Origin of the sequence: Paenibacillus sp. oral taxon 786 str. D14 (assembly GCF_000159955.1) — a bacterium.
Classification (GTDB): domain Bacteria; phylum Bacillota; class Bacilli; order Paenibacillales; family Paenibacillaceae; genus Fontibacillus; species Fontibacillus phoenicis.
Genome location: NZ_GG695982.1, coordinates 66,001 through 106,525, shown reverse-complemented (window position 1 = coordinate 106,525; position 40,525 = coordinate 66,001). Strand labels below are relative to the sequence as shown.

Annotated in this window: 28 protein-coding genes and 1 pseudogene; 3 read left to right on the top strand and 26 right to left on the bottom strand. The window is 47.3% G+C overall.

Translation table 11 applies throughout. From position 1 onward, the window contains the following. The 16 genes and pseudogenes from POTG_RS24435 to POTG_RS15215 form a co-directional block, all read right to left on the bottom strand. Positions 1-1,052 (bottom strand): annotated as a pseudogene (locus POTG_RS24435) (excinuclease ABC subunit UvrA); the annotation flags it as partial. A 546-nt stretch (positions 1,053-1,598) separates the two neighbouring features. After that, a complete protein-coding gene (locus POTG_RS24430; RefSeq protein WP_198136216.1) occupies positions 1,599-1,751 on the bottom strand; it encodes a hypothetical protein in 153 nt (50 codons plus the stop codon). Positions 1,752-1,879: 128 nt separating this feature from the next. Next, a complete protein-coding gene (locus POTG_RS15280) occupies positions 1,880-3,166 on the bottom strand; it encodes a glycoside hydrolase 5 family protein (protein ID WP_009225735.1) in 1,287 nt (428 codons plus the stop codon). A 40-nt stretch (positions 3,167-3,206) separates the two neighbouring features. Continuing rightward, positions 3,207-4,037: a carbohydrate ABC transporter permease gene (locus POTG_RS15275; RefSeq protein WP_085982547.1), complete on the bottom strand. Its 831-nt coding sequence runs from the start codon at positions 4,035-4,037 to the stop codon at positions 3,207-3,209. Between the two features lie 3 nt (positions 4,038-4,040). Beyond that, on the bottom strand, positions 4,041-4,925 hold the full coding sequence (locus tag POTG_RS15270) for a carbohydrate ABC transporter permease (protein WP_009225733.1): 885 nt from the start codon (positions 4,923-4,925) through the stop codon (positions 4,041-4,043). Positions 4,926-5,013: 88 nt separating this feature from the next. After that, the gene (locus tag POTG_RS15265) at positions 5,014-6,330 is read right to left on the bottom strand and encodes an ABC transporter substrate-binding protein (protein WP_036645730.1); all 1,317 of its coding nucleotides are present in this window, start codon (positions 6,328-6,330) and stop codon (positions 5,014-5,016) included. A gap of 174 nt (positions 6,331-6,504) precedes the next feature. Next, the gene (locus tag POTG_RS15260; protein WP_009225731.1) at positions 6,505-7,557 is read right to left on the bottom strand and encodes a LacI family DNA-binding transcriptional regulator; all 1,053 of its coding nucleotides are present in this window, start codon (positions 7,555-7,557) and stop codon (positions 6,505-6,507) included. A 616-nt stretch (positions 7,558-8,173) separates the two neighbouring features. Next, positions 8,174-8,563 (bottom strand): exo-alpha-sialidase, encoded by a 390-nt coding sequence (locus tag POTG_RS15255; RefSeq protein WP_036645727.1) that lies wholly within the window; start codon positions 8,561-8,563, stop codon positions 8,174-8,176. Between the two features lie 142 nt (positions 8,564-8,705). Further along, positions 8,706-10,511 carry a hypothetical protein gene (locus POTG_RS15250; protein ID WP_009225729.1) on the bottom strand — a complete coding sequence of 602 codons (1,806 nt, stop codon included), beginning with the start codon at positions 10,509-10,511 and terminating at the stop codon, positions 8,706-8,708. Positions 10,512-10,547: 36 nt separating this feature from the next. Beyond that, on the bottom strand, positions 10,548-12,293 hold the full coding sequence (locus POTG_RS15245; RefSeq protein ID WP_009225728.1) for a sensor histidine kinase: 1,746 nt from the start codon (positions 12,291-12,293) through the stop codon (positions 10,548-10,550). Beyond that, positions 12,293-13,864 (bottom strand): response regulator, encoded by a 1,572-nt coding sequence (locus POTG_RS15240; protein WP_009225727.1) that lies wholly within the window; start codon positions 13,862-13,864, stop codon positions 12,293-12,295. The genes POTG_RS15245 and POTG_RS15240 overlap by 1 nt, the downstream gene beginning before the upstream one ends. A gap of 118 nt (positions 13,865-13,982) precedes the next feature. Continuing rightward, complete coding sequence (locus tag POTG_RS15235; RefSeq protein WP_157273467.1) at positions 13,983-15,632, bottom strand: extracellular solute-binding protein; 1,650 nt, start codon at positions 15,630-15,632, stop codon at positions 13,983-13,985. A 70-nt stretch (positions 15,633-15,702) separates the two neighbouring features. Continuing rightward, positions 15,703-16,596, bottom strand: a complete 894-nt coding sequence (locus POTG_RS15230; RefSeq protein WP_009225725.1) for a carbohydrate ABC transporter permease — start codon at positions 16,594-16,596, stop codon at positions 15,703-15,705. A 19-nt stretch (positions 16,597-16,615) separates the two neighbouring features. After that, on the bottom strand, positions 16,616-17,578 hold the full coding sequence (locus POTG_RS15225) for an ABC transporter permease (RefSeq protein ID WP_009225724.1): 963 nt from the start codon (positions 17,576-17,578) through the stop codon (positions 16,616-16,618). A 295-nt stretch (positions 17,579-17,873) separates the two neighbouring features. Beyond that, positions 17,874-19,100 (bottom strand): hypothetical protein, encoded by a 1,227-nt coding sequence (locus tag POTG_RS15220; protein ID WP_009225723.1) that lies wholly within the window; start codon positions 19,098-19,100, stop codon positions 17,874-17,876. A gap of 25 nt (positions 19,101-19,125) precedes the next feature. Next, positions 19,126-21,591: a beta-mannosidase gene (locus POTG_RS15215; protein WP_036645724.1), complete on the bottom strand. Its 2,466-nt coding sequence runs from the start codon at positions 21,589-21,591 to the stop codon at positions 19,126-19,128. Between the two features lie 146 nt (positions 21,592-21,737). On the opposite strand from POTG_RS15215, the gene POTG_RS15210 reads away from it, so the two are divergent. After that, on the top strand, positions 21,738-22,574 hold the full coding sequence (locus tag POTG_RS15210) for a helix-turn-helix domain-containing protein (RefSeq protein WP_036645722.1): 837 nt from the start codon (positions 21,738-21,740) through the stop codon (positions 22,572-22,574). Positions 22,575-22,630: 56 nt separating this feature from the next. On the opposite strand, the gene POTG_RS22785 is transcribed toward POTG_RS15210, so the two are convergent. The 3 genes from POTG_RS22785 to POTG_RS15195 form a co-directional block, all read right to left on the bottom strand. Continuing rightward, positions 22,631-28,252 carry an S-layer homology domain-containing protein gene (locus POTG_RS22785; protein ID WP_009225720.1) on the bottom strand — a complete coding sequence of 1,874 codons (5,622 nt, stop codon included), beginning with the start codon at positions 28,250-28,252 and terminating at the stop codon, positions 22,631-22,633. Between the two features lie 388 nt (positions 28,253-28,640). Continuing rightward, complete coding sequence (locus POTG_RS15200) at positions 28,641-29,822, bottom strand: glycoside hydrolase family 130 protein (protein ID WP_009225719.1); 1,182 nt, start codon at positions 29,820-29,822, stop codon at positions 28,641-28,643. A gap of 71 nt (positions 29,823-29,893) precedes the next feature. After that, complete coding sequence (locus POTG_RS15195) at positions 29,894-31,072, bottom strand: AGE family epimerase/isomerase (protein ID WP_009225718.1); 1,179 nt, start codon at positions 31,070-31,072, stop codon at positions 29,894-29,896. Positions 31,073-31,227: 155 nt separating this feature from the next. Between POTG_RS15195 and POTG_RS15190 the strand changes: the two genes are divergently transcribed. After that, positions 31,228-32,295, top strand: coding sequence for a LacI family DNA-binding transcriptional regulator (locus POTG_RS15190; protein WP_036645751.1), 1,068 nt, complete (start codon positions 31,228-31,230; stop codon positions 32,293-32,295). On the opposite strand, the gene POTG_RS15185 is transcribed toward POTG_RS15190, so the two are convergent. After that, positions 32,246-33,112: a carbohydrate-binding protein gene (locus POTG_RS15185; RefSeq protein WP_009225716.1), complete on the bottom strand. Its 867-nt coding sequence runs from the start codon at positions 33,110-33,112 to the stop codon at positions 32,246-32,248. The genes POTG_RS15190 and POTG_RS15185 overlap by 50 nt on opposite strands. A gap of 301 nt (positions 33,113-33,413) precedes the next feature. On the opposite strand from POTG_RS15185, the gene POTG_RS15180 reads away from it, so the two are divergent. Continuing rightward, positions 33,414-33,833: a hypothetical protein gene (locus tag POTG_RS15180; protein WP_009225715.1), complete on the top strand. Its 420-nt coding sequence runs from the start codon at positions 33,414-33,416 to the stop codon at positions 33,831-33,833. 36 nt (positions 33,834-33,869) lie between these two features. On the opposite strand, the gene POTG_RS15175 is transcribed toward POTG_RS15180, so the two are convergent. The 6 genes from POTG_RS15175 to POTG_RS23995 all read right to left on the bottom strand — a co-directional run. Then, the gene (locus POTG_RS15175) at positions 33,870-34,256 is read right to left on the bottom strand and encodes a hypothetical protein (protein ID WP_009225714.1); all 387 of its coding nucleotides are present in this window, start codon (positions 34,254-34,256) and stop codon (positions 33,870-33,872) included. A gap of 118 nt (positions 34,257-34,374) precedes the next feature. Continuing rightward, entirely contained in the window at positions 34,375-35,514 is a 1,140-nt protein-coding gene (locus POTG_RS15170) for a tetratricopeptide repeat protein (RefSeq protein ID WP_009225713.1), read from the bottom strand. After that, positions 35,420-37,363 (bottom strand): GLUG motif-containing protein, encoded by a 1,944-nt coding sequence (locus tag POTG_RS15165; RefSeq protein WP_009225712.1) that lies wholly within the window; start codon positions 37,361-37,363, stop codon positions 35,420-35,422. The genes POTG_RS15170 and POTG_RS15165 overlap by 95 nt, the downstream gene beginning before the upstream one ends. A 451-nt stretch (positions 37,364-37,814) precedes the next feature. After that, positions 37,815-38,114: a hypothetical protein gene (locus POTG_RS15155; RefSeq protein WP_009225711.1), complete on the bottom strand. Its 300-nt coding sequence runs from the start codon at positions 38,112-38,114 to the stop codon at positions 37,815-37,817. Between the two features lie 85 nt (positions 38,115-38,199). Continuing rightward, positions 38,200-39,213 carry a DUF262 domain-containing protein gene (locus POTG_RS15150; RefSeq protein WP_009225710.1) on the bottom strand — a complete coding sequence of 338 codons (1,014 nt, stop codon included), beginning with the start codon at positions 39,211-39,213 and terminating at the stop codon, positions 38,200-38,202. A 58-nt stretch (positions 39,214-39,271) separates the two neighbouring features. After that, a partial coding sequence (locus POTG_RS23995; RefSeq protein WP_036645714.1) for a VWA domain-containing protein occupies positions 39,272-40,525 on the bottom strand: 1,254 nt, incomplete at its 5' end.

Below are 40,525 nucleotides of genomic sequence, written 5' to 3'. Positions count from 1 at the left end.
AGACTGCTGTTCAGATGCCGTATCAGTTTTACGCGTTGCGATTCGCCGCCGGACAAGGTTGATGTTTCCCGGTTGAGCGAAAGATAATAGAGCCCCATATCTACAAGATGATGCAACCGAATGGACAGATTGGAAATGATCGGTTTGGCTATAGGATCATTTATGGCTTCAATGACCTTTAACAACTCGCCTATTTCCATAGCGGCGAACTGGGCGATGTTATAACCATTTATTTTGCAATTTAATACCTCGTGGCTTAACCGGGTTCCATTACATGCCTTGCAATGGGTTATGGTAATAAACTTCTTGACATTGTTTGATAATTGATGGATCTCTTTTTCCAAAAACATGCGTCTAAATCGGTTAATAACCCCTTCGAAATACTTGGCGGGTTCGTTTTTTAAGGGGAGTACGATTTTCTTGTCTTTGCCGTAAAGCAACATTTGCCACTCGGTCTCCGTGTAATCCATCAGCTTTTTATCCGGATCGAATAAGCCCGAGACGAGATGTTTCTGCCAATACCAGGTCCCCGCGGAGAAGGTGGAGAACAAAATCGCGCCTTCATTCAGTGATTTAGTTTTATCAAACAGCTTCTCTATATCGGGCTCCACCCTCCGCCCCATTCCCTGACACTTCGGACACATCCCCTTCGGATTATTGAAGGAAAAAACATCCGATTCGCCTATGAAGGGTTGCCCGATCCGGGAAAATAATAATCGCAGCAAAGCGTAAGTGTCCGTGACCGTACCCAGCGTTGAACGTACGTTTCCGCCTAATCGCTTCTGATCGATCACCACGGCCGGAGACAGATTCTCAATGGACAATGCGTCGGGTTGACTGTAGGTGGGCATTCGATTTTGAATATACGCCGTAAAGGTTTGATTTAATTGACGCTGGGCTTCCTTGCTGATCGTGTCGAACACGATGGATGACTTTCCGGAACCGGAAACGCCCGTGAAAACAGTGATTTTCTTTTTGGGAATAGAGAGGGTTATATTTTTTAAGTTATTTTCCTTTAAGCCTACAAGATTGATATATTGATTCGAATCCATCAGGTTCACCGTTCCTGTATCGTTTTGACTTTTCCTTAAAGCTCATTATATAGAAGTACCCTGACAGCATTATGTCAGGGTCGGTAAATATGAAGGATACACCGGGATGGCCGGAAACCGATGAATTTTCATCTGTCGATTCGTCTATATCTAGGCAGGCTGTCTCATAATATTTCAGGTTAGGAGTTGAACACAGGATGGGGAACGTAATTCTCACCATGCAGTTGTCTGTGGACGGGGTGGTTTCCGATGAAGCGTACTACAATACGGTAGATACAATCCTCATTGGATGAAACACGTACGCTTCCCTTGCCCGGCACTAGCAGCAGGCAGAACATTCGGCGAATTCGCTGGAGCGAGCCATTGCGAAGCGTATAAATGAGATCCCTAAAGCAGTGATTTCCCATTCGGAAGTGGATTTGATTTGGCAAAATTCGCGAGCCATTGAGGTCAAGGACGAAGGGACGCTCACTCGGGAACTGGCTGCTCTAAAAAGCCAAGTTAATCTCATTTCGGTGGAAAGCGGAGTCCGAACCTGACAGTCCTTTATTCATCAAGATCTTTATGACGTGTTGTGGCTTCGGTTAATCCGCTCCCAAACGTATAGAAATGGCGTGGTTCTCTTGCTTCCCCCTTCTCCAAGCGTTCATTCAACTGCTGCGCAGCTACTTCTTCAAACGGCAATCCACCACCGTACATTCCTATCATCTCCTTCTTGAAAATCCCTCTGGTGCATAAGCATAGGAGAAGCGCGACGGCTTGTCAAACCTGCAAGGGCCGCAGCATGCATGAAGCCCGCCGCGGCTCGCCGGGCAGGCTTCTAACTATTATTTAAACGGCTCGGATAGCAGGATTTTGGAATAGGGACCTGCTACTCCCTCTACATTGATTCCTCGGACGCGATAATAAGCGGATACGGATTGTACACGGGTCGGGTCCAGCCACACAACTGCATCATCGGCTGCCCGCTGCTCATAAACGGTTCTCCAAGGGCCCTGCTCACCGCCTACCGATTTCTCCACCGTATAATAGGCCGCTCCGGCCACTCTGCGGAAGGCAAGCCCTCCCCTTTCGGCATGGATCCAATCCGGTGCCGCAGGCGCAGCCTCCGTCGGTACAGCAAGACCACTCATCGCAAACGCATGCCTGCGCAGATTCTGAATCCTTGACTTAACCTCTCCATTGACTCCGGTTCCCGGATAATGCACGGAGAAGCCGTCAAAGTGTTGAACGTATCCGCCACGGTCATGATGGCCAAACAGCGACCAGAACAGAGTTCCGGAAATGATATCGTGCTGCTCGGCACACGCCAGGAAAGCCTCCAAATCACAATCCGGCCAGCCGAATTCTCCATTGATATATACCTTACCCGCCTTCGCGACTTCTTCCGCGTCTGCAAGCATTTCCGCGTCATTAGCAGGATAATAGTGTACATCGAGGATATCCAGGCTCGAAATATGCAGCTTGTCCTGTTCCAATCCGAATTGCTTGCCGTGGGCCACAAGGTGATTAGGATCGACCAGCTTTATAAAATTCGCGATCTCCTCCACCCACTCCAGCGAGGCACCGTTGAGCTCGTTCCCGAGTTCCCAGGCAAGAATCGTCGGGTCATCCTTATAAGCAAGACCAGTATACGTGTTTTTCCGGTTTAGAAGGAAATCGATATAGCTCTTAAAGTCTGCAATCACCTCCCGGTCAGAATAAAACAGCTCGGGATCATCTAATCCTCTCCATGCGGTAAATGTGGATTTGCCGCCATGATAGTAGTTCCAGTTGCAGACAAAGGGAATGATGAGGCGAAGTCCTCGGTCCCCGGCCTCCTTGATCGCAAAATCCACTCTGCGCAAGGCTTCTTCATTATACTCACCCCGCGCTGGAGATATTGCCTTTTCACAGCCCTGCGAAGCACCCAAGGTATGAGAACGCACCACAGTCGCACCCATTCTAACTGCTGTATCCAGCGCATCCCTGACCCGGAAAGGGGTCGGCCAGTCTACGCCATCTACATTTTCATCCAATCCAAGCCAATAAATATTGGGTCCGCCAAACCGGAAAGGCCTTTCCCCAACAATGAGCCTGTGGCCCTGGCGGGTAATAAATTCTGTAGGTCTCATTCTCTACTCATCCTGTTCTCATGTGATGTTTGCTTATGGACTATCCTTTTACCGCACCGCTGGTTACACCGGAGAAAATATACTTCTGCAGGAACAGGTACAGCAAAATCGTAGGAATCATAATGATCAAAATCGCTGCGCATATATAAGTCCACTGGGCCTGGTTATTACCGGCAAAACGCATGATCGAGGTGGACACGACCACCAGCTCCTGCTTAGGCATATACAGAACCGGGATATACAGCTCATTGTAAATATTGATCGTCTTCAGAATCACAAGTGTCGCTGTAGCCGGACCAAGCAGCGGGAAGATGATCGTACGGTAAATACGGAACAGGCTGGCACCGTCCATCATGGCGCTCTCATCCAGCTCATAAGGGATGTTCTTGATAAATTGCAGATAAATATAGATTTGAATGACGTCCGCGCCTATGAACAGCAAGATCGGAGCAGACAGCGAATTATATAGCCCCAAGGCCTTGATGATCGAGAATACTACGACTTGGGTAGTAATCGTAGGGATGATGGTTGCGAACAAAAACGCTCCCAGGATCACCGCCTTCCCTTTAAAATCAATGCGTCCCAGTGCGTAAGCCACCATAGTGCCGAGGATAATATTTCCGATCAGCGTGACGACCACAATGACGAGCGTATTGCCGAAGGCGTGGAAGATATCCGCCCGTTCAATGGCATCTATAAAGTTCGAGAAATTCAAGAAGCTTTCCGGAAGGGCAAACGGATTGGAGCCCTCGGTATCTTTTTTAAATGCATTCACTAACACTACATAGGGGGGAAAGAGCACAACGAATGCGCCGACTATAAGGAAGATGTACTTTAGCAGCTGAATCGGGTCGAATTTTTTCAATGACATCAGTTATTCCCCCTTCCCGTTGATGACTGAATTTTGGAGACCCAAGATGAAGATCGTCATCAACAGTAGAACGACGCTCATGGCTGATGCAAGACCAAAGTTATTGAACTGGAATGCGGTTTCCGTGGTCTTCAGCAGGAAGGTCTGGCTCGCCCCAGCCGGTCCGCCCTTAGTCAGGACATACGGCAGATCGAAGATCGCCAATGCGCCGCTTAAGGTCAGGAACATGTTCAGTTGAATTATTTTGGTGATGTTCGGGATGGTAATATACCACAGCGTTTGAAAGCGTCCGCTTCCGTCAATTTTGGCAGCCTCGTAAATATCTCCCGGAATCGCCTGCAGCGCTCCGATATATATGACCATGTTGTAGCCCATAAATCTCCACATACTGATCGAAGCCAACGAGAAGTTGACCAAGGATTCGTTGCCCAGCCAGCTCTGCTGCCAGGAATCAAGTCCGAGCAAGCCCAGAATGCCGTTCAACGAACCGTTCGTTGTATCGAGTACATACTGGAACATGAAGGCAACGGCAACAGCATTCATGATATAGGGCAGAAACATCAGCACACGGAAGAAGTTTCTCCCTCGTAATTTCGAATTTAGAATCACTGCGAACAGAATCGCAATCACGTTTTGAATAATGCCGATAAGCGCATAAGGAATCTGATGCAGAAATACGCCGAACAGATCCGGATTCAAAAAAACCTCTTTATAGTTTTCGAGCCCGATCCAGCTTATATCGGAACTGATCCCGTCCCAGCTGGTGAAGCTCAAATATACGAGACGTACCGCAGGATAATAGGTGAAAAGTAGAAGCATTGCCAGCGGAATCGTCAAAAAGCAAATCATGATTATTTTTCTTTGTGTTTTATAAGAGAGATTTCCCATTCCGTTCACTCCATTCCGGTTACAGCTTGAAGCAGAAGCGGATTACTCGGGATCCCCCGAATAACCCGCCCAGCCGTATCTTCTACAATTATTTCATTACCGCCTGTTTCGCCTTAGCCCATGCACTATTGTACTTGTCGAGAACTTCCTGCGGGTCCTTGGCCAGCACAAATTCTTGGACGAGCGCTTCCTTGGTGATCTGTGCTTTGTTATTCACTTCCGTCGCTTCATTGGTATCGGAGACGGCTTCAATATAAGTCGGGTTATAGCTGTTGAATTCTGCGAGCTGCGGAACAGCAGGTTCTTTGTCCTTCAGAATCGGAATGAAGCCGGCGAAGTCGTCGAATCCGGATTCTTCGATCATCCATTTTACAAAGGCTTTCGCTGTCTCAAGGTTTTTGCTGTTCTTGTTGACGCCATAAGCCCAGTCCGGTGCAAGCACAACGTTCAAGGTACCGCTGTTGTCGTAAGGAAGCGGGAAGAAGCCTACATTGTCCGAGGCCGTTCCGCTGTCGATAACCTGAGGAATCACCCAGTTTCCTAGCATATACATAGCAAACTTGCCGCTGGCGAGGTCTTTCTTCGACTGCTCCCAGTTCGTGGAGTTCACGTCCGGCTCCAGGTAGCCCTTTTCATACATCGTGCGGATGATGGTTAAGCCCTGTCCGTATGCGTTGTCCATCGTATAAGGCGTGTCGCTCTCCACCCGGTCATTGTTCAGGTTCGCATTGCCTGCAAACGAAATCGGGACCTCGGAAATCCAAGGATACAGCGTCCATTGGTCCTTGAAGTTGGAAGCAAGAGGTACTACTCCGTTAGCCTTCAGCTTCTCGCAAGCGGCATAGAACTCATCCAGCGTTTTTGGAATTTCAGTAATTCCCGCGTCTGCGAACGCCTTTTTGTTGTAGACAATACCCGTGGTGCTGGCACCTACGGAAATTCCGTACAGCTGGCCTTCATAAGATTTGAAATCTTTGAAATAAATCTTATCCGTCAAACCGAGATCATCCAGCGGTGCAAAATATTTCGGCAGATCGGAATTTGGAATGGTTGGAATCAGGACAATGTCAGGAAATTCACCGGAAGAAATGCGAAGCTTCGTCGTCTTATCCAGGTCGGTAACTGCTTCGAATTTGATCTCTGCGTTCGGATATTTTTCTTTGAAGCGTTTGGCATAATCGTCATATTCCTTTCCGATCATGTCCGTGCGGTTCGTCAAGAAGGTGACTGTACCGCTGATCTCCGGCTCGGCCGGCTGCTCCGTCTGTGTTCCCGTGTTACCGTTGTTCAGGTTGGTTTGGTTCCCGTTAGCTTCATTGCTGCTATTGCCGCCGCTGCTACCGCAAGCACTAAGAAGACCTGTAAGCATAACAACTGCCAGCAAAGACATCCACTTTTTCTTCATTCTGCTTCCCCCTAAAATGATATCGCTTACAGCATTGATTTTAACATAATTCAATTATTGTTTCAACACTTTTAATATCTTCTTAAATTTATTTTAATTAATTTATACAAAATATTATGATCCGACATAAAAAAGACGCCTGCAATTGGTGCAGACGCCCTTTCCCTGCTCAGCTTATCTCCATTTTTTCACCGATGCCCGCTCAATCAGTTGGGTGCTCAGCAGCACATGCTCTGCCGTAGCTTCCGGGTTCCGGATGCAGCGGAGCGCCATTTGCGCCGCCCTGCATCCGATATCGGCCTTTGGCACGCGTACCGTAGTCAATCTCGGCTGCATCAGCTCCGTCAAGGTCAGATCATCGAATCCGACCACCGAAACCTGTTCCGGACATGAAATACCCCATTCTCCAAGCAGCTTCAAGGACTCAAACGCCGTCAGGTCGTTGGCGCAAAACAGAGCCGTCAGTGGATTCTCCGACGTGACCTGCCGCTTCAGCACCTCTCCGAACTCTTTGGTAACATACATGCCTTTGCCGCTAACGCCCACCCCTTCAATTACCTCAAAAGAAGCCAGTTCTCCCGACTTGGCTTTCCGGTTAAATGTTCGGACGGCTTCTTCAAATCCCCGGTAACGCTCATGAAAGCTCCAGGAGGTTTCCTGATCGCCTACAAAACCCAGCCGGCTATGACCCGATTGGAGCAAATACATCGTAGCTTGATAAGCTCCAAGAAAGTTATTGGCAAGCACATGGTTAATGGAGGAGTCCAGAATATTCGCGTCAACCATCACGAACGGAAAAGAAATCGATTTCAAATAGTTCATGTAGCTGTCCGGCAAATGGCCCATTACAATAGCGCCGTCCGCCTTCTTGTCCGAAATACTGGACGGCAGCCCTTCACCGGGCTCAAGCGCGATATCTATGCTGGATAAGATCATGCTGAAGTTATGAATTTCTAGCTCTTTTTCAATCCCATGAATGACTTTGCCCCAATACTCCATATCATCGAGATAGGCACGAGGCATCAACACCGCTAAAATACCGGTTTTGTCCGCCGTAATATTACTCTTGCGCTGATGCTTGAAGCGATATCCCATCTCCTCAGCCGTCTTCCAGATCGTCTCCCGGGTTTCATCGTTGACGGCCGGGTCATTGGATAGCGCTTTGGACACGAGCGCTTTAGACACATTCAAGCGATCGGCAATGACTTGCAAGGTAACCTTCTTCATCCCCAAAATCTTCCTTCCTTGTAACTAGTATTACTAGCATACTTGTTCCTTCAACATTTTTCAATGTTTTTGTTAAGGAAGGGTATTTTCTTTGAAAAATCGCTAGGCTTGGCTGAAATTCCTATTTTGAATTACATTCCCAGAAGAAACCCCCTTACTCAAATGCTCGACGATAAGCTCACGTTCTTCAGCCGAAAGCGCGGCTGTTATTCACCCAAAATTTTGTTCGCGTCATACTTCCCCCACTCATATGCAATTTAACCTCATTACGGTCTGCATCCAGCATCATTCCGCCGCCACGCCTTTCTTGGAGTCACAAATTTCCAATTAGGCAGCCACGGTTCGCCGTTCGGAGAGCCTTCGTGCATAAATCGTTTCAAATAAGCACTCTATAACGCAAATGAACCAGCCAGTTGGCTGGTTCATTTCTCTTCTGGCTATTTTTCACCCTTTAACTGCTCCGCCGGTAATCCCTGCGATAATGAATCGTTGCAATAATAAATAGATCACTATCAAAGGAGTGGAAACCAACAGAATACCTGCAACCAGTACAGTCAAATTTACGGATAACTGACCAACAAATAAATATAATCCAGAGGTGAGCGGGCGCATTCCTTCATCGGAGCTCACCTTCCACCTCGAAAATCCTCGGATCTTCGACACATCCATTAGCATAGTTGCGGACTCGGTTGCCATAAATGTCGGTCGTATAAAGCTCGTGTTCCTCATAACCCAGGGCAGGCGCCAATGCGGGCCGGGAAAAATCCGCATCCCAAGTCAAACCCAGATCGTCGCTTGTTGCATAGCCCAGGAAGATCGGATAAGGGTCATGACAACCTTCTCTCCTCTTTTGCGGCCATGGGCCTGTTGCCCGGAATAACATATGAATTTTATCTGATGCCGGATCTTTGACAATTGCCGGGTTGAGGACCATTTTGTCCGCCCAGTCACAGCCTGGAACAGGTGCAAGCGCCGGTTTGTCCAAATAACGGAAGTTCGGTTTCATTTCTATCTCCCTCTCTTTATGCTGTAAATTCAGCTCTCTTTCGATCAATGTAACACATCAAAAATAGACATCATATGCATGAAAGCAAATCAAAGAATATCAATGCAGAAAACAGAATATTGTAGCTTCTGGCCGCAAGCTTCTATTCTTTCTTTCCTGATCCCGTTTCCATGGTAGTCAAGATGACTACCCCTCGTCCTGGAAGATCAACTTCAATCCCCTTGTCCAAGTCCACATTGCTTCGGATACCCGATGGAAGAGGGTACCCGAAGCGATCGGTTCTTTGATCATCCTCAAAATAACGATACTCGCGCAAAAATATTGCCGGTTCCGAGACTCCTTCTGCCCGTAGTTTCACGATACGGGGAGTCACCGAATTATTGACGATCATATAAGTCATATCGAGCTTGCCGCCCGATACCCACTTCATTCCGACGCTTCTTAATCCATCAAGCCCGGAATCGCCGGAAGCGAGAATTTGCGAACCTTTGGGAAATAAATGAGTCATCAAGGACCAGACAAAATAGTGCGGCCGAATATGCTCAGCCTCCGGGACGCCCAGCTTATCGCCCCACGAATTCCAAAATCCCCATTGCTTCATGGATCTTGCATCCATCTTGTCATAACCGTTATCCTGGCCGTGCATGGCGTCATCCAAATCCCAGATCGCGATTCCGTTTAATCCGCTTCGCATGCTCTGAGCGGCAAGATCAGCCATGCTGACCCCATACCAGAATTGCTTCACCTGGGGCTGGGAGTCTCCGTCTGTCTTCCCGGTCAGCATGCCCGCCTCAGTCAGATAGAAATCCTTCTTGTTGCCCGACGGATCATGCAGGACGACATACTCCTTTTTCGCTGCGAAGATGCGCTCCATCTCGCCGCTGACTACCGTATTGTAATCGGCGTAAATATGAATATCGTACGCATCAAGCACGTCATGCATTTGATCTACCGATTCCTTGATCCAATCCGGGTCCCATACGGATCCCGGACCGATCACTTCGATCTGCGAGTCCAGTCCCAGCTCAGCCAGCTTGCTCTTCAATAGCCGAACTCCGGTCTGCCATTTGGCAAAATCGGCTACCAGGGACCAAGGCTGATTCACCTCGTTCACCATGTCGTAATACCGGATCACCGTATATTTTCTGACGACAATCAGATGCTGCAGCAGGCCGCCGATCATCTCCGTCCATCTTGGATCGTCAGCGTCAATCCCGGCCAGCGGGGTGCCGACAAATTTAATAGGAGGCTCCCATTCTCCAAAAACAATGGGAATTTGGTGGTCCTGCGCATAATCCAGAAGCCGATATAACGGCTGCATGTACTCCTGATTTTCAAAATCAAAAATAGGACCTCCGTCGTCATGAAATCCTCTGCAGTAAAAGTTCCCGTAAATCATAGTACGCAAAAAGGCCGGCTTTAGATGGTTCAGACGAGCCGACAATTTGCTCCACTGCTGCTCATCCAGCGGGTAGTCGGTAAACGGATCCCACTGAACGCCCATTCCCTTATAATTCTCAATCACGTGCTTGGAGGCATCCAACTTGATCTCAGCCGTTTCTCTTACCTGTTCGGGAGACGGCATTTCCCGAAGGCTTGCCTGTCCAACCGACAGCCCCCTTTTACCGTCAAGATCATCCTTGCTTTGTTCCAGTGAAAGTACGATTTGGATTTGAATCTCCAGCGGGGATTCCAGATAGAAATCCACCTCAAGCTCGACCTCTCCTGCCGCGAATTTCACCGGCGGTCTGACCGGATAACGAACAGAAGCACGCAAGCTCTCCTCCACTTCAATAGCCAGAGTGCCCGCGCAGCCAGTCTTCAAGCTTAACCTTACACGATAGAACTTGAAGCCCTGCAGCAGAACCTCGTTGCAATATCGCTGCCTTCCATCTTCTCCGGTCTTCCATGTCCAGTCTTCCAATTGAATTTTTGTTGAATCTAACATCGTACATTCCCCTCTCCCCTTATTCTGTTCCCGAATTCAAGATTGTACGGCGGGAATGCGGATCCATACGCAGGTTCCTTTGCCCGGTCGGCACGAAATATGAACACCGTAAGACGCGCCGTATTGTAATCGAATTCGTTCGCTGACATTAATAATTCCGTAGCCGACCTTTTCATTATTCGGGTTAAAAATATCCTCCATTACATGAGGCTCGATTCCTCTTCCGTTATCCCGGATATAGAAGTGAATTTCCTCTTTCACCTGCAGCGCCTCTACTTCCACATACAGATCATGCCCATCCTCCCGCCAGGCATGCTCGATGCAGTTTTCTACAAAAGGCTGAAGGATCAGCTTAATTGTCGTATATTCATTGACTTGCGGATCGATGATCATTTTGTAATTCAACAGATGCTCATGACGGATCTGTTGAATTTGCAGGTACTCCTTCACCTGGGCGAGCTCCTTTTCCACGGAAATCATAAATTTCCCGTCATTGAGCGTCAGCCGATAGAATCGGGCCAGACCCGATACCATTTGCTTGAGCCGGTCCGTCTCATTCATCGAAGCCAAGGTTTGAATGGCGGATAAAGTATTATAAAGAAAGTGCGGATTGATCTGGGCCTGAAGCGTCCGGAGCTCGGCATCCTTCACCTCGAGCTTGCTGATGTACAGGTCCTGAATCAGCTGATCCACATGACTGCCCATACTGTTCAGCGCGGCTGAAATGTCCGAAAATTCGTCTCTGCCCTCCACCGCGATTTTTCGGCTGAAATCCCCGTCCTGGAAGGAGCGGACCAACTTCAGGATGCGATGCACCTTCTTGGACAAGGTAAGCGTGACCAAGTAAGCCAAGAAGAACAATACAATGAAGCTAATCAGGCAGATCCAGATCGTTGCCGCCTTCAAACTGCCGATTTTCTCGGAAAGGACGGCCCTGGGGACATACTCCGCCAGCTTCCACTCCATTCCTTTAATCTCATGGAACAGGGTCACCACATCCTCTTGTGCAAGGGCACTCCAGGTCAGGCCTGCCTTTCCATTGTCCATGGAATTCACAATCTCTCGGTTCTGATTCAGAACGACATAACCGGCAATATTCGAATCATCACGCTCCAGCCGGAATATATCCTCTACATGAGCAACAATTCTCACCATGCCAATAGCGCGCAAATTGACCAAGTCCACAAGAGGAACGACATAGGAAATATTATTGAAAATCTTGTCATTATCAATCTGCTCCCATCGCGTTGATCGGGTAATATCGACCACCATATCCCGGGGATAATACAGCTGCAAATCAGATCCCTCTAGCTTGTCTGTCGAATAAATCTGATAGGTTTTCCCCAGCCGCAACGGATCCAGATCAGGCCCATGCCCATCATAGACCTCAGGCAGCATGCCTTCCCCGACGTACAATTGAATCTGAAGATTCATCTGTTTGTTCAAGGTCGCATTATATAACTTGGGATGCAAATATTTGTTGAGAAACTCGTAGTTCGTATAACCATCCTTCTCCATTTTCATATACGACTGCAGCGTTTCATCATAGACAATGAAATCCGCGATGAACTCTACCTCTTTCATCCTGTAGGCGACTCCCTCGGAGATCAGATCCAGAGAACGCTGCATATCAAGCAGATTGCGGTCATAGACAGCTTGCTGGGAGGTTTTGTACGAATAGGTTCCGAGCGTAATAATAGGCAGCAATACAATCAAAAGAATAAGCGCCAGCAGCTTGTAGTTGGATTTGATTAAGTACTTTTGCAAATTGGGCAGTCTCATCAGGATTTGCTCCGGTATTCGCTGGGAGAGACCCCGAACGATTCTTTGAACAGCTTGGTGAAATAAGGAAGATGATTAAATCCTGTCGCATAGGCTGCCTCATAAATTTTCATGCCCGGATGCTCCCGCAGCAGTTCAGCCGCCTTCTTCAAACGGATGCGCACGACATAATCGCTGAAGTTTTCTCCGGTCTCCTCCTTAAAAATCCGTCCCATATAGTTCGGAGTGAAGGAAAAATGGCTGGCCACCTTTTTCAGGGTAATCTCCCCCCCCAAATTCCGAAGAATATAATCCTCGATGCCTTGAATCAATTTATTCCTCTTTTTGTTCCGATTGAAGTACAGGTACTCCGATATAATAAACAGATTTTTTCGAAGCCATTTTTCAATATCCTCCAGCGTTTCAAAGTGCAGCAGCCGGTCCAGTTGATTCAACCCCAACTCCGGAATATCTTGCAAACTCAGATTCAGTTCATCCAGAAATCCGGCAATTCGGGCAATTAGATGGAGCGCAATATTTCGAGGGAGGACATTCCCCTCCAGGGAAGACGCACAGGAGACAAATTCCTTGATTGAATCATAGACCCCGAGCACGTTATACTGTGAGACTGCTTCAAGCAGCACCGCGATAATCTCATCCAGATCCTTCGTATTGTTGATCATCTCCTGCTGGACCTGGGAGGTGGTTATCAGGCGATTCTTGCCCAGATACATTTTGGCATGGAGACAGTCGGCCGCTTCAATGTAAGAACGGCTCAGGTTGTCCATCGTTTCTACGCCATTCCCCAGCCCGACCGTTATCGTGAAGGACGATTTGCTGCGGACTTGCCTAATCAGGACTTCCAGCTCCTCGACCTGCCGCTTCTTCTCCAGCACCACAGCGATCTGATTCTCGTTCAGTTTCGTATAATAATGCAAATTCTGCTGCTGAAAAAAAACGATGATCTCATTCATCGCGCCCTGCGCAAGCTCAGCCTGTTGATCGACAGCTACCAGGCTTTTCTTCAGGGTCAGATCATCCAATTCGACGATGGCTACCCGAAGCATGCCCTCTTCTTGCGGCATGGTCCGGTCTTGGAACAGGTGCAGCAATTCCGCGGACAGTTCATTGTTCACAATCCAACGGCGGATCATTTCATTTTTGGCAATGGGAAACCATTCGTGATAGCTGTTCTTTATACGCTTCATATTCCGTTCTTCGTCCAGCTGTTCCCTGATTTTTTGCATGGTGTCCAGCAATTCCGCATCGTCAATCGGCTTAAGCAGGTAATCCTTCACATTCATGCTCAGCGCTTGTTTCGCATAAGAAAAATCCTCATAGCCGCTGATCATGACGATCTTCATATGTTCATCCCATTGCCTGCACTGCTTGGCAAGCTCCAACCCCGACATCAGGGGCATGCGGATATCCGTGATCAGAATGTCCGCGTGATAGGATTTAATAAATTCTAGCGCCTGCAGCCCGTTGTTAAAGGCTCCGGCCACATGGATCTGCAGTTGATCCCACACAGGATGTTTATGCAGCCCTCTCAATACGAGGGGTTCGTCGTCTACAAGTACGGCAGTATACATTTTTGTCACCTCAGTCAGCTCTGTTTGCTACGGTTCTTGTCATTATAGCATCCCATTTTTGAGGTCAGGTATGAAAAAGAAAGGCCCCGGCAAGAGCGGGACCTCTCTATTCTTGCAGCTACTTCCCAAGCTTTTTCTTGTTTTCTTCCCAGTTCTTCTGTAAGTAATCCATCAGCTTCTGATGCCCGACCTTCATAGATTGCTCATAACCAGATTCCAGCAGCTTGTCGATCTCTGCCTCACTGGAAGCAAATAGAATCTTGCCGAAGGTTTCATTATAAATATCGCCAACACGTTGTGCGATGATGCCTTCGGTGGAATCAGAAGGAGGTGTAATCCCATTAAGCTCTGTCGTATCTTGTGTTGTCTTCCAGGTCACATTCATCTGGGCAACGGCGGTCTGATTCTGCTTTTCTTTCGGCAGTGTCATTTCAATTTTTGCCTTGGAGCCATCAACATGAGAAGTGTTCCCTACATAGTTCCAATCAAACAGCTTAGCATCGGTCTTTTCCTGATCCGAAGTTGCAGCCCAGTTCTCGTTCGGGATCGGCGAGTTTTCTTCATCCACTTCGTCCCACAGCCATCCCGGAGGCCCGAAGCAAAGTACGTTCTGTCCCTCTTCTCCAGCCATCCAATCATAGAAGGCAAAAATGGCTTCAGGATCTTTGGCATTCCGAGTAATAAGTGAAGCGTTCCAGCCCAGGGTGCTATATGGATTGTTAATAATCTTGGTCTTATCTAACCCTGCCTTATGGATAGGCCAGATCACTTCATAATCCGCCTCGGGGTCAGTTTTTTTCCATTCTAACTCAGCACTGTTCGAAGGCTCTGTAACGTCATATGCGACTAGCACTGCAATTCTTCCCGTATTCAATTTCTCTTTTATCTGGTCTTCCTTTTGGGTAAGCAAGTCTTGGGAGATCAGCTTTTCATTAACCAGTTTATTGATGTACTTCACTGTCTCAATGTATACTGGATCTTTATAAATAGATTTAAAAGTGTTGTCTTCGATATAGGCGCGCTGTTCAACATACGTAGGTAGCCGACCCTCGGCAAAACCAGAGTACATGAAGATGTTTCCCTCTGCCCCCTTGTTCAGGTCTAATGGAGTTACATCCGGATAATTTTCCTTAACTAGCTTCAGATAATTATAAAGATCATCAAAAGTCTCCAGAGTTGGAGAGCCAAGCTCTTTATATATTTTGTTGTTAATCATCCAGCCTGCATTTCCCAACGGCTTATTGGAATACCAGTTCGGAATTTGATATATTTTACCGTCCGGTGCCCGCAGCATATTCAGCGTTTCTTCACCAATTAATCTTTTCAGGTTAGGATACTTGTCCAGATAATCATCCAAAGGAACCAGTTGATCGGCTGCCCGTAAACGTTCGTAATCCGTCCCGAATTTGTCCGTCCAGATCACATCCGGTAAGCTACTCGATGCAATCATCGTATTTAATTTTTGTGCTGCGGCTCCGTCAGATGTCACGACATTCATAGTCACTTTTTTATTGTCTAGAATCCACTTGCTGGTTCTATCTTTCCCCCATTCTCCAGGCGGCGTAAACCAGTCGTAATTCCCGTAAAAGGTATACGTTAGTTCATCCTGCCCCAGAGTAAACGTCTTTGAACCAGTGTTCGTGCTGCCAGATTCATTCGTCTTACTGGCCGACGTATTATTTCCGTTGTTGCTAGCACATGCAGAGCCTATAAGCGCCACTACGATAGATAATGCCAGTACTGAAATCCACTTGCTAGATTTTTTCAAGAGTAACCCTCCCATGGAATGATTATATACTAAAGATGTGCTTTGAAACCGGATTGAGGTTGTGGGGTATTTAGCCTTTAACAGCTCCAATCATGACTCCTTTGACAAAGTATTTCTGCAGGAACGGATAGACACAAACAATTGGCAAGGTGGCTACAATCATCGTAGTCATGGTAATGGACTTATTCGTAACGGATCGAGTACGCTGTAAGAACTCCTGTGCCGAGGCATTTGAATTTACCATGGTCTCCATCATCACCGTCGAGCTTAGGACCTGCTGCAGAATAGTCTGAATCGGCTTTAGGCTCTGTGTATTAATGTAAATAGATGCTGTAAACCAATCATTCCAGTGGTACACTGCCGTGAAAAGACCCAAGGTCGCGAACACCGGCTTGCTTAGCGGCAATATGACTCTGAAGAAAGAACCGAAGTAACCGCAGCCATCCAGTTTTGCCGACTCCTCCATTTCTGGAGGAATTTCTTCAAAGAAGGTGCGAAAGACGATCATATTCCATACGCTGATTATGGACGGAATGACCATAACCCAAAAATTATCCATCAATCCTAGATTACGGTTAATAATAAACGAGGGGATGAGTCCACCGCTGAACACCATAGTAATAATACAGTAAACCATGACCGCCCTACGACCGATCAGGTGTTTCTTTGACATGGCATACGCGAACAATCCGGTGAAGATAAGAGCCAGAATTGTCCCTGCAATCACGCGCAGGACGGAGATCATAAACCCCTGGAGCAGCGCATCGTTCTTCATGACGAAGAGGTAATTTTCAAAGGTGAAATCTCTCGGCCAGAACGTAATTCCGCCTCTAGCCGTGTCCGATCCGCTATTCAGAGATATTACCAGTGCATTCCAGAAAGGATAAAATGTGACGAATAACAGTAGGACAAGAAAAATATAAATGGATCCGACAAACCACTTGTCGCTTCTGGCTAGCTTCAATGTGATACCCTCCTTACGATTACCATAGGCCTCCGCCATATTTTCGCGCCATTTTATTGGCCCCGAACAATAAACCTACACTGATGACTGATTTCAGGAGACCCACGGCCGTCGCGTAGGACAAGCGGGAACTTAAAATCCCGTATTTGTACACGTACGTGTCGAGAACCTGAGCAACATCCTGCACCAGCGGGCTAGAACCGAGGAGCAGAATATCATCAAAGCCTGCGCTGAGTAAATTCCCGATTGCCAGTACGAGAAATACCATAACAATGGGCATGATGCTAGGAATGGTGATGATAATCATCCTCTTGAATCTGGTAGCTCCATCCACTGCAGCAGCTTCGTAGATTTGAGGATCTATAGATGCAATCGCAGCCAGATAGACAATGCTTGAAAATCCGATTTCTTTCCAGACATTCGCGCTGGTCAGAATCACCCAGAAGTATTTTGCACTAGATAGGAAATTGATCGGTTCTTCAATCAGCCCTATTTTCTGTAGCAAAATATTGAGGCTTCCACTGTCCACAGACAGGATGGAAGCTACGAAGCCCGAGATGATAACCCAAGACATAAAGTGCGGCAGATAACTAATCGTCTGGGTCAACCGCTTGAACCACATATTTCCTACTTCATTCAAGAATAAAGCAAGCAGAATTGGTGCTGGAAATCCAATACATAGCTTCATTAAGCTGATGAGAATTGTATTACGAATTACGTTAGTGAACTCAGGGGAATCAAAAAACATTCTAAAATGCTTCAAGCCTGCCCAGGGACTCTCCCATATCCCCACAAAAATGTTGTAATCCTGAAAAGCCATGATAATCCCATACATCGGTAAATAGCTGAAAATGAAAATAAGAATGATTGCCGGAAGCAGCATGACCTGCAGTTCCCATTGCTTGGACAGTTCGTAAAGCTTACCCTTTTTGAGCTTCCTATAAATTCGAGCATCGTGCTCTTGTTTTGTAGCCGCTTGCAATCCTTTTTGCCCCCTTGTTGTAAATTAGTGCACCATTAACTATGTCAACAACTTCATTTTAAGGGCATTCATGACTTCTAAATAGATAACAGAACAACAATAAATGTCATCTTAATTGCTTATATTTATAGTCACATTACAGCTAGTTAGGGATATCAGCACATCCTCATCACTCCGATAGTACACAGAACAATAATCTTTAGCATAAAACAACGATCGTGTTGCATTTTGCAAAAAAGCCCAGGTCCCTGGGAGCTACTCAGCTGTTCCCTGGTACTGGGCGTCATCTCAAACCTTAAATCTGATTACCTTCGGCATCAAATGTACGAATATAGGATACTAGTTCATCGAGGTTAACCCAAGCGACCCCTACCTTTTGGTCCGCCGCGCCATAAGACATGATGAGATCCTCACCCATAACAATGCCGCCCGTCGTGAACAGACAAGGGGTTGGATAGTCCGTGGGCATTTCCCATTCTCTTTCCGCATACATCAGTCTTGTCGGACAGCGATGAATAACGATAGGAAAATCATCTTCTTGTTCCTTCACGATCATGAAGGATTGGGTATATCCAAATTCGGCATCTTTCTTCCCGTGATAGGACACAAGCCATTCGCCATTCACTAATTTTAGCGGAGGCCAGCTCGCTCCAATACGATTCTCCTCCCAATCGAACCGCGGGGAAGCCAGCAGTCTATGGGCTGCACGCTCGCTTGCAAAGTCTTCAATGGAAGACGCCGCAGCCAGGTAGATCGAAGGCTTCTTCACCTTCTCGCCCTCATCAAACGGCAGGACATTCATCGGTCTGTGAAGCATCAGATATTGTTCTTTGCCATCAATCATCATCTTGTTCGGGAACAGAAATACATCCCGATTATCGCTAACATGACCCTCTGTCAAAGGACCGATATATTGAAAAGCCTTTTCATATGCTCCCTGCTTCAGCTCATCCAGGTTCAACTTATACAAGACGGTCACGGTATCATTAGCACGGGCTGTTTGTACGAAGAGATCTTCCTCCCGTCCTTCTTCGAACACCCAGTCCGGAATATATTCATAACGCGTCTCTATCGGCGGGTCCTGGTCGCTAAGCCAATAAGGGCCGGGAGGGAACGGACGGCAGGCTACCGTAACATACAGTTGATTCTCCACCTCAAAGATCCGCGGGTCTTCAATACAGCCGTTAGCATAATTGCGCACTTTACGCCCATGAATATCTGTAATGTACAGTTCATGCTCTTCATATCCCAACTCCGGAGCCAGCGCCGGTCTCGAGAAATCAGCATCCCAGGTTTCCCCCTGATCATCACTTCGAGCATACCCCAGAAAAATAGGATAAGGATCGTGGCAGCCTTCTCTGCGCTTTTGCGGCCAAGGTCCCGTAGCACGAAACAGCATATGAATCGTACTCGATGCCGGATCCTTTACGATAGCAGGGTTCAGCACCATTTTATCTGCCCAATCACATCCTGGAACAGGGGTTAATACGGGGTGGTTCAAATAACGGAATTGTGGTTTCATAGATAGTCCTCCTGAATGATTAAGTTTATATATAACTATCAGACAAGCTTCGCAATACGAGCTGCTCTTTCATCTCCTGAATAGTTAATGACCTGAGCATTCCCTCCTTGCTAACTGTAATCTTTTTCGGTTGATTAGCAGCTAAGTGGAAATAATTATCGCTGAAAACAACATCATCTATTTCCAAATCCAGCTCTACAAACATAGCAAAGGTCGAAGAGCTTATCTGGAATTCAAAGAATTGCTCATGCTCTGTGATGCTAACGGACAATTGTGCTGGATCAAGTTGAACGTGCTTGGGCGGGGCAAATACCGTGATCCCGCATCCAGCCGATTCTCCGTCTACTGTCAAGGAATACTCCAGGTAATGGGATCTCACCTCATCCTCGTTGTCCAGCCATGGGCTCAGATCAATGTTCTCGCATAGTGCTGTAGACAAGCTCGTAACGATAACTTCAGTCTCACCGGAGCATACAACCGCAGAGGTAAGATCACACAGTCTCCAAGTAATCGTCCCTGCGACATCCTTCCTCATTTCATTGGTGATATGCAGGCTTACCTTATTTCCGTCCTCATGGGCCGAGATCAGCAACGGAGCATAAAAGCGTTTTGCCGCATAGTGCAATGCCTTCCATCTGCCAAAATAGTCCAGACTTGACCAGGAAGCTACGGGCCATGCATCGTTCAACTGCCAATAAATGGCCCCCATGCATCTTCCCCGGTTTCGCCTCCAGTGCTCTACACCGTACCGTACACCTTCAGCTTGCATGAGCTGCGATACGTACAGGAAAGACTGGAAGTCCTTGGGCATTTTGAAATACTGAGCTAAATAGTGCAACATAGGAGACAATCCATCCTCATGCTTTTGGTGATTTTCCATCACCGCTGAGAACACATTTCTGTCTTCAGGGAGCGTAAACGTCTTAACCGTTTTATAGGACGGGAAGGCTTGCAAACCGAATTCCGACATGAACCGCGGGAAGCGGCTACGAAAATCCGTGAATGGCTTCCTACCGTGCCAAATGCTCCAATCGTGCATGTCTCCGTAATCCTGGCTATTCGGCTGATCAAAACCCCCGAAGGAAGACGGCGAAGCTAGCCAGTAGAAGGTCTGTGGATCGACTTTTTTAGCAATTTCCGGAAGTACATACTCAAACTGCTTTATATAGTCCGATTTCAACTTCGGAGACTGGCCAATATCCCAATCGACCCAGGCCCATTCTATCTCATTATTTCCGCACCAGAGCCCAAGACTGGCATGGTGACGAATACGCTTCATATTCTGTGTAACTTCCTCAATGACGTTAACTCTGAAGTCCTCTGTAAAATCATAGACAGCACAGGCAAACAGATGGTCCTGCCACACTAATAGCCCATACTCATCACACAAATCGTAAAAATAATCCTCCGGGTAATAACCGCCTCCCCATACCCGGATGCTATTGTAATTGGCTCTGACACAGTCCCTGATTATCCTCTCTGTCTTCTCTCTTGATCCTCTTGAAATGAGATTATCCTCAGGCACATAATTCCCGCCCATTGCAAATATCTCCAATCCGTTCACGCAGAAGGCGAAGGATCTTCCCCATGGGTCCTCTTGTTGATTTACCGTAATCGTGCGCAGCCCGATCCGAAGACTCTTCTTATCAATCGACAGCGAATCCTCGGCTATCCTGACCTCAAGCTGATAGAGCGGCTGATCCCCGTAGCCATTAGGCCACCAGAGCTGTGGCTCGTTGATCGTAATATGGATATTCCCTGAAGCTTCCACCAACTGAAATTGATGAGCGGACAATATCCCTCCGTTGGGATAAAACAGTTCTAGCACAGCTGTGATCGGGCGATCTGGCTTACGCTCCAGCCCAACCCTGATATTCAGGTTGACTCGATCCTCCTCGAGGTGATCCTGTACCACATAAACTTCATCTATCCGGGGATGGGAAAGAGCAATTAGTTGAATCGGCCGCCATATCCCCGCATCAGGAAGAACAGGCCCCCAATCCCAGCCGAACATATAGTGAGCTTTGCGGAGGTAAGCAAAACCCAGGCTGCCATTCACCGACCAAAGCGGGTTGTCATCATGTTTCTCTTGAATGTATTTGAGTGGCGAACGAAAAATAATAACCAGCACATTATCTCCCTCGCTTAGGAGATGCTTCAAATCAAACTCATAAGTACGGTGCATATTGTCTGTTCTGGCGATTTCATGTCCATTAATTCTAATTTCCGCCAGCGTATCGAGACCTTCGCATCGAAGGAGAATTCGATCTTCGTTCAGAAAGTCCTCATCTATACAAAAACGCTTCTCGTATTCGTAGTCATATTGGGATAATAGAAGCGCCTTCCGGTCATTCTCCCGATAGAACGGATCCTCCATTTTTCCAGCGTTTAGCAGATCATTATAGACGGAGCCCGGCACGACCGAAGGTATCCATTCCGCTTCATCCAGCCGCCGCATTCTCCAACTTCCACCTAAATCTAAGGTTTTCACGCTGCGATTCACTCCTTATTCTGATTGTGCAATTCTAACGCGTTATACTAATAAGGTAGCAAATATTATTTTGATTTACTTGTCTTGTAGTCACATAATTAATGTGTTATTTTAACATTACTTATAACAGAAAAGGAATGACCAATATGGAAGTGTATAAATATACCGCTGCATCCCATATCGGAATCGATACAGAGTCTCACTTTTTTACCGTTCCTTCACTCGAGTATGCCTCACCGATTCATTGCCATGATTTTTATGAGCTTTTTCTGGTAACCCAGGGACAGGCTCTGCACATCGTTAATGGCGAAGCGGTTCCTATTACTGAAGGCACGCTGGTCTTCATTCGACCTCAGGATATTCACTGCTATGAAAAGCTCCAAGAGCATGATTGCGAGTTCATTAACCTGTGTTACACCAGGGAAGTCATCCATGAGGTATTTGCCTTCCTTGGCAGTTCCATCACACCTGAAAATTTATTGTCCTCTGTCCTGCCGCCAGTGACGCTGCTTAGTACCGGCGAAAAAGAACGGTTAACCGACCGATTGGAGCGAATCAATCTCGTTCAGGATCAGCTTCAAGTTGCCGGCTTGCTGAGGGCGGTGCTGGTAGAACTGTTGATACAATACTTCTGGAAATATCAACAAACCGATACGAAAGCTTACCCTTTATGGCTAGAGTCTCTGCTGCTACAAATGCAGAGAAAAGAAAACTTCTCAGAAGGTGTCCAGCGAATGTATGAACTGTCGGAACGCAGCCCTGGACACATCAACCGGGTATTCCGCTCCTTGCTTCATACTACGCCAGTCGAATATATTAACCGTCTCCGACTGGATTACGCCAAGCATATGTTAGTGACAACCCGTCTCAATATTACCGACATTGCACTCTCGGCGGGCTTCAATAACTTGAGCCATTACTATCATTTGTTCAAAAAAGAATTCGGGATAACGCCGCTGGCCTTCCGGAACCTCCATCAATAAGCCTCCGCCAAATAAAGGAGAGACGGCAAGATCACTCCTGCCGTCTCAACACTTCACTAGTACATTAATTCCAGCAATCGGTGCACTACTGTCGCACCCTGTGCCCGGCTCACGGCCTGTTCAGGTTCGAATTTGCCTGCAATGCCCTGAATCAGCCCGGCCTGTTGCATCTCAAGGGCAGCAGCCTGCGCGAACCCGCTGATGTCTTCCTGGTCGGCAAAAGGAACGGATTCCGAAGCCGTCAAGGATACACCCGCCGCTTGTACAGCACGAGCGAGCATGACTGCCATCTCTTGTCTTGAAATCGTCTCATTGGCTCCGAAGGAACCGTCTGCTCTTCCTTGGACAATGCCTGCGAGCGCAGCACGCGCCACAGCTTCGGCATACCAGGCATCTTCTGCTACGTCCTTGAAGGTTGCGGTGTTGTCCGTCGTTTCCGGAAGATCTAGTGCACCTGCCAGCATTTTGACAAATTCAGCACGTGTAATGCTCTTTTGAGGGCTAAACTGTCCTGCTCCATCGCCTTGGACAATTCCTTTAGCCGCCAGCGACTGGATGGCATCGGTTGCCCAGCTCAACCGCGAAGTATCCTCGAAAGAAACCTTTACTACCGCAACGGCTACAATCCCCGGCTCCTTGGCTATAAATTGAACATGTCCGGTTTCTGCATCATAGCGAGCCGTTTTAATCACTTCATAGATTCCTTGTTCGTTTACACGGTACACAACAACCTGGCTGCCTTGCTCACCCGGCTGCAGCTGGTATGGAATCGCAACCGCCAATGCCTTGTTCGGGAATGCCTCTACAGACTTGCCATCAAGCTCAAGACCAAATTCAAAAGCGGAGCCTGCCGTCTGCAAGCCAATTGGCAGATCCGAATTGTTGATCCGGTTCATTGTTACACTTAACTCAGAAGAGACTTCTCCTGAATTCACTGCCCACAATCCCTTGTTCAATGTGATGCTGGCCACGCCGAGATTAAGCTTGATGTCTTCAACAGATGGAGCTAGCTGCTGAAGCGGAAGCTTCAACGTAAGCTCATCCGTCTTGTCGGAGATAGCGGCGGCGAGCGTAAATACGCGTCCCGTGAAACCATTCATCGCCTTGATGATATCTTCCGGTTTTACGCTGAGATTCAGCTTTTCAGCATCTGTAAGCCCCAGGTTGATCGCTCCCGAAGTGATTCCCGTCGCTCCTGTTGGAGCTGGCTGGGAAGGGGACGGTGTAGTCGGCGTCGGCGTAGTTGTTCCTGACCCGCCCGTTCCAGTACCCGGGTTAGTACCTGGGTTGGTGCCTGGGTCAGTACCTGGATCTGTTCCTGGGTCAGTACCTGGGTCCGTTCCTGGGTCAGTGCCCGGATCTGTTCCTGGGTCAGTACCTGGGTCCGTTCCTGGGTCAGTGCCCGGATCTGTACCTGGGTCCGTTCCTGGGTCCGTTCCTGGGTCCGTTCCTGGGTCCGTGCCCGGATCGGTACCTGGATCTGTTCCTGGGTCCGAGTTGCTCACAAGATGTATCTCATCCACATATAACGTGCCTGTCTGAGCAGAAACCTGGTTCAAGTAAATATTGAATTCCACGATATGACGAGGATCCAAAGTACCTGAACCGCCATACCATGACGGATAATCGAATGCAGAGAATGGAATTTCAATCCACTGCGGTCCGCTGCCCCCCTTCACCTCGACATTGGCTTCCATATATTCGAGTGAGCCTTCGCGCAATTGAATACCCAGCTTCAAGTCTGAAGCGTCAGGCTGTACCCAGAGCTTCACAGCATCATAATCAGACCAGTCCACATTCGGCAGAGAGGTAATTACGCCTCCATATCCGTCACTTCCAAAGTCGTAATCGATTTTCATGGAGTAGGCCCCTTCAGCCTTCACATCATCACTACGAGTAACTTGAAGATTATTGGTCGGGTTCTTGGTGCTATAGTGCTGCGCAAATTGTAGTTCATCTGCATAGGACTCAAAATCATCGATAACTCGAGTCTGGATGAACTTCACATCATCCAGATACAATAGGCCGGTATCCGGCGCATTCCCGGACTGTATATAGAAGCCGAACCAGTTAATTGCCTGTTCGGTGAAGTTGCCGAGCGGCAGATTCACATAGACTGGCTCTGTACCTGAGACATTCACTTCTTTTTCCAACTTCGCCCCATCTTCACGCTCGAGCACCAGCTTGATCCGGCGTTCGCTGCCATCAGGCTTGATCCAGAATTGAAGCGTGTCATATGCACTGCGTGTAGCAGGCTGAAGCGTTTTATTAAAGCCTACCTGTGAAGCCGTTCCGAGATCATAGTCCAGCTTCAGCGCAAAATCACCATTAGCCTTCTCTGTCCGGGTAAGCCCCAGGTTCAACGCCCCTTGCCCAGCCTCGATTTCGTAAGCTCTGTCAAGAAGAAGCTCTTCTCCGCCATAACGTTCTCCATCTTCGATCACATTAGCCGGGAAGGGTTCCGGGAAGGAGATACGACCTGCTCCCACACCGATCTGAACTTTACTGATCTGCGGGAAGCCCAAGTCCGTCGTCGGCGGATAAGCAATCTTCAGATAGCGGATTCCTGCAGGCATATCCTGAAGGCTATAATTTGTCTTCATCCAGTTGCCGCCCAGAGCATCCTTTTCAGCATCAAGAAGTACGTAATCTTCGCCATTTACCGAACCATAGATACTAAAAACATCTTCTTCTGCATTTCGGGAGTAAGTCTCAATCTTGAATGAGTGCATATCCCCCAAGCTGCGATAGATAACGCTGGCACTGCTTCCGATCTGCGCCGGTGCCAATCTGGATGCATCCCCACCCGTATATTCCGGAGTGGACTGATCAAATTCCAGTTCGCCTTCCTTCGAGAAAATAAACGAGTAATCGTTCATGTCGTCACTCAACACGCCATCCTCCACCAGTGGTTGAACCGGCTTGAGCAGGCTTCCATCTCCGAAATACTCGAGTTCAACCGAACGGACAGTACCGGAGGCTTTGCTACCGTTCGGGTACTCAATCTTCAGGAGACTATAGTGAGGCTGTCCATGGCTATAGGTCCAGGTGTACATATTCCCCGTACGCTGCACCATCAGCTCTTCAAAGTTAATGCCATCCTCTGAAGCGGAGAACTTGAACTCTCCTGCTGCTCCCTGAGCGATGTCAGCCTTAACGCTAAAGGAAACCAATCTGCTTGGTGTTCTATACACGACTGAAGCATCGTCATAGTAGTATTGCTTGGAGTTGTCATACAGGTTGTCGACAAGCACGTATTTCGCTGCGACAGGTCCCATGGCCTCAGACCAAACACTCTCCCCGCCTTCATTCACACCTTTTACCCGGTAGTAATAATCCGTCCCGGTCTCGGCGGTGAGGTCGCTGTACATCACTTCACCCGGTGCAACATCATCCAGAACTCCCTTTGCAATTTGCTCCCAAGGGCCATTTGGATTCGTGGATCGTTCAATCGTATAAGAGCGCGCACCCGTCGCGCCTTTCCAGCGAAGCTCTGTTACGGAATTCGTCGAAAAGAGTTCCGGTGCAGGCTCCGGTGCAGGCATTGACGGAGTAGGCAACCCCTGGATCTCGTAAGCCTTCTCCCGCATAATCTGGATTACAGTAGATGCCTCGTAATAATCCCCGGACGGGACGCCAGGCCAATGATATGGCCGATATAGGATATCGTCTACGACCATCTCATCATGTTGGATGTAACCGCCCTGGGCACTATGCGGCCGCAAGCTCCAAATCAAGGCACCGGATACACCGTTCTCAATGACTGCATCCAGCATAGCCTCTGTTTCCTTTGCCTTCTTAAAGCCGAATTCACCTACCAGGAATGGCTTTTTGCCAACTGACCGAGCTTTGTCCTCCTTCACCCTTGCAGCATAATTGCCGCTGTAATAGTGACTCTTCACGATATCGATGTTCGGATCGTTCAGAGCCGCTTCTGTAATATTCGTATAGTTGTGCGGCAAATCCATCTGGTTGCCAGAGATCAACAGTTGATTCGGATTGATCTCTTGGTAGTGCGCAGCGATCCGGCTCATCCATTCCGGAGCCGTCATCAGCTCATTGCCGGTCTCCCAGGCCAGAATCGCAGGGTCATCTTTATATCTCACGCCCGTATACACATTAATGTGATTCAATACCTGTTCCATGACGGACTCAAAATCTTCGATCAATTGTGGATCACTGTAGAAATCCATCCGCTGCTTGCCGCGGAATGCTGCAAAATCTGTAATTCCACCTGGCGGCCAATCCCAGTTATCAATAAACGGAATAATAACGCGTACGCCATATTCGTTGGCCAGCTGCAGTAATTTGTCCATACTGCGGAAAGCCTCTTCATTGATCGTCGCAGGCCCGTCAATATGACGAAGGGCATTCGGAGCATCCTTCACATCTCTTACCGTGAGCGAATACGTCCGGAATACTCTGCCGCCGGTTTGCTGAATCGTACGGATCGCATCCTCCTGCTCAAAGACCGTTGGCACAATGCCCCCCTGCTCATCTTCGTTAAACAAGGCGCCCGGGTAATTGTAAGAAATGAATCGGAATTCTTCATTTCCATCCATGAGCTTATCTCCGGATACGCTGATAAAGTTGTCAAAAGCGGACGGAATAGTATGACGAGATCTGTCAAAAGCATCCATTGCCAGCTTCAGCGTACTTAAGGCGGCTGCGAGTTCCGCTTCATCTGAAGCCAGGTCAGCAGCTACAGCCTCCGCATCAGCGATTGCATCAGCATACTCATTCCAGGCATCCGCGGGATATTTTCCGACTTCATCTCCTTGTTCAGAACGGTCACGCAGTTCTTTCGCAAGCAGGATCTGAACCTTAAGCGCATCCGCCTTGTCCGGATCAGCAACCGGACCGGCCGCTTCACTCCATACCGCTTCGCCGGCAATACCGGTGCTGTCGATTGGAGTAACTTGAAGCTTGATGTACTTTCCTGCTTCGGCATCCTTTAGAACATAGCTCCTCCCTGTCGCTCCTGGAATCGGCTGATATTCCCCGTCCTCTTCCGAAGATTGATACCACTTCAGAACTGTATATCCTTCTGAAATGCCGGATGGATGGGAATAATCATAGGTTCCTGTCAGCACCCCGGTCACATAGAAGTCACCATTAACTTCTACATTAGCAGCCGACGGCACTTCTGCGGGCCGCGGAGCTTCAATGAAGAAATCATCGAAATAAGCCTCCCCCTTGATATCAGACACATACACGATAACTGCGCTGTTGCTGCCGCTGTTGAAGTCAATCGTATAATGGGTCCAGTCTGTGGAGTTGGAGGTCATCCCCTCTTGAATCGTGGTTTCATCGCTATTTAGCACTTTATAAAACGACCCGCCATCTCCCTTAGCATAAAAAGAAAACGTATAATCCGTATTCGGATCCACAGTAACCGTGTTCTTCAATCCAGCGTAATCCTGATTGGAGCTCGTAATCTTCATCCCGTAGCTGCCGGAATGATATACCTCATCCGTTACACTAAACTTGGTGCTTCCGCTGGTATTCCAATGCGTGAAGTCCCCCAGCTCGAACCCTCCGTTCTCTACGAGGTTCTGCGGATCCGGCAGCGGATCGGCCTGGACTTTATTTGTGCCCAACACAGGCTGAACCAGACCCAGCATTAACGCCAGCACCAGCGACAAGACCGTGCCCCTTCGCATTGCCTTTTTTCTCATCTAACTCTCCCTTTCCCCGTTCAAGGCTCCCCAACCTCTGTTACCGCTTACAATAAAAGTATGAATCCTGCTTCAAGACTAAACCAAGGATTGAGGATGACGGATAAACTTTAATTCAACAAAATTATATTGTTGATTTCAATGTAAGTCAACAAAATTAAATTTTGTTTAAGAAAATACAGAATTATACCGTCCAGGAAGGGTTACATCCACGAAATTCTCTTAAATACCAGGAATATTACACTCCCCCCCCATTTCAATTAATTTCACCTTTTAAGAACTTTACGATTATTTTTTCATAAAAAAAGACTATTCCAAGGTTATTTCCCTACGGAACAGTCTTTTTATCACATCTTAACTTTACTATTGAGCCGAAACTTCTCCCGGCCTAACGTCCAAGATACTTCAGATTACGGTCTACCAGTTCAATTCGTTGCTGCACGCAGGCATAGGAACGCAGTGGATCCTCCGGTGTGTTGAGCACATAGTCCAGCAAACGGTCTACCGTCGTTGTAGCCACATGACAACGGGTGTCAGAGGAAGCATAATACAGGTACACATCTCCATTTTCTCTTGCAATCAGTCCATTTATAAATACAACGTTCGAGACATCACCAATTCGTTCTTCACCTTCAGGTGCAATCAAATGTCCCGCCGGTGCATGGAGCAGCTTGGAAGGATCCTGCAGATCAGTAAGGAAAGCATAAATCACATAGCGCAGACCTGCGGCTGTATTCCGAACGCCGTGTGCGATGTGCAGCCAGCCCTTTTCGGTTTTGATCGGAGCGGGCCCCTGACCATTTTTCACTTCTTTAATCGTATGATAATAACGGCTGTCAATAATTGATTCACTCTCAATTACCGCTGGATTCATGCTCTCAGACAATCCCCATCCGATTCCTCCGCCAGAGCCTGCATCAATGAAGCCATCCTGCGGACGGGTGTAAAAGGCATATTTTCCATCCACAAACTCCGGATGCAGCACGACATTGCGTTGCTGGGCTGATCCAGTCTTGAGATCCGGGAGCCGTTCCCAGGTTTTCAAATCCTTTGTCCGGGCAATGCCGGCCTGTGCCACCGCACTCGACAGATCGCCTGGAGCCGCATCAGGATCCTTTCTCTCTGTGCAAAACACACCGTAAATCCAGCCGTCTTCATGTTTGGTCAGACGCATATCATATACATTCGTATCTGCATCTTCTGTCTCCGGCATCACTACTGGATGATCCCACAGCCGGAAGCCGTCAACTCCGCTATCACTCTCTGCAACAGCAAAGAATGATTTGCGGTCCACACCCTCCATTCGCGCAACCAGATAGAATTTTCCGTTAAGCTCGATTGCACCCGGGTTAAAAGCCGCATTTACGCCGATCCGTTCCATAAAGTAAGGATTCGTCTCCGGATTGAAATCATAACGCCATACCAGCGGGGCATGAGCATGAGTCAATACGGGATGCGCATATCGCTCATAGATACCATTCTCTGAGAATAAAGCTTCATTTTTGCGGGAAATCAGAGCCTCATAGCGCTCCTCAATCTGCTGCTTGCGTTGTTCAAACAATGTAGTCATAGGTTATACACAGCCTTCCTTCAATAATTTAATGTAATTAACAGTTTATCCCTTTAAATTAAATGCAACCTCTACAGGCGCTCTATTATCTCAAAGCAGGCCCGTCCGTTATGGTATGGACATTTCCACTCATTAACCTTCGGATCGTTGAGATCGTGATTACCCGCCCGGTCTGTCTTCCAGTACCACTCGCCATGAACCGGATCGACAATATGCTTACGAGTGAATTCCCAGCATTCTGTAGCCGCCTTCATATACCGTTCTTCTCCGGTCATCTGCCAAGCATTCACAAAGCCTACGATCGCTTCGGCCTGCCCCCACCAATGCTTATCGGTGTCGAAGACGCCATTGACATCACCTTCCCACATTATCGCTCCATCACTGTCCATCCCTTCTGCCAACACGGCATCAGCCATCCGCAGCGCGATGTGTCGGGTACGTTCCAGCAACTCAGGATCTCCGTATACCTCCGCCGCTTCCATCAGCAGCCAACTACCCTCAATATCATGTCCGTAGGAAATGTGGTGGGACTTCAGGCTCCAGTCTTCATCAAAAAATAAGTGGAAGTGTCCTTTCTCTACATCGACGATCCGATCCAGCATATCCTTGATCAATCTGCCAAATTGTTCTTTGAGCTTAGGGGTTTTAACAATCCGGTAATAATTCGTGTACGCCTCCAGGACATGAAGGTGGGTATTCATTGATTTTCTGTCGTTCTGGTCCAACGTGCTGAGACGCAAATCTCCGGCTTCAGTCCAGTCTCTTGCATAAGCTTCAACATATCCGCCGTGAACCGGATCGAATCCCTTCTCTACCACCTCGAATACTTCTTCAGCAAGAGGGAGAAGATCGTTGCGTCCCGTAGCAAGGATAAATTCAGCCAGAGCATAAAGGTAGAATGCCAACCCGTAAATCTGTTTTTTGGTCTGGAACGGATGTCCCTTATAATCGACCATCCAGAAATATCCCGGATATTCCGGATCCCGGAAGTAAGTTTCAAGATACTGCAATGCCCGCTCCGCCATGTTCAAATACTCGGGCTTTGGCTCATGACGATAGGCACGTGCAAAGGTCCAGAGAATACGGGCGTTTAGCACCAAGCCCTTCGGCGCTTCCGGAGACACTGTCATATCACTGTTAATTTGCCCGACAAACCCTCCATGCTCTGCATCAATAGCATGCTTTAACCAAAAATTAAGAATATCATGCAATTCTTCATTCATTTCCTGTTTTAACTGTAACGGTTTCAATTCGTATCACCTCTATTTTGTTAGCTAACTAATACGATTGTAAACTAACAAAATAACAAGGTCAACTTGTTTCGCTAACAAAATATCTTGTAAACCTAACGGCAATTCGATAGTATATACATCGATACCTGCGGAATAAGAAAGGGTTTATGAAGATGAAAAAAGTAACCATGCAGCAAATAGCAGATGCGCTTGGACTTTCCAAATATGCAGTTTCAAAAGCTTTAGCTGGCAAAGAGGGGGTATCCCCCCAAACCCGTGAAAAAATCATCGATACTGCCACTCGGCTAGGATATTTCAAGCAGCAACGGACCGTCAAAAATCATGAGGAGCATAGTAAATCCAGTACATCAGGACAAGAACTTCGTGGACATGAGAAGCAGACCGTTGCTGTGTTGATGCCTAATATCAGGCTGCAGACCATGGACTCCACTTTCTGGAGTATGATTGTGCAAGGGATCGGCCAGGCTCTCTCTCGCCTTGGGCTCGGCATGCTTATCCTGACGGAGCAAACCCCGGAAGGGTTCGAGCGGCTGCTGAAGCCGGATAGCCTGCTTGGCGTCATCGGCGTCGGGGAGGTTTCCACGTCGATGCTGCTGGAAATCAAGCGGCTTGGGCTTCCCTTTGTTCTGACAGATCACGAGGATCCCCTCGTTCCTTCCGACACCGTCTTCGCCTCCAACATTGACAGCACTGCCATGATTACCGGATATCTGTGGGCGCTGGGCCACCGTTCCTTCTGGTTCCTGGGAGAAACACGCTATTCACGAAGCTTTACCGATCGATGGATCGGCTTCCGCAAGGCGCTGGAGGAGAACGGCCTCGATATTCATCCATCAAGCCATCAGCTTGCGTTGTCCAGTACGGACCGGGACGCAAACATCCTGCTGCTGCACGAGAAGATCAGGGAATATTCCGAACGCAGCGAGCCGATTCCGACCGCCTGGGTATGCGCCAACGACGAGATTGCGATCGCGGCCCTTGCCGTGCTCCAGGAAAAGGGAATGAACGTCCCCGCCGCAATATCTGTTACCGGCTTCGACAATATCGAGGAGAGCCAGCGTACTTCCGTGCCGCTTACCACCGTGAATGTGGATAAGGAATCCTTGGGCGAACGCGCGGTTGCCGCCCTGCTGGACCGCGTCCGAGAGCCGGGCAGACCTCGTGAGAAGATCAATCTGGCTTGCGATTTTGTCGTTCGATCGTCAACGGGAAGTTTATAAAAAGAAAATAAGTCCGGACAAGAGCTAAGCTCCTGTCCGGCCTTATAGTCCATTTTGTCCCCGTGATCTCCAGATCTCTCCCGCACCCGGCGGCTACCGCATTTGCGTATTGATCGGCCAGAATTGATCGGCCATAAGAATCTGTAGCTCCCGGATACCAGTTATCTCCGCCGTTATAGTGTAATAAGCCGTTATAGATGTTACCGAATCTAACAATCTTCTCATTCAAAATCAGTGCGCCCATATATACCTGATCCTGTTCACTGCTGTGATTATAGGCATGCCCATATTTTGCACTAAATTGAGACAAATACGCATTCCGCGTGTTAGGTTCAACCTGCATCAATCCGTCACCGGCTGAAGGGCTGCCCGACAATCCATCCCCAAAGTAGCTTTCCTTCTTGATGACGGCACTGAGCAATAAGGCAAAATCCCCGCCTTTACCATAGGCATTGTCTGCATTCATGACATAGGTCCAGATGCGGCTTGGAACCTCCGCTGGCTTAGTTACTGTAGTAGGCGGGTTAGTTGGTGGATCGGATGGTGTAGTTCCTCCGCCGCCACCGCCGCCGCTGCTTAACGACCATAGAGCAGGAACAACTGGCGGTTCCCAACCAACAAGGGAAGTATGCGCTTGAATACAAGTATAAGTACTTCCGTTATAAGTTACAGTATCGTTGACGGCATAGGAAGTATTAGGAGCCCATGCTCCTCTGGAGGCTGCACTCGCTGGAAGAACTGCGAGAAATGTAGATAGGAATACGGCTAAAGCAACTAGAAGTGAAGCAGCTTTAATAGACACCTTTCTACGAATCATTTGGATACCTCCTAGTATTATAATTTGCGACTCACTCCGGATATGAGCCACAAACTTGTAACCGCTTTATATTCTATTTTTACATATATTAATTAATAAAAGAAATATATTACATTTCGATCATACAAAAGGATACAAATAATTCCAATAGTACTTAAGGACTAAATAACTGATAAAAAACGATTCATAAAAACGCAACGTTAACTATACTTATTTCTTCTCAACTGGTAGTTGAATCTGTGAAAAATTCAAATAGGAAGTTATTGTTCATTCCAAGGCGCGCCCCCTACAATGGGGATACATGAAGGAGCGTGAATACAAGCATGAAGGAACAATTGGCGAGAAACATAAGTATCTACCGCAAAGAAAAGAGGCTGACGCAAGAAGAACTGGCGCAAATCCTCGGGGTTTCTTTTCAAGCCATATCCAAATGGGAAAATGCCCAGACAATGCCGGACATATCTTTGAAAACTATAAGCAATTTACGAACGAAAACGGCCTGCACGTCTTGAACGTGTTTGTCCATAAACCGTTTATCGCCCCGCCCCCTGAGAAAGAGCCCAACGCCTACAAGTGGTACTCGGGTGAACTGCTCTCCCACTACCACAATTGGCTGATCAAAGACAGCTCAGAAGTTGTATTCGACTGCCATTCCTCAGGGATTCCCCACAAACATGCCATGACGAAATTAATTGCCCAGAAGATGGGTTCCCTAGACTAGCGAAAAAGAGGGGCTTGCGGCCCCTCTTAACTGTGCTTATTTTACCCTTAAAGCTTGTTGCAGCAAGGTTGCAATCCCTCCAGCGACGAGCCCCCACAATGCATTTGTTAAGAGTACACTCACGATCGCAAACGGATTGGTGATTGGCCCTTGAAGCTGCCCTTCCAGAATGGGAGAGAGAATCGCACTAAGCAATATGGCATAGACTCCGTAGGTGATTCCTGTATACAGAAGCGTTTTGACAGGGTGTGCAACACGGGACAGAACGACGATCCCAATCCATAGGATCGAAATAAATACAGTAACCGAAATGCTCCCAAAAGGTTGCCCGATAGCTTCAAGTAAACCCAACATACTCATTAAAGGTCGAACCAGCGCCAACGAGGCTAGGGCAAGGACAAAAGGTATATTCACGTTCTTCATGATGGTTCAGCTCCTTTAGAATAACTCATGCTCCTCCTTACCGAAGGGCTGAACCCATCTTAACAATAAAATGTTGTGAACTTATTGCGATGATTTACAGGTTATATGAAATTGGTTTCTATAAAATATTCGGGAGCGGCTTCTGAATCAGTACTTCCTCCGCAAAACGTTGGATCGCTAAAGTGTGCTTTCCTTCAAGTTCAACATTTCGTCGCGCTTCCGCCGTCACCTTTTTCACCCGTTGGTATAGCTTTTCCAAACAGCTCTCCGCCATATGATCATGCTGGATTTTCATAGGGAGCAAGATCGCGCCTACTACCCCCAATAGATTAAATACCTTTTTCCCCTTCTCTTGTTTCAGTCTTTTTTTCATTGCCGCAGAGATTTCCAAAGCTAAGTCCAGATTCTCTTTAAAGATCTGTTGCGTGGTTGCCGATTTTTCTTTAAATCGATTCACCAAAGCGGTTAACCCTACGACCAAACGATTGAATTCGGTTTGGAAAAGAGTAAATTCCTTATAGGATGTAGTAAAGTCCACATAGGTGTTTAAGCTTTTGAATTGCTTAATCACGGGGAGCTTTTTCATATAGAGTTCATATAATTGGGTGTAGTGTTCATGGAATTCCCCTACGAGACGATTATACGAATAAGGGATACGCTTCCCTTCAACTCCGCCAACATAAACAAAACGATATTGCTTAAAGTCCGGATGCAAATGCTTGTACCTATAATCGATGATGGAATTATCAAAACCGTTGTATTCCAATTCCCCCTCCGACCACTTGGAGTGAGTATATCTGTGAAATTGAACGGCTTCCATTTGGGAGATCGCTTGATTGAGTTTCGATTCTAATGCGGTTTTGAGTGAGGTCAGCAGCTTCTCACGCTCTTGGTGGTACGGATGAAAGGCGCTGTCCATCAAGGAAATGGCAAAATACATCGGATTGAGTTCGATGGCCTTTTTCAATTCGGACATGGCTGAAGCCACATCTTGTAATAGCGCATAATATCTTGCTTTTGCATATGTATAATCGGATTGATGGCTGTGATGAAGGGCCTGGTTCATAGCGTGCAGCGCTGCTGGGTAGTCGTTCACTTTCTCATAAGCTTGGGCGACTAAAGAATAGCTATAGGCCAGAACTTCAGGGTGATCCGGCGCGAAGTTAAGGCTCTCTTGGGCATAATGAACGGCTTCTGGATAGTTTTTGACTTTCCATAAATTCAGGGTTAATTGAACGTAAGAGCGGTAATGTGTCATTATCGGTAAAATACAAATCCACATCCAGCTTCAGGCCGCTTCTGCTGATCTTCACGGTCCGCTCAACGATCGTACTCTTATTGCCGATGTCATCCATCGCTTGCGCCTGGATCTTCGTTTGCCCTTCTTCCGTCACCTCTAAGCGGATAGGTGTACCGTTAAATGCACGATCCTCCCACTCCTTGTCACCGACTTTCACACGAATCGTGTGAACATCTGTCTGCCTTGGGTTAGCGGCGCTGTGGTCGATCGCCACTTCCACTTTGGCAGCATTGGTCCAGCCGTCGGGATGAAGGGTGATCGTCGGCGGTTCCGGATTTCCGCTGTCCACGACGATGTCGAGAGTCTCGGACTTGTCGAATAAGGAGACGGTGATCGTCGCTTTGCCGCCTTTGACGGTGCTGACCTCCCCGTTAGGATCAACACGCACAATTTCGGGGTCATCCGGATCAACGCTATACCTGGCGGTTGTTGTCGCATTGTAGCGATCCCCGTTTTGATGTTCCGTATTCACGGTAATGTGGGTCTTGTCGTCAAGGTTCAACTGATCGTTTGCAATGGACGCAGCCCAGGAGATGAGCGGGTTTTGCCATTGGAGAAATGGCCGATGTCCGTCGTACTGGTACCAGCCCTCTGTGAGATCCCAATCCTTAAATGTTTCCGGATCGCGGAGATCCGCCTCTTCCACAGGTATTCCGATTCCATTGTCAGGGAGTTCACCATCCGTATAGCTATCGGTCAACCAGTAGCTGCCGGCGACCTCAATGATATTTCCTCTTTCTTCATATTCATTATTCGCCCCGACCAGCCCGCCAGTCTCAGAATGACCTGTTACCTTGCCTGTCGCGTAACAATGCTCAACTTCTATCACTGAACTTATTGGCGAATCGTAACCATTTGTAACATTAAATCCGATCAAACCACCCACGTATTGCTTACCGTTGACATTCCCTGTCGCATAGGAGTTCTTAATTCTGACCACACCAGATGGAAGGGCTTCAGCTTTACCAACAAATCCACCTACAAGCTGGTCTCCATTAACCTCCCCAGTCGCATATGAATTCGTGATTTCATTGACACTTCCTATATTTCCCGATGAAATTATGCCAACTAAACCACCTACAAGATTATTTATGCCCGCAACGTCACCAGTTGCAAATGAATCGCGAATCGTAATCTTTTTACCAGTCGAACCCCTAAATAGACCTGCCAGACCCCCGACTTCACGCTCTCCGACAACTTCGATATGGGCGGATGACCCGATCACGTCATTTCTAACAATACCGGCTAACCCGCCAACCTTCATTTCTCCTCGAATAAGGGTTCCCGTTACCGTACTGTTTTCAATTATCCCGTAGCTATACCCTACTAACCCGCCGATGTAATCATACCCCTTGATCTCCACGACCTCGAGATGGACATTCCGGATGACAGCCGTTTCTGACGTTACTCCAAACAAAGATTGGTAGTTCTCATCTTCACGGTTGATCTTTAAACCTGTAATTTGATAGCCGTTGCCATCAAATGTTCCGGTAAAAGGAGAAGAGTATTCCGTTGCGATTGGCAACCATCCTTCTCCGGAACTGTAAGTTGAAAGATTAATATCGGCTCCCAATTTGAAATGGGCATCCAGATAATCTCTCACTTTGTTCAGCTGTTCAGCGGTTTCGATAATATACGGGGCTTCTTCCGTGCCTGAGCCGCCGGCAAAATCACTGCTTAACGGCGCGAATGCACCGTCATCGGCGGCCTGAACCAATATGCCGACATTCCCAAACAGTTGTGTCCAGGTCCATCCGAAAAAAAGAACTAACGCCGCCAACAGAACGGATGATTTAAACGGTCTCATTTTCCTTTCACTTCCTTTCTAATGTGCGGAGACCGCAAGTTCCACATCATTGTCCGTCATAAAGTCCACTCCTCGCCTTCTCCAAGGCTTCCAGATCAATTCTTTCCATCGCAAGCATGGCCTTGTTCACGCACTCCTTTCATGTATATTGTGGTGTTGATTCCAACTCATTTTTCTATACCACAATACCCATGATGGAGAACCATCATGAGTATTGTGGAGTTAATTAAAGGTGAAAAACAGCCTTCGAAGAGACTGCTTAGATAAATTCCGACGATAATTGACCCAAAAAGAAAAGCATCTACTCCCTTAAAAATTGGGAGTAGATGCTCTTTTTCTTTGCTTTTTTTCATCGAAAAGAAAAATGCAAGTTTTTCAGTGGCCTCGTCGATAGCAAGATAAATTAACGGACGTCGAAGATTAAACTCCGACGCCCAAGTTTTCAATTAACTCAATCCACTTTTCTAGCAGGGGGAATAGTAGAGTGTAACAAGTTTAAGTGAAATTTAATGTTATCTATAATTCTTATAGAGTGATTTATATAATGTATCAGTTGCTCTTCTCGTTCTTCCAATTTGTCTGCCCGTTCTTTTTCTAACTGATATTCTTGTCTTAAATCGTAGTTAATCATTTCCACTTCTGCACGTTTCTCTTGTTCTTCTCTTGCGAATTCAAGCCAATATATCAATGCAGCATCAATAGGTTCTGTCTTAGCTCGTTCCATATCCTTATTCCAGTCTCTCTGATTCATGATAAACTCCCTTCAATTTATCGTCTTCTTCTCTGGCGGATAAAGTAGTTTCTGCTTGACCAACCTTCTCAGCCACCACGGAAACTCAGTCCAGTCCGATAGACGAAGTGAGTTGCGCTGAGTGACTTTCGGTCAACACAAATTGATTCATATCTTTGACCATGTAATTTACTCGGTTCGCAATAAATTGCTTACTTGTCGCCCCTTTTTGGCATAATTGACCATAAGGGCTGTCAGGAGAGTACCGAACAATTAGAAATGATTCTGCCCATTCGCCAAACTGATCTTCTGTCCAGTTTTGTTCCAGAGCATAATCCACTGCCTGAAATAAGCTCCCAACGTGAACCTTTTTAAGCATTTTACGTTTTTCCTTATCCCAATTTCTGAATGCCGCGTCCATATAGTCAATTTTCTGTTCAATAAGTTCCATAACACGGGCTGGAACCTCATCCAAACCGGATATAAATTTGTTTAGACTGGCTCCCCCAAAATCAATATCCTGTTTTGTCGTTGAAGCAATGAATTGCCAAATTAGCTGTTCGTCCACATACCGATTGCGATCTGCCTTGGTAAAAGCAATTTTCTCGAAGAATAAATGCTGTCCCAACTCTTGTACAGCTTCGCGCACAGCAGGACTCACTTTGACTCTAGTCTTCTCTGTTGATGTCAACGGAACCGACTGATTCACTCGATAAAACATCTCTTCTACTTCTTCAAAGGTACATTCTCGAAATTCTGTTACCGTGAAGTTGTATGTGAGAAACTCAAACTGCGTATCAGATGATAGTTCTTCAAATTTCTTCCCAGCAATGATTTCTCCATTGAAATCAGCTGTTCCCTTACTGAGCTTGTAGTCACCGTCAGCAAAGAAGAAAAGAGATTCAAGGCGTTGTCGCCCATCAATGACCCAGATATATCCGTCTCCGTTATCCCAAACGAGAATGTTTGGAATATAGCGATCCCGAATTACTGAATCAACCAGATACGAACGGCGATCATTCTTCCAAACGCTATTGCGCGGAAACGGAAGATCGAAGCGGATGCGATCACGCATATTCAAAAGGCTTTTTGTAGTACGTTGAATACTCGATCTTTTCATAATAAGTAGCCCTCCTAAAAATAAAGAACAGGACAGAAATGATCTGCCCTGCTCTCTCTCATATTTCAAACGCCTGATACACCGACTCATCTTCAAAAGTAGATGCTCTTACAATTCGATCTGAAAAGCCTTCCACCCCTTGTATAGACTCCCTGCCAAGTAGCAGAGACAAGACTGAAAATCCCTTTTTACTCTTCAACTCATTCCACGACTGTAGGAAACGCTCGCTCACATGAGATTCGCCGTCTGTCACAAAAACAATATCTGCCTGATTAAAGCGGCTCTGTTCGATGACTTGACTTGCTGCCCTAAGTGGAGGTTCAAAGCTTGTTCCTCCACCTAAAAAAATAGTGGCAAGCTGAATCATATCCTGAACGACAATTGTTCCACGCTCATAGATTAATGGGGCAGCAGCATGCGAAGAAAATGGAATCCATGCAAAGTCTCTTCTTTGCTTACGGGCAATACTCATCAAGGCAAGGGCAAATCCTTTGGAAATGGTATCTTGTCCACTCATGCTTCCGGATTGATCTAGGCACAGGATGATTGGCCCCTTACCAAGCTGTTCAGGCCCCTTTGTATCGTACTGAAGCGTTTGGCCTTCCACATATCGCCGTAAGAAATCCATTTTGGTTATTGGGCTAGCATAAGTGCCAAGTTCCATCGGGAGCAGTTGTTCTATAGAGTTTCCTTGCTTTATCCCATTACGGTTAATAGCATCTTTGTGTTTGGAACGCTGTTTTTGATTAGCGATCACCTTCATCCGACCTGCCCACTTTGCAATGTCCTTCATCTTCTTATCATGACTCAACCTTTCGGCCAGAATCAGTTGATCTTTCAACGGAACCTTTTTCAGCTCACTCTCACCGCTTCCTGCCTGCATACCTCCCAAAAGAGATTTCACATTCTCCTTGGCTTCTGTTGCTTCTTGTGCAGCTTTGGCTAACATCTTAGATAGTTCATTGCCATTTTGATTCAAGGCTGAGGATAACGCCTCTGACGCTTCCTGTGAGGCTCCTGCCTTTCCATTCATGTAGTTTTGAAGTGCATCAGCTAAGTTCTGATCCCTTTGCACTTGTTCCTTCACCCAGCCAAGAACAGTCTCGCTGTACTTTGTTGTGCCAAGTGCAGCGGCCAGATCATCCAGACGAGTAAATTCACGAAACTCCTGATAGCCTTCGTCTGACATCACCCGTTCCATAAGCTGATGATTCATTTCTAGCCCTTCAGGAACTTCCTCCAGCAACTCGGGCTTCATTTTAAATAGACCTGCCCACAAGTCACCCATTAAAGGCTGAAAAGAGGGAAATAA

Excerpts from the sequence above, each read along its gene's own strand:
- POTG_RS15255 (WP_036645727.1), bottom strand. The coding sequence starts at position 8,563 with ATGAAACCGAACTTCCGTTATTTGGACAAACCGGCGCTTGCACCTGTT.
- POTG_RS24430 (WP_198136216.1), bottom strand. The coding sequence starts at position 1,751 with ATGTACGGTGGTGGATTGCCGTTTGAAGAAGTAGCTGCGCAGCAGTTG.
- POTG_RS22785 (WP_009225720.1), bottom strand. The coding sequence starts at position 28,252 with ATGAGAAAAAAGGCAATGCGAAGGGGCACGGTCTTGTCGCTGGTGCTG.
- POTG_RS15175 (WP_009225714.1), bottom strand. The coding sequence starts at position 34,256 with ATGAAGAACGTGAATATACCTTTTGTCCTTGCCCTAGCCTCGTTGGCG.
- POTG_RS15220 (WP_009225723.1), bottom strand. The coding sequence starts at position 19,100 with ATGAAACCACAATTCCGTTATTTGAACCACCCCGTATTAACCCCTGTT.
- POTG_RS15155 (WP_009225711.1), bottom strand. The coding sequence starts at position 38,114 with ATGAATCAGAGAGACTGGAATAAGGATATGGAACGAGCTAAGACAGAA.
- POTG_RS15275 (WP_085982547.1), bottom strand. The coding sequence starts at position 4,037 with ATGTCATTGAAAAAATTCGACCCGATTCAGCTGCTAAAGTACATCTTC.
- POTG_RS15250 (WP_009225729.1), bottom strand. The coding sequence starts at position 10,511 with ATGTTAGATTCAACAAAAATTCAATTGGAAGACTGGACATGGAAGACC.
- POTG_RS15180 (WP_009225715.1), top strand. The coding sequence starts at position 33,414 with ATGAAGGAGCGTGAATACAAGCATGAAGGAACAATTGGCGAGAAACAT.
- POTG_RS15210 (WP_036645722.1), top strand. The coding sequence starts at position 21,738 with ATGGAAGTGTATAAATATACCGCTGCATCCCATATCGGAATCGATACA.
- POTG_RS15170 (WP_009225713.1), bottom strand. The coding sequence starts at position 35,514 with ATGACACATTACCGCTCTTACGTTCAATTAACCCTGAATTTATGGAAA.
- POTG_RS15200 (WP_009225719.1), bottom strand. The coding sequence starts at position 29,822 with ATGACTACATTGTTTGAACAACGCAAGCAGCAGATTGAGGAGCGCTAT.
- POTG_RS15240 (WP_009225727.1), bottom strand. The coding sequence starts at position 13,864 with ATGTATACTGCCGTACTTGTAGACGACGAACCCCTCGTATTGAGAGGG.
- POTG_RS15245 (WP_009225728.1), bottom strand. The coding sequence starts at position 12,293 with ATGAGACTGCCCAATTTGCAAAAGTACTTAATCAAATCCAACTACAAG.
- POTG_RS15190 (WP_036645751.1), top strand. The coding sequence starts at position 31,228 with ATGAAAAAAGTAACCATGCAGCAAATAGCAGATGCGCTTGGACTTTCC.
- POTG_RS15185 (WP_009225716.1), bottom strand. The coding sequence starts at position 33,112 with ATGATTCGTAGAAAGGTGTCTATTAAAGCTGCTTCACTTCTAGTTGCT.
- POTG_RS15280 (WP_009225735.1), bottom strand. The coding sequence starts at position 3,166 with ATGAGACCTACAGAATTTATTACCCGCCAGGGCCACAGGCTCATTGTT.
- POTG_RS15270 (WP_009225733.1), bottom strand. The coding sequence starts at position 4,925 with ATGGGAAATCTCTCTTATAAAACACAAAGAAAAATAATCATGATTTGC.
- POTG_RS15265 (WP_036645730.1), bottom strand. The coding sequence starts at position 6,330 with ATGAAGAAAAAGTGGATGTCTTTGCTGGCAGTTGTTATGCTTACAGGT.
- POTG_RS15260 (WP_009225731.1), bottom strand. The coding sequence starts at position 7,557 with ATGAAGAAGGTTACCTTGCAAGTCATTGCCGATCGCTTGAATGTGTCT.
- POTG_RS15165 (WP_009225712.1), bottom strand. The coding sequence starts at position 37,363 with ATGAGACCGTTTAAATCATCCGTTCTGTTGGCGGCGTTAGTTCTTTTT.
- POTG_RS15150 (WP_009225710.1), bottom strand. The coding sequence starts at position 39,213 with ATGAAAAGATCGAGTATTCAACGTACTACAAAAAGCCTTTTGAATATG.